Consider the following 41,894-nt stretch of genomic DNA (forward strand, 5'->3'; position numbering starts at 1 on the left):
GCTAAAGCCGGTCCCACAGTCCGAGTTTCAGCCGGTCCCATTGACGGCACGCGGTATTTAGTGGGACCGGCTTCAGCCGGGAAGGGGCCGGTGTGAGCGGCATCAATGTGTCAGAGGAACACTGAACATCGTGATCAACAGACAGACGCTCAAACGTGCCCAAACAACCCCTGAGCAAACTTGACCCGCTCTTCCGGGTTTTCGTGTACACCTTCCGCCGCCAGCTCTTCCAGCCGCTTCTCCACGGCAACCGTGCGGTGGGTAAGGCCGCAGTCATTGGCGATCTGGATGTTGAGCCCCGGCCGGGCATTCAGCTCCAGAATCAACGGCCCGCGATCCTGGTCCAGCACCATGTCGACGCCGATATAACCCAGCCCGCACAGCTCGTAGCACTCGGCTGCGAGCTTCATGAAACCGTCCCAGTTCGGCAGTTGCACGCCATCCACCGCATTGGTGGTGTCGGGGTGCTTGCTGATGATGTTGTTCAGCCAGGTGCCGCGCAGCGTCAGGCCGGTCGCCAGATCGACGCCGACACCGATGGCGCCCTGGTGCAGGTTGGCCTTGCCGCCGGACTGTCGGGTCGGCAGCCGCAGCATGGCCATCACCGGATAGCCCATCAGCACGATCACGCGGATGTCCGGAACGCCTTCGTAACTGATGCTCTTGAAAATCTGATCGGGCGTGACCCGGTATTCGATCAGCGCGCGGTCGCGGTGGCCGCCCAGGGAATACAGCCCGGTGAGGATGCTGGAAATCTGATGCTCGATTTCATCGTGGCTGATGATGCGCCCGGACACCGTACGGAAGCGTTCTTCGAAACGGTCGGCGATGACCAGAATGCCGTCGCCACCCGCGCCTTTGGCGGGCTTGATGACAAAGTCACTTCGCCCGCCGATGATCGTGTCGAGCTTGTCGATTTCCTTCTCGGTGGAAATGATCCCGTACAACTCAGGGACATGAATGCCCGCTGCGATGGCCCGCTCCTTGGTGATGATCTTGTCATCGACGATCGGGTAGAGGCTGCGCTTGTTGTACTTGAGCACGTAGTCGGCGTTACGCCGGTTGATGCCCATGATCCCCTTGGCTTCCAGTGCCTTCCAGGTTTTCCACCAGCCGATCATTGATGGTGTTCCCGCTCGGCATCTTCCTTGAGGAAGGCCTTGAAGCGAATCAGCTCGGTCAGCCGATAACCGCGATAACGCCCCATCGCCAGCATGAAACCCACCAGGATCAGCAGGATGGCCGGGAAGGTGAACACGAAGTAGATGAACTCCGGAATGCTCATGATGATGTGCGCCAGAGACGCCGCAAACAGCGTGCCGATGGCGACTTTCATCGCGTGCCCGCCGCCGCGCTCTTCCCAGGTGATCGACAGGCGTTCGATGGTCATGGTCAGAATCACCATCGGGAACAGCGCCACCGACAGCCCGCGCTCAAGCCCCAGCTTGTGGCTGAACAGGCTGATGGCGGCAATCAACACCACCACGAAGGTCAGCACCACTGACAGCCTCGGCAGCATTTGCAGCTTGAGGTGTTCCAGGTACGAGCGCAGGGACAGGCCCAGTGCCGTGATGATGGTGAACAACACGATGCCAAAGCCCAGTTGGGTCTCGCGGAACGCCAGCGCGATCAGCACCGGGGTGAAGGTGCCCAGGGTTTGCAGGCCTACGAGGTTGCGCAGGATCAGGATCACCAGCACGCCGATCGGGATCATCACCATGATCATGAAGGTCTGCTGGGTTTGCAGCGGCAAGCTGTAGAGCGAGTACTCGAGGAAGTCGGCGTCGGTGCTTTCGTCGGTCAGCTTGGCCAGACGAATCGCGTTCATCTCGCTGTTGTTCAGGCTGAAGTTGACCGTGGCCTTCTTGCCACCCTCGACGGAGATCAGGTTGTCATTGCCGATCCACCACAGCAGACGGTCCTGGGGCAGGCCCGCTTCACCGGTTTCCGGATTGAAATACAGCCAGTCCTTGCCATTGAAGCTGCGCAGCCACAGTTCCGGCGACTGCGGCTGATCGGCGACCAAACGGATGGTGTGGGCTTTCTCCACCGGCACGTGGGCGATGGACAAAAGGGTTTCGGTGATGCGCGCCTTGTTCGCCACCGACGTATCGCCGGCCAGCAGCAGCTTGACGTTGTCGTCGCTCAGATTGTTGACCCGCTTGATGGCTTCGCTGACGAAGGTTTCGACGTCGGCGGAATGCTGCCGGATCGGCGCAAGCAGGGCGTCGGCAGCGATTTTTTCCGGCCCTTCGACGACGATGCTGTCGCGGAAGATCGGGCCCTTGATCTTGGCTTTCTCGCCGCTGTAGCGCTTGGTCAATACCAGTCGGTAGTACAGCGTCTGATTGCCGGTGGCCCGGCGCGCGGACCAGGTGACCTTGCGGTTGCCGTCGGCGCGGTTGACGTTCACGCCATAGTTGTTGGAGATGAAGCTTTCATTGAGGCTGATGTAATCGCGGGCCAGCGGCGGCACGTACATCTGCACCTTGACCGTGTCCTTGGGGTTGGCGACGAACTCGACCTTGGCGTCGATGTTCCACAGGTCGTCGGTTTCATCTTCGGTCACCGGAATGCCGAGTACCAATATCTGATAAGCCGTGATCGCGATGCCCAGCGTGACGAGGGTCGCGATCAGGATCTTCAGATGGAGGGTAAGAGAGCGCATGTCGTTACTCTGCGGTTGGAGCATTGACGCAGGCAGGCTTGCCCGCTGCGTATTTCAGGCTTGGATCGACCAGCGCATCGAAGTGCTTGAGGGCTTCGGAGCCAATCAAAAGCGGGTATTGGAATGCGCTGCGGTCGGTCAAGTTCAATTCTATGGTGCGCAGCGCCTCGCCCATGCAGACATCCAGGCTGATGACCGGGCGTGCGGTGTATTTCTTGTCGTCATCAGCGTCGATGTCACCTGCGCGGCGCTTGATTTTGCTGACCCGGGCCAGGGGGCGTTCGATGGGGTGTTCGTGGGCGTCGTCGATGGCCAGGTAAAAACGCACCCAGGAATCGCCATTGCGCTTGAAGCGCTTGATGTCGCGGGCGCTCAGGGAGGCGGTTTTGGCGCCGGTGTCCAGTTTGGCCGCGACCTGCAGGTCGATGTCGGCCAGCTCGGCATATTCGTTCAGGCCATACACCGTCTTTTCAGCGGCCAGGGCCAGGCCGGGGAGAAAAAAACCGGGCAGAAGGACGCCTGGCAGGTACAGCGATAAGAGGAAGAGAAGAGGGTGGCGGCTCATAAGTCCAGGCGCGATGAAAAGTGAAGAAGCTGCTTTGACGTCGAAAAGTGGTTTTGGTTTGACCAAGGGTGCCGCTCCTGCGAAAGCCGCCTGCTGCCCGCGTGGGCGTTCTGAGGCGGCCGGCATTCTAGCATGAAGCTTTTATGGCACCAGCGAAGGGCGGCGCGGATACGGGCTGTCGGACTTTTCGTCAAAATGTGTCGCTATTAGATGATTGTCGACAATCGATCGTTTTGCTTTGACGAATCTGGCATCTTTCGCTAGATTTGCGGGCATTCAATCAGCAGGTGTCAACAATGTTGGATGCCGCAGAAATTCTGCCTGCCTCTCCGGTGGATGCCGAGACCCTGTCCGAGAACGTGTTCCGCCGTATTCAGGCGGCTATCGTCAAGGGCGATATCGCCCCCGGCAGCAAGATCTCCGAGCCCGAACTGGCGCGCACTTACGGCATCAGCCGAGGGCCGTTGCGCGAGGCCATTCACCGGCTCGAAGGCCAGCGCCTGTTGGTCCGCGTGCCTCACGTCGGCGCTCGCGTGGTCTCGCTGAGCCATGCCGAACTGGTCGAGCTGTACGAAATCCGCGAATCCCTCGAAGGCATGGCCTGTCGACTCGCCGCCGAGCGCATGACGGTTGAAGAAGTCGACGACCTGCGCCGCGTGCTGGAAACCCACGAATGCGACAGCGCTTTCCAGGCCGGCGTCGGCTATTACCAGCAGGAAGGCGATTTTGACTTTCATTACCGGATCATCCAGGGCGCGCGCAACAGCACGCTGACCCAGATGCTCTGCGATGACCTCTATCAACTGGTGCGCATGTACCGCATTCAGTTCTCGACAACGCCCAACCGCCCGCGCCAGGCGTTCGCCGAGCACCACCGTATTCTCGACGCCATCGCCGACCGTGACGGCGAGCTGGCCGAGCTGTTGATGCGCCGCCACATTGCCGCATCCAAACGCAATATTGAGCAGCACTTCCACGCTGCCCCTGCCCGAGGTGAACAATGACCACAAGAACCACTCCCGGCCAACGCTTCCGTGACGCCGTTGCCAGTGAGCATCCGCTGCAAGTGGTCGGCACGATCAACGCCAACCACGCGCTGCTGGCGCAACGGGCCGGCTTCAAGGCCATTTACCTGTCCGGCGGCGGTGTTGCGGCGGGTTCCCTGGGCGTGCCGGACCTCGGCATTACCGGTCTGGACGACGTGCTCACCGACGTACGCCGCATCACCGATGTCTGCGACCTGCCGCTGTTGGTGGACGTCGACACCGGCTTCGGTGCCTCGGCATTCAACGTGGCGCGCACGGTGAAGTCGATGATCAAGTTCGGCGCGGCGGCGATGCACATCGAGGACCAGGTTGGCGCCAAGCGCTGCGGTCACCGGCCCGGCAAGGAAATCGTCTCGCAGCAGGAGATGGTCGACCGCATCAAGGCGGCGGTTGATGCGCGAACCGACGACAGTTTCGTGATCATGGCGCGCACCGATGCGCTGGCGGTGGAAGGGCTGGAGTCTGCTCTGGACCGCGCCGCTGCGTGCATCGAAGCGGGCGCCGACATGGTCTTCCCGGAAGCGATCACCGAGCTTGAGATGTACAAGCTGTTTGCGTCACGGGTGAAGGCGCCGATCCTCGCCAATATCACCGAATTCGGCTCGACGCCGCTGTTCACCACCGACGAGCTGAAGTCCGCTGAAGTGGCGCTGGTGCTGTACCCGCTGTCGGCGTTCCGGGCGATGAACAAGGCGGCGGAAAACGTCTACACCGCGATTCGTCGCGACGGCACCCAGAAGAACGTCGTCGACACCATGCAGACGCGCATGGAGTTGTACGAGCGCATCGACTATCACGCATTCGAGCAGAAGCTCGATGCCCTGTTTGCGCAGAAGAAATCGTAGAAAAGCCGCAAATGAATTGCCGATTCCCACACAACTACAAGACTGGAGACAGCAATGGCTGAAGCAAAAGTATTGAGCGGCGCAGGCCTGCGAGGCCAGGTGGCCGGACAGACCGCGTTGTCCACCGTCGGCCAGGCCGGCGCCGGATTGACCTACCGCGGCTATGACGTGCGTGAACTCGCCGCCGACGCCCGATTCGAAGAAGTCGCGTACCTGCTGCTGTACGGCGAACTGCCAACCCAGGCGCAGCTCGACGGTTACCTGAAGAAACTTCAGGGCCTGCGTGACCTGCCCCAGGCGCTGAAAGAAGTGCTCGAGCGCATTCCCGCCGACACCCACCCCATGGACGTCATGCGCACCGGCTGCTCGATGCTCGGCAATCTCGAGCCCGAAGCCGGTTTCGCCCAACAGCTCGATTCCACCGACCGCCTGCTCGCCGCGTTCCCGGCGATCATGTGCTACTGGTACCGCTTCAGCCATGACGGCAAGCGCATCGATTGCGTCACTGACGAGGTGTCCATCGCCGGGCACTTCCTGAAGCTGTTGCGGGACAAGGCGCCGAGCGAACTGCACCGCAAGGTCATGGACGTGTCGCTGATTCTCTACGCCGAGCACGAATTCAACGCCTCGACCTTCACCGCCCGGGTCTGCGCGTCGACCCTGTCCGATCTGTTTTCCTGCATCACCGCAGCCATTGGCACGTTGCGCGGGCCTTTGCACGGCGGCGCCAATGAAGCGGCGATGGAGATGATCCAGAAGTTCTCGTCGGCCGAAGAAGCCACCCAGGGCACCTTGGCGATGCTCGAACGCAAGGACAAGATCATGGGCTTCGGTCACGCGATCTATAAGGACAACGACCCGCGTAACGAGGTGATCAAGGGCTGGTCGAAAAAGCTCGCGGAGGAGGTGGGCGACACGGTGTTGTTCCCGGTCTCCGAAGCCATCGACAAGACCATGTGGGAGCAGAAGAAGCTGTTCCCCAACGCCGACTTCTATCACGCCTCGGCGTACCACTTCATGGGCATCCCGACCAAGCTGTTCACCCCGATCTTCGTCTGCTCGCGCCTGACCGGCTGGGCCTCCCACGTGTTCGAACAGCGCGTCAACAACCGCATTATCCGACCGAGCGCCGAATACATCGGCGTCGAACAGCGCAAATTCGTGCCCATCGAACAGCGCTGATGGGGAAAGGAGAGTTCCACGGGGCTCTCCACCCGTAACTTTTCCGTGATCGAGTCCTGACGATGAACACTGAATACCGCAAAGCCCTGCCCGGCACTGCGCTGGATTACTTCGACGCCCGCGCGGCGGTCGATGCGATCAAGCCCGGCGCCTACGCCACGCTGCCGTACACCTCCCGCGTGCTCGCCGAAAACCTGGTGCGCCGTTGCCATCCGACGACATTGACGGCCTCGCTCTCGCAATTGATCGAACGCAAGCGCGACCTCGATTTCCCGTGGTTTCCGGCGCGCGTGGTCTGCCACGACATCCTCGGCCAGACCGCGCTGGTGGACCTCGCCGGCTTGCGCGATGCCATCGCCGACATGGGCGGCGACCCCGCGCAGGTTAATCCCGTGGTGCCCGTGCAGTTGATCGTCGACCACTCGCTGGCCGTCGAATGCGGTGGCTACGACCCGGACGCGTTCAGCAAGAACCGGGCGATTGAAGACCGTCGCAACGAAGACCGCTTCCACTTCATCAACTGGACCAAGCAGGCGTTCAAGAACGTCGAAGTGATCCCGCCGGGCAACGGCATCATGCATCAGATCAATCTGGAGCGGATGTCGCCGGTGATCCAGACGCTGAACGGGGTCGCCTTCCCGGACACGCTGGTCGGCACCGACAGCCACACGCCCCATGTCGACGCGCTGGGCGTCGTTGCCATCGGCGTCGGTGGCCTGGAAGCCGAGAACGTCATGCTCGGCCGTGCCTCGTGGATGCGCCTGCCGGACATCATTGGCGTCGAACTGTCGGGCCGTCCGCAGCCGGGCATTACCGCCACCGACGTGGTGCTGGCGCTCACCGAATACCTGCGTCAGCAAAAGGTCGTTGGCGCGTACCTTGAGTTCTACGGCGAAGGGGCCCGCGCGCTGACCCTCGGCGACCGTGCGACCATCTCGAACATGGCCCCCGAATACGGCGCGACCGCCGCCATGTTCAGCATCGATCAACAGACCATCGATTACCTCAGGCTGACCGGGCGCGAAGACCAGCAAGTGCAGTTGGTCGAGACCTTCGCCCGTCATACCGGGCTGTGGGCCGACAGCCTGGTCACGGCCGAATACGAGCGCGTGCTGCGTTTCGACTTGTCCAGCGTCGTGCGCAACATGGCCGGGCCGTCCAACCCACACGCACGTGTAGCCACTTCTGATCTCGCCGCCAAAGGCATTGCGGCGCCGTGGGAGGAAACCCCGGGCGAAATGCCGGACGGCGCGGTGATCATTGCCGCCATCACCAGTTGCACCAACACCAGCAACCCGCGCAACGTCATCGCTGCAGGCTTGCTGGCGCGCAACGCCAATCGCCTGGGACTGACACGCAAACCCTGGGTCAAGTCGTCCCTGGCGCCGGGCTCGAAGACCGTCGCGCTGTACCTCGACGAAGCGGGGCTGACCGGCGAGCTGGAGCAACTGGGTTTCGGCATCGTCGCGTTCGCGTGCACCACCTGCAACGGCATGTCTGGCGCGCTGGACCCCGTGATCCAGCAGGAAATCATCGACCGCGACCTGTACGCCACGGCAGTGCTTTCGGGCAACCGCAACTTCGACGGGCGCATTCACCCTTACGCCAAGCAGGCCTTTCTCGCCTCGCCGCCGCTGGTGGTGGCCTACGCCATCGCCGGAACGATCCGCTTCGATATCGAGAAAGATGTGCTGGGTCTTGGCCCGAACGGCGAAGAAATCCGCCTGAAAGACCTCTGGCCGAGTGACGCCGAGATCGATCAGGTGGTGAAGGCCTCGGTGAAGCCGGAGCAGTTCCGTCAGGTGTACATCCCGATGTTCGCCATCCACGAAGATACCGGGCCGAAAGTCGCGCCGCTTTACGACTGGCGGCCGATGAGCACGTACATTCGCCGCCCGCCGTACTGGGAAGGCGCCCTGGCCGGCGAGAGAACCCTCAAGGGCATGCGTCCGCTGGCGGTGTTGCCGGACAACATCACCACCGATCACCTGTCGCCGTCCAACGCGATCATGCTCGACAGCGCGGCCGGCGAATACCTGGATAAAATGGGCCTGCCGGAAGAGGACTTCAACTCCTACGCCACCCATCGCGGCGATCACCTGACGGCCCAGCGCGCCACCTTCGCCAACCCCAAGCTGTTCAATGAAATGGTGCTGGAGAACGGCAAGGTCAAGCAGGGTTCCTACGCGCGGATCGAGCCGGAAGGCCAGGTTACGCGGATGTGGGAGGCCATCGAAACCTATATGGCGCGCAAGCAGCCGCTGATCATCATCGCCGGCGCCGATTACGGCCAGGGTTCGTCCCGGGACTGGGCCGCCAAGGGCGTGCGCCTGGCGGGCGTCGAAGTCATCGTCGCCGAAGGCTTCGAGCGCATCCACCGCACCAATCTGGTGGGCATGGGCGTGCTGCCGCTGGAGTTCAAGTCAGGCACCAATCGCCTGACCCTGGGCATCGATGGCAGCGAAACCTACGACGTGATCGGCGCGCGTACGCCGGGTGCCACGCTGACGCTGATCATCCAGCGCAAGAATGGCGAGCGCGTTGAGGTGCCGGTGACCTGCCGCCTCGACACGGGGGAAGAGGTGTTGATCTACGAAGCCGGCGGCGTGCTGCAACGTTTCGCCCAGGACTTCCTCGAATCCTCGGCCGTCGCCTGAGCCGACGCGCGCTCTATATGACGCGCGCTCTATATAAAGAAGGAACCGTTCCATGGCTTCCACAGCACAGATCAAGATTCCCGCGACCTACATGCGCGGTGGCACCAGCAAGGGCGTGTTTTTCCTCCGGGACGATCTGCCCAAAGCCGCGCAAACCCCCGGCGCTGCCCGTGACACCTTGTTACTGCGGGTGATCGGCAGCCCCGACCCCTACGCCAAGCAGATCGATGGCATGGGCGGCGCGACGTCGAGCACCAGCAAAACGGTGATCCTGTCAAAGAGCGAGAAAGCCGATCACGACGTCGATTACCTGTTCGGCCAAGTTGCCATCGACAAGTCCTTCGTCGACTGGAGCGGCAATTGCGGCAACCTGTCGGCGGCGGTCGGCCCGTTCGCCATCAGCAACGGTCTGGTTGACCCGGCGCGGATCCCCCGCAACGGCGTCGCGGTAGTGCGCATCTGGCAGGCCAACATCGGCAAAACCATCATCGCCCACGTGCCGATGACCGACGGCGCGGTGCAGGAAACCGGCGATTTCGAGCTCGATGGCGTGACCTTCCCAGCGGCGGAAGTGCAGCTGGAGTTCATGGACCCGGCCGCCGACGAGGAGGGCGCTGGCGGCTCGATGTTCCCTACCGGCAATCTGGTGGATGAGCTTGAAGTGCCGGGCGTCGGGACGTTCAAGGCGACGATGATCAATGCCGGCATCCCGACGATCTTCGTCAACGCCGCTGACATCGGCTATACGGGCAGCGAGTTACAGAACGCGATCAACAGCGACCCGAAAGCCCTGAGCATGTTCGAAACAATCCGCGCCTATGGGGCAGTGCGCATGGGGCTGATCGGCACTGTCGAGGAGGCAGCGACGCGTCAGCACACACCCAAAGTGGCGTTCGTGGCCGCGCCCGCGGAATACCTGTCTTCCAGCGGCAAGCGCGTCACAACCGAAGACACAGATTTGCTGGTCCGCGCCATGTCCATGGGCAAACTGCACCACGCCATGATGGGCACCGCGGCAGTGGCTATTGGCACGGCGGCAGCGATTCCGGGGACGTTGGTCAATCTGGCAGCGGGCGGCGGCGAACGCAGTGCCGTGCGCTTCGGCCACCCCTCCGGGACCCTGCGCGTGGGAGCCGAAGCGGTGTTGGTCGACGGCGAATGGCAAGTCAAAAAAGCCATGATGAGCCGCAGCGCGCGGGTATTGATGGAAGGATGGGTGCGCGTGCCGGGTGACAGCTTCTGACCGAACGGCAAGGCCTGACTCCGTCAACTTGCAGCTTGTAGCTTCAAACTTGCCGCTGCTCAGCTACTTAAACCGCCGCTCGACGCCTTTCTCCACCAAAACCTTCGCCGAGATTTCCTCGACCGAAAAATGCGTGGAGTTGATGTGCGGGATGTTTTCGCGGCGGAACAGGCCCTCGACTTCGCGCACCTCGAACTCGCACTGGGCGTAGCTGGCGTAGCGGCTGTTGGGTTTGCGTTCGTGGCGGATGGCGGTGAGGCGGTCGGGGTCGATGGTCAGGCCAAATAGCTTGTCCCGGTGCAGCTTCAGCGCAGCAGGCAACTGCAGGCGTTCCATGTCGTCTTCGGTGAGCGGGTAATTGGCTGCACGGATACCGAATTGCATGGCCATGTACAGGCAGGTCGGGGTTTTGCCGCAGCGTGACACGCCCACCAGAATGATGTCGGCCTTGTCGTAATAATGGGTCCTGGCGCCGTCGTCGTTGTCCAGTGCGAAGTTCACCGCCTCGATCCGCTCCATGTAATTGGAGTTGTGCCCGATGGAGTGGGATTTCCCCACCGAATACGACGAGTGTGAACTAAGCTCCAGCTCCAGCGGGGCGAGGAAGGTCGAGAAGATGTCGATCATGAAGCCGTCGGAGGTCGCGAGAATCTCGCGGATGTCCTGATTGACGATGGTGTCGAAGATGATCGGACGGGCTTCGTCCTTCTCGGCGGCCTTGTTGATTTGCTGCACCATGGCCCGCGCCTTCTCGACGCTGTCGATATAGGGGCGCGTGAACTTGTTGAATGTAATGTTTTCAAATTGCGCTAGCAGGCTCTGGCCAAGGGTTTCGGCGGTGATGCCGGTGCCATCGGAGATGAAAAAAGCGGATCGTTTCATTTGCGCCCCGGGGCCTTAAGCTGAAGACAATTTGTGGATATGATAGGCCGGCTTGCGGGCCATGACTGGCCGCAGTCTACCCGTTTTCAATCGCCGCGATTCCCGCACCAAAGCATTTCCAACAATAACCGGTTAGTGGAGAGATCACCTTGGTAGAGTACGTAGTTTCCCTCGATAAGCTCGGCAAACATGATGTTGAGCACGTGGGGGGCAAGAACGCATCCCTCGGCGAGATGATCAGCAACCTGGCGGGCGCAGGCGTGTCCGTTCCCGGTGGCTTTGCCACTACCGCCCAGGCCTACCGTGATTTCCTTGAGCAGAGTGGCCTGAACGATCAGATCCATCGGGCCCTCGACGCGCTGGATGTCGACGACGTCAACGAGCTGGCGAGAACCGGCGCCAAGATCCGTCAGTGGATCATGGAGGCTGAATTCCCCGAGAAGCTCAACGCCGAAATCCGCACCGCCTTCGCCGAGCTCTCGGCGGGCAACCCGGACATCGCGGTGGCCGTGCGCTCTTCCGCTACCGCTGAAGATTTGCCGGACGCCTCCTTCGCCGGTCAGCAGGAAACCTTCCTGAACATCCGTGGCGTCGAAAACGTGATCCGCGCGGCGAAAGAAGTGTTCGCCTCGCTGTTCAACGACCGCGCCATTTCCTACCGCGTGCATCAGGGTTTCGACCACAAGCTGGTGGCGCTGTCCGCTGGCGTGCAGCGCATGGTGCGTTCTGAAACCGGCACCGCTGGCGTCATGTTCACCCTGGACACCGAATCCGGTTTCCGCGACGTGGTTTTCATCACCGGCGCCTACGGTCTGGGCGAGACGGTCGTCCAGGGCGCGGTCAACCCGGACGAATTCTACGTTCATAAAAACACCCTTGAAGCCGGTCGCCCGGCGATCCTGCGCCGCAACCTAGGCAGCAAGGCGATCAAGATGATCTACGGCGAAGAAGCCAAGGCCGGCAAATCGGTCAAGACCATTGACGTCGACCTGGCTGACCGCGCGCGTTTCTGCCTCAGCGACGAGGAAGTCAGCAACCTGGCACGCCAGGCCATGATCATCGAAAAGCACTACCAGTGCCCGATGGACATCGAGTGGGCCAAAGACGGCGACGACGGCCAGCTGTACATCGTGCAGGCGCGTCCGGAGACCGTGAAAAGCCGCAGTTCGTCCAATGTCATGGAGCGTTACCTGCTGAAGGAGAAGGGCACCGTTCTGGTGGAAGGCCGCGCCATCGGCCAGCGCATCGGCGCCGGCAAGGTGCGGATCATCAAGGACGTGTCCGAGATGGACAAAGTCCAGCCCGGCGATGTGCTGGTCTCAGACATGACCGACCCGGACTGGGAACCGGTCATGAAGCGCGCCAGCGCCATCGTCACCAACCGTGGCGGGCGCACCTGCCACGCGGCGATCATTGCCCGCGAGCTGGGCATTCCGGCAGTGGTCGGTTGCGGCAATGCCACCGAGCTGTTGCAGGAAGGTCAGGGCGTCACCGTGTCCTGCGCCGAGGGCGACACCGGTTACATCTTCGAGGGTGAGCTGGGCTTCGACATCAAGCAGAACTCCGTCGACGCCATGCCTGACCTGCCGTTCAAAATCATGATGAACGTCGGCAACCCCGATCGCGCGTTTGATTTCGCCCAGCTGCCCAACGCCGGTATCGGCCTGGCGCGTCTGGAATTCATCATCAACCGCATGATCGGCGTGCACCCCAAGGCGCTGCTGAACTACGCCAACCTGCCCCAGGACATCAAGGAAAGCGTCGACAAGCGCATCGCCGGTTACGACGACCCTGTCGGGTTCTACGTCGAGAAGCTGGTGGAAGGCATCAGCACCCTGGCAGCGGCCTTCTCGCCGAAAAAAGTCATCGTGCGCCTGTCGGACTTCAAGTCCAACGAATACGCCAACCTGATCGGCGGCAAGCTGTACGAGCCGGAAGAAGAGAACCCGATGCTGGGCTTCCGTGGTGCGTCGCGTTACATCAGCGAAAACTTCCGCGACTGCTTCGAGCTGGAATGCCGTGCCCTTAAGCGCGTACGCAACGAGATGGGCCTGACCAACGTCGAAATCATGGTGCCGTTCGTCCGCACCCTGGGCGAAGCGAGCCAGGTTATCGATTTGCTTGCTGAGAACGGTCTGGCCCGTGGCGAAAACGGTCTGCGCGTGATCATGATGTGCGAACTGCCGTCCAACGCCCTGATGGCCGATGAATTCCTCGAATTCTTCGACGGTTTCTCCATCGGTTCCAACGACCTGACCCAGCTGACCCTGGGCCTGGACCGTGACTCCGGGATCATCGCCCACTTATTTGACGAGCGTAATCCTGCGGTCAAGAAGCTGCTGTCCTACGCCATTCAGGCCTGCAACAAGGCCGGCAAATACATCGGCATCTGCGGCCAGGGCCCGTCCGATCACCCGGATCTGGCGCGATGGCTGATGGAGCAGGGCATCGAAAGCGTTTCTCTGAACCCCGATTCGGTACTGGAAACCTGGTTCTTCCTGTCCGAAGAGGACGCTCCAACCTGATGCAGATCGAGTAAGATGCCGGCCCGTTTCCATGGGCCGGTTTCCCGAGAGGGCGGTTTTTAACGAATCCGCCCTTTTTTGTGGGTGATTTTCAGTGCGCTGGCAGCGTCAACCTGCTGTTCCGCGCAACCGCCATTCACCCATCCACCAAGAGCGTCCAGCAGAAGCACCATGCAAAGCAGCAGTCATCTCTTTCCCGTGGCCCTGATCAGTGCCGAGCGTCGTGGCGACCTGACCGAGGACGTCTACCGTTTGAAGCCCGGCAACAGCCCGGATTTCACTGTCGAAATCGCCGTCACCCGGCTGGGTCTTGTGGCTGCACCGGATGCCCGAGGCGTGCCGGTGGTCCTGCTGCACGGCAGCTTTTCCAACCGGCGCTTCTGGTACTCGCCCAAGGGCATCGGCCTGGGCGCGTATCTGGCCCGTGCCGGGTTCGATGTGTGGATCCCGGAAATGCGCGGTCACGGCCTGTCGGCGCGCAACAGTGCGTACAAAACCAATTGCGTGGCCGATTACGCACGCTTTGATCTGCCGGCCATCGCGGCGTTCGTGCGCGAGCAGACCGGCGAGGCGCCCCACTGGATCGGCCACTCCCTGGGCGGCACGACCCTGGCTGCAGCATTCGGCGGGCAGTACCTGACGGCGGACGACGCGGCCTCGGTGGCTCTGTTCGGCAGTCAGGTCACCCGAAGCCATTGGCCGCTGAAAGTACCGCCGCTGCAATGGGCGGCACGGCTGCTGCTTAAACGCTTCGAGCACGTGTCAGGCCCGCGTTTCAAGCGCGGCCCGGAAGACGAGCCCATGGGCGTCCTGCTGGAAAGCATGCGCTGGCATAGCCTGTTCGGCGGCTTCGGGCACAAGAAGGAGGACTGGTGGGCCGGGCTGCAACAGGTGACGGTCCCGCTGCTGTGCGTGGCTGGCGCTGGCGATCATCAGGACCCGGAATGGGCGTGCCACGAGCTCTTCGAGCGGTTCGGCAGCGAAGACAAGACGTTTCTCGTCCTGGGCCGCGAACAGGGTTTCAGCGAAGACTTCGGCCACGTGCCGATGCTGGTCAGCAAAGCCGCGCAAACCCAGGTGTGGCCGCGCGTAGCGGACTGGCTGAACCGTCATGTGGCTGTAGAAGAGGCTGAATCAACGCTGAACATGATGGCAACTCTGTGATTGTGACGGGCGCAACCATTCCTTGGGCGCCGACTTGGCGATAAGCTGCACTCACTCAGCACCGGGGCTGAATGGCCGGGTGGAGAATCGCTGGTCAGATGTGTGTTCTGTGTGAGGTGCTATATAAGGATGCAGCCCGTTGAAGCGTCGGCCGTTGACGCAGGCCGTCTATCCTTGTAGTTGTTTTCCCCCATCACAGAGCTTTCCTGACAGGAGTTACCCATGCATTACATCACCCCGGACTTGTGCGACGCCTACCCTAAGCGGGTTCAGGTGGTGGAGCCGATGTTCAGCAACTTTGGTGGCCGTGATTCATTCGGCGGCGAGATCGTCACGCTCAAGTGCTTCGAAGACAATTCGCTGGTGCGCGAGCAGGCCGAACAGCCTGGCCACGGAAAAGTATTGGTCGTGGACGGCGGAGGCTCGCTGCGTTGCGCATTGCTCGGTGACATGATTGCCGAAAAAGCAGCGAAAAACGGTTGGGAGGGCATGGTGATCTTCGGCTGCGTGCGCGACGTCGATGTACTGGCACAGACCGACTTGGGTGTGCAGGCATTGGCCAGTCACCCGCTCAAGACCGAAAAGCGTGGCCTCGGTGACCTGAACAAGGTGGTGACCTTCGGCGGTGTGACGTTCAGGCCGGGCGAATTCATCTATGCCGACAACAACGGAATCATCGTTTCGCCCAGCGCACTGAAGATGCCGGACTGATCGGTTTTATCCCTCTTCACGCTGGTAGCCATTCACTCAGCAAGGACACGAATGTTCGACGAAACAAACGCGCAGTGGGGGCTGGTTCATGCCCTTGTGTTGGACGGGAAGGGCGGGGCGCGTTCAATCCCCCGAACTGCACTGGATGGCCTGCAGCTGGAGCCCCACGAAAGTGTGTGGCTCCACTGGGACCGCAGCCATCCGCAGACCCAGACCTGGCTGCGCAAGACCAGCGGTCTCAGCGAGTTCGTTTGTGACCTGATGCTGGAAGAAAACACCCGGCCACGGCTATTGGCCTTGCCCGAAAACGAGCTGTTGCTGTTCCTGCGCGGGATCAACCTGAACCCTGGCGCCGAACCGGAAGACATGGTCTCGGTACGCATCTTTGCCGCCACCCAGCGCGTTATCTCTTTGCGATTGCGCTCGCTAAGGGCAACCGATGAGCTGATCGCTTCACTGAATGAGGGCAAGGGCCCGAAAACCGCGTCCGAATTGCTGCTGTATCTGGCTCAGTTTCTGACCGACAAGGTTCAGGCTGTGGTCAGCGAGCTGACCGAACTGGTCGATGACATGGAAGAACGCATAGATGCCGACGAGCGGTATCTGCCCGAGCACGGCAACATGGTGCACATCCGCCGGCGAGCGGCGGGGCTGCGAAGGTTCCTGGCGCCGCAACGGGAGATCTACGCCCAGATGACGCGCAGCAAGATGCCGTGGTTTCTGGAGGATGACGCCGATTACTGGAACGAATTGAACAACAGCCTGACACGCTATCTCGAAGAGCTGGAACTGACCAAAGAGCGCGTGGGGCTTGTGCTTGAGGCCGAAGACAGACGCCGCAACGAGCGCATGAACAGGACCGTCTATCGGTTTGGAGTCATCACCGGCATCTTCCTGCCGATGAGCTTCCTGACCGGTTTGTTGGGGATCAACGTGGGGGGCATCCCGGGGTCGGAAAATCCCTACGGATTTGTGTATGCCTGCGGCCTGATGCTCATTGTGGCCGTCGGCCAGATGTGGCTGTTCAAGCGTTTGCGCTGGGTGTGAGGATGAAAAATCGGAAGGCGTTCATGTGTGTCGTGTGACTCAGGCAGAATTGGCTGCGTCTTTCAGTGATATTGCGTGAGGTGCCTATGCACGACCCGTTTGAAGAATCACTGCGCGACATGCTCAACGCTTCGTCCAGCAGCCGGGACGATGATGCCGTTCTGGGCCGAGTGTTGAAGACCGCCAACCGTCAGGTCGGCGCCGGTGATCTGTTCAGTCTTCTGGGTCGTTGCACGCAGGCTTTGATGATTGCCGTGAATAACGGCTCCGCCCACGTTTCACCCGTTTCCCGCCGCAAGGCGAAAGGTACCGGTACTGCGTTTGCCGGGACCGGTGTACAAGACAAGGCTGATTGAATATGGAATTGGATCTCTGGACGCAGAGCCTGGTTACCGCAATGACTGCGCTGTGGACTAAAGTCGCGAATTTCATCCCGAATCTGTTCGGCGCGCTGGTCGTAGTGCTTTTGGGTTTCGTGGTGGCAAAGCTGCTCGACACCCTGCTTTCGAAGTTGTTGGCCAAACTCGGTCTGGATCGCCTGATGGGCGGCACCGGTTTGACCAAGCTGATCAGCCGCGCGGGCATTCAGGTCCCGATTTCGACCCTGATCGGCAAGATCGTTTATTGGTTCGTGCTCTTGATTTTTCTGGTGTCGGCGGCAGAATCGCTGGGGCTGGAGCGGGTCTCGGCGACTCTGGACATGCTCGCGCTGTACCTGCCGAAGGTGTTCGGCGCCGCGCTAGTGTTGCTGGTGGGTGTCTTGCTGGCGCAGTTGGTCAACGGTATTGTGCGGGGCGCTGCCGAAGGGGTGGGCCTGGATTACTCGGCCGGCCTGGGGCGAATCGCTCAGTGGCTGGTGATCATCATCAGTATTTCGGTGGCGATCAGTCAGCTGGAGGTCAAAACCGACCTGCTGAACCACGTTATTGTTATCGGATTGATTACCGTTGGTCTGGCCGTTGCGCTGGCCATGGGCCTGGGAAGCCGCGAAATCGCGAGCCAGATCCTGGCAGGAATTTATGTACGTGAGCTGTACCAGGTAGGGCAACAAGTGCGTGTGGGTGAGGTCGAAGGGCAGATCGAAGAAATTGGCACGGTGAAGACCACCCTGCTGACCGAGGAAGGCGAGTTGGTGTCTTTGTCCAACCGGATCCTCCTCGAGCAGCGAGTGAGCAGCCGTTGAGCCGGCGAATCTGCTAATGTATGCCGCCGCAAAACCCGGGCGATTCCCGGACGCGGCGGACATCTACCCGACTGTCGGCACGACTTGTTTTGAATAACGTTCAAACGCCCTCTCTGCGCTACGACCCACGCGAGCTCTCCGATGAGGAGCTGGTTGCGCGTTCGCACGCCGAGCTGTTTCATGTGACGCGTGCCTACGAAGAGCTGATGCGTCGTTACCAGCGGACACTTTTTAACGTCTGCGCACGGTATCTGGGGAACGATCGCGATGCTGACGATGTCTGTCAGGAAGTGATGCTTAAGGTGTTGTATGGCTTGAAGAACTTCGAGGGTAAATCGAAGTTCAAAACCTGGCTCTACAGCATCACGTACAACGAATGCATCACGCAGTACAGGAAGGAGCGGCGAAAGCGTCGGTTGCTGGACGCTTTGAGTCTTGACCCCCTCGAGGAAGCGTCGGAAGAAAAGACGCCGAAACCAGAAGAAAAGGGCGGGCTTGATCGTTGGCTTGTGCATGTGAATCCGATCGACAGGGAAATTCTGGTGCTACGATTTGTCGCAGAGCTGGAATTTCAGGAGATCGCTGACATCATGCACATGGGCCTGAGTGCCACGAAAATGCGTTACAAACGGGCACTTGATAAATTACGTGAGAAATTTGCAGGCGTTACCGAAACTTAACTCGGTGCAAATATCTCTAACGAGCAGGCAAGTTCTGATAGACTTGCCGACGAGTTGTCTCTCGCTAAGGGGGACTGCTTTACAATCACCAGATGGGGATTTAACGGATGAAACTGAAAAACACCTTGGGCTTGGCCATTGGTACTATTGTTGCCGCAACTTCGTTCGGCGCTCTGGCTCAAGGCCAAGGCGCAGTCGAAATCGAAGGCTTCGCCAAGAAAGAACAGTTCGACAGCGCTCGTAATTTCAAAAACGACGGCAACCTGTTCGGCGGTTCTGTTGGCTACTTCCTGACCGACGACGTTGAATTGCGTCTGGGCTATGACGAAGTGCACAACGTCCGTAGCGACAATGGCCAGAACATCAAGGGCGCGAACACCGCTCTGGACGCTCTGTACCACTTCAACAACCCGGGCGACATGCTGCGTCCATACGTTTCGGCTGGTTTCTCCGATCAGAGCATCGATCAGAACGGCAGCAACGGTCGTAACCGCTCCACCTTCGCCAACATCGGCGGCGGTGCCAAGCTGTACTTCACTGACAACTTCTATGCCCGTGCTGGCGTTGAAGCTCAGTACAACATCGACCAAGGCGACACCGAGTGGGCGCCAAGCGTCGGTATCGGTGTGAACTTCGGCGGCGGTTCGAAGAAAGTTGAAGCAGCACCGGCTCCAGTAGCTGAAGTGTGCTCCGACAGCGACAACGACGGCGTTTGCGACAACGTTGACAAGTGCCCTGACACCCCAGCAAACGTGACTGTTGACGCTAACGGCTGCCCAGCTGTTGCTGAAGTCGTACGCGTTGAGCTGGACGTTAAATTCGACTTCAACAAGTCGGTTGTGAAGCCAAACAGCTACGGCGACATCAAGAACCTGGCTGACTTCATGAAGCAGTACCCACAAACCACCACCACTGTTGAAGGTCACACTGACTCCGTCGGTCCTGACGCTTACAACCAGAAGCTGTCCGAGCGTCGTGCAAACGCCGTTAAGCAAGTTCTGGTTAACCAGTACGGTGTTGGCGCTAACCGCGTAAACTCGGTTGGCTACGGTGAAACCCGCCCAGTTGCTGACAACGCAACTGACGCTGGCCGCGCTGTAAACCGTCGCGTAGAAGCACAAGTAGAAGCCCAAGCTAAGTAATTAGCCTCGCTTCACGGAAAACCCGGCTCCGGCCGGGTTTTTCTTTGCCTGCGATTTAACCTCCTCTCGTCCCCATTCATTCCCGGTCTGATCGTCTAAGCGAATAGACAGAGATGAACCTGGATCCATCTAAGCAGATGCCCTTGAACGACTAAGTCCAGACTAGCGTTTGAGCAGCAAACCCCACAAAACCAGATTGATCAGCAGCGACATCAGCGCAATTGCGCGCCAAACCTTGAGCGGCTCGCGCTCCAGCAGTGGGACAGTGCGTTTATCCAGCGGCGAAAGTTCGCCCTGTTGAAAATGCACGAGCCAGTGCTCCGCAGTCTCGAAGCGCTTTAGCGGATCAGCCAGCAGCGCGCGTTGCAGATGCTGCTCCAGCCACTCCGGGACATCCGGTCGGTAACGACTGACCGACAGCGGTTTGCCAAAGCGGCGGCGCTGGAAGGGCTCGATCTCGCCGTAGGGGTAATGACCGGTCAGCAGGAAATACAGCGTGACGCTGGCGGCATACAGGTCGAAACCCGGGCAGGGTTCTGCGCCTTCAAAGACTTCAGGCGCCATAAAGCTGGGCGTACCGGGCACGTCGCCGCCTTGATCCACTGACAGACCCGGGCTGTAGGCGAGCCCGAAATCCAGGACGCGCAAACCTCCCGCCTGCTCGAGCAGCAGATTTTCCGGCTTGATGTCGCGGTGAATGATGTTGCGCCGGTGCAGCAGACCAACGGCAGCGATCAACTCCTTGGCCAGACTCAGCCACGGCGACAGCGCCATCGGTCCTTCCTGAGCGAAGATCTCAGCCAGGGTCTGGCCGGCATACTCGCGCATCACGTAATACAAATGCTGGCGCTGGCCGAGCGGGTGCAGCTCGGGAAAGAAGCGACCCGCAACGCGACGCAGGAACCATTCTTCGAGCAACAAGGCCTCTGCCGCGCCGGCCTCGTCAACCCGTGAGGGCGGCAGCGTCTTCAGCAGCCACGGTTGCTGCTGGCTGTCGCGTACGCGGAAGAGCAGGGACTGTCGCGAGTCGCTCAAGCGCGTTTCGACCTGCCAGCCTTCGAACATCTGGCCTGCTTTGAGAAGGGGTGGGGCAGGCCATTGCTGCAGTTGCAGCAGCGTTTCACCCAAGCTGTCCGAGCCCAACTGATCCACCTGGATCAGCAAGGCGCTGGCATTATCGGCGCTGCCGGACAGATGTGCGGCATTGACCAGCGTTCGGACAGCCGTGTCCAGATCTGCCTGTTCGTTGAGGATCGAGCCGATTCGGTCATCGCCCAGCGTTGCCCAGACCCCGTCGCTGACCAGCAGCAAGCGCTCGCCGGGCCGCAGTTCGCCGTCCAGGTAATCCATGACCACGTATTGATCCAGGCCCAGCGCGCGTTTCAGCACGTGCTGCATGTCTGGCTGTTCCCATACGTGGTCCTGGCTGATTCGCTGCAGCAGCCCTGAGTGCCAGCGATACACGCGACAGTCGCCGACATGGGCGAGGGTGAATCGTCGCCCACGCAGGACCAGCGCACTGAGGGTGGTCAACAAGCCGTTGGCCAGCAGCCAGCGGTTCTGTGCCAGCAGCAGGCGGTCAAGGGCCTGGGCGACGCTCCAGGTTTCCGGCGTCGCGTAGTAGTCCATTGCCAGCGCTTGCAGCGTGGCCCGGGAGGCCAGACCGCCATCGGCGCATTGGCTGACGCCATCGGCAAGGGCGAACAGATAGCCCTTGCTGGCCGCGAGCGCTGCAGCGGGAGTGACCACGCGAAGGGCGTCCTGATTCTCCGCCCGCGGCCCGGTGGCGCTGAATTCGGCGACGCGCAGTTGCAAACCGGTCGCAGTGGGCGCGACCGGCGTCAGCCCCGGATTGACGCTCACGGCCTAGACACGGGCGGCGGTGACCGCGGCCGAGCCCCAGGTGGTTCTCCAGCGACGCTTGACGTTCATCAGGCCGAACCAGGCCAGCACGCCAAGGAACGCGAACAGCCACAGGCCCAGTTGGTACTCGCCAGTGTTCTGCTTGATCGCGCCGAGCCCGGCGGCGAGCAGGAAGCCACCGATGCCGCCGGCCATGCCGATCAGGCCGGTCATCACGCCGATCTCTTTGCGAAAGCGTTGCGGCACCAGCTGGAACACCGCGCCGTTACCGGCACCGAGGCCGAGCATGGCCGCGACGAACAGCGCCAGTGCGGCCCATGAGCTGGGCAGGTTAAACCCGACGGCGGCGATGCAGATGGCGGCGACGGCGTACATGCCCGACAGCGTACGAATCCCGCCGAAGCGATCGGCGAGGGCGCCGCCCAGTGGCCGCATCATGCTGCCGCCGAAGACGCAGGCGGCGGTGTAGTAACCCGCCGTCACCGGACTCAAGCCGTATTGATCGTTGAAGTAGCCGGGCAGGGCGCTGGCCAGGCCGATGAAGCCGCCGAAGGTCACGCTGTAAAAGAACATGAACCACCAGCTGTCGCGGTCGCCCAGGGCTTTGAAATAGTCAGCCATGGATTTGGCTTTGGGGCGTTCCGGGGCGTTTTTCGCCATGAGCGAGAACGCGATGAGGGTCAGCAGCAATGGCGCGACGGCAAAGCCGAACACATTGTTCCAGCCGAAGCTGGCGGCGAGGACGGGCGCGATCAGTGCGGCGAATACAGTGCCGGAGTTGCCGGCGCCGGCGATGCCCATGGCTTTGCCCTGATGCTGCGGCGGGTACCACTGGGAGGCGAGGGGCAGGGCCACAGCGAAAGACGCGCCGGCCATGCCAAGGAATACGCCGAGCAGCAGCGCCTGTTCATAGCTGTGAATGCCCAGTTGCCAGGCGCCCAGCAGCGCGGTGATGACGATGACCTGGCCGATGATCCCGGCAGTTTTCGGCGACAACTGATCGGCGAGCATGCCCATGATGAAGCGCAGCACCGCACCCGCGAGAATCGGCGTGGCGACCATCAGGCCCCGCTGCTGGGTGGTCAGATGCAGGTCGGCGGCAATCTGCACGGCCATCGGGCCGAGCAGGTACCAGACCATGAAGCTCAGGTCGAAATACAGGAACGCTGCGAACAGTGTCGGTTTATGGCCGGCTTTCCAGAAACTCGTGTTCATCTACCACCTCATCTGCAGGGATTCGTGTTCGGTGGAGATGTCGCTCGCACCGCTACGGGTCAGGTCACGCAGGCGAAGCACCAGACCGGCACTCCACCCGCCCCGATGTGTTCAGGGCAAAAACGAAAAACGCCGCAGCCCTGTGCGCTTTCGCGAAGGGGTGCGACGTCTTTGTCGTGAGTGGGCAACCGCCGTTGGCTACCTGTGATGTGTAGCTAGCAATACATGGGCCAAATGTGCGCCGCGAGCTGCGGGCTGGAGAGACGGGCTGGATGAAACCGTCTGGATGAAACCGTCTGGATGAAACAAGCACGCGCGGCTCGGAAAAGGAAAGGCTCAGCCCAGCAATTCACTCATGGCAATGATTTGTTCCGCCACCTGAATCAGTTTCTGCTGCCGGCTCATGGCCTGGCGTCGCATCAGGGTGTAGGCCTCTTCTTCGTTGCACTGCTTCATCTTCATCAGCAGGCCCTTGGCCGTTTCGATGCGCTTGCGTTCGGCCAGTTGCTGGTCGCGGGCATGCAGTTGCGCGCGCAGGTCCTGATCGCTTTCGAAGCGGGCCATGGCCACGTCCAGAATCGGCTGCAGGCGCTGTGCGTGAATGCCTTCGACGATGTAGGCGCTGACCCCGGACTTGATCGCCTGACGCATCACGACCGGGTCGTGCTCGTCGGTAAACATCACGATGGGGCGCGGCAGATCGCGGGTCACCAGCACCACTTGCTCCAGCACGTCACGGCCCGGCGATTCGGTGTCGATGAGGATCACGTCCGGGCGCACGGCCTGGACTCGGGCGGGCAGGTCGATGATCAGCCCGGATTCGTCTATGACCTCGAAGCCGGCCTCGGTCAGCGCCGCTTTCAGGCGCCCGACCTTTTTGGGGGTGTCGTTGATCAACAGGATTCGCAGCATCTTGGCGTCTCCTCAGCGATCAGCATGAACGAGGGCGGCATCGGCCAGCGCGTGCAGCTTGAAGCTGCGGGCGTAACGCGCCGGGTCGCTGCCGTCCCAGATTTTGCCGTCGATCAACTGGCTGCTGCGCATCGGCGACGGCGGGACGGCGATGCCCAGTGCGTCGGCGGCCTCGCGGTACAGGTCGAGCTGCTGGACGCTGCGGGCGACGTCGAGATAATCCGGGTCTTCGCGGAGCAAACCCCAGCGGCGGAACTGGGTCATGAACCACATGCCGTCGGACAGCCAGGGCATGTTCACCTGACCGTCGCCATGGAAGCGGATCGCGTGGTGGTCGTGCCATCGGTTGCCGAGCCCGTCGTCGTACTCGCCCAGTAGCCGGGATTCGATGGCGCCGACCGGTGCATTCACGTACTCGGCGGCGCTGAGCAGCTGCGCGGTGCTGCGCCGGTTGTCGGTGCTCTCTTCGATGAAACGGCTGGCTTCAAGCACCGCCATCACCAGCGCTCGCGCCGTGTTCGGGTACTGCTCGGCAAATTCCAGGCTGCACGCCAACACCTTTTCCGGGTGATCCGGCCAGATGGCCTGGGAGGTCGCCAGGGTGAAACCCAGGTTCTGCTGAACCGCGCTGGCACCCCACGGCTCACCGACGCAAAAGCCGTCGATGCGCCCGGCCTGCAAGTGCTCGACCATCTGCGGCGGTGGCACCACCACGCTGTCGACGTCGCGCAACGGATGAATGCCCTGGCTCGCGAGCCAGTAATACAGCCACAACGCATGATTGCCGGTGGGGAAGGTTTGAGCGAAGGTCAGTTTTGAGTCGCATTGGTGCGTGCGCCGATCGAGTGCCTCAGGAGTGGTCACGCCGGCATCCTGCAGCGCCCTCGACAGGTTGATGCTCTGGCCGTTCTGGTTCAGCCCCATCAGCACGGCCATGTTTTTTGCCGGCCCGGCCAGCCCCAGTTGCACGGCATAGACCAGACCGTAAAGGCTGTGGGCGGCGTGAAGTTCGCCGCTGACCAGTTTGTCGCGCAGGTTGGCCCACGATGTCTGCCGGTGCAGGTTGATGTGCAGGCCATAGGGCTGAGCGAAGCCCTGGGTCGCGGCGACGATCAGTGAGGCGCTGTCGGTCAGCGCCATGAAGCCGAGGTCGACACTGGTCAGTTCCGGTGCATCGCTGCCGTTGACCCAGGCCAGCGAGGGTGTAAGCGTGTCATTCATGAGTGCCATTCCGCGTGGAGGCCGACGCGCTGGTCAGCGCTGCCAATCGTCCAAAAAAAACGCCGCCTCGCCCCGATCGAACCGGGGCGCCAGCGACGTCGTTGTCCTGTGTCTCGCTCCGCCATTGGATCGAGTCGATATAGGCACTAAGCAAGCCATATGCCAGCGGGAGCCGAGGTTGTAAGCAAAGTTCTCGACATGCCTCGCGCTTCGCCCGCACCGGCGTTTATAATCCGCCGCTGATCCCAGCCGCAATCGAGCCGCCCCCGCCCATGTATAACCTGGCCCGCCAGTTACTGTTCAAACTCTCCCCGGAAACCTCCCACGATCTGTCCATTGACCTGATCGGAGCGGGCGGGCGTCTGGGGCTCAACGGCCTGTTCAACAAGGCGCCGATGCAGTTGCCGGTGACCGTAATGGGCCTGCGCTTCCCCAACCCGGTCGGGCTGGCGGCAGGGCTGGACAAGAACGGCGCGGCCATCGACGGCTTCGCCCAACTGGGCTTCGGTTTCGTCGAGATCGGCACGGTCACGCCGCGCCCGCAGCCGGGCAATCCAAAACCGCGCGTATTCCGTCTGCCCCACGCCCAGGCGATCATCAACCGCATGGGCTTCAACAACCTGGGCGTCGACCATCTGGTGAGCCGGGTGCAGGCCGCGCAGTACAACGGCGTGCTGGGCATCAACATCGGCAAGAACGTCGACACGCCGGTCGAGCGCGCCGTGGATGACTACCTCATTTGCCTGGACAAGGTGTACGCCCACGCCAGTTACATCACCGTCAACGTCAGCTCGCCCAACACGCCGGGACTGCGCAGCCTGCAATTCGGCGATTCGCTCAAGCAACTGCTCGAAGCCCTGCGGGTGCGTCAGGAAGCGCTGACGCTGATCCACGGCAAACGCGTGCCGCTGGCGATCAAGATTGCCCCGGACATGAGCGACGAAGAGACCGTGCTGGTCGCCAGCGCGTTACTGGAATCGGGGATGGACGCGGTGATCGCGACCAACACCACCCTCAGCCGCAAGGGCGTCGAGGGTTTGCCCCACGGTGACGAAGCGGGCGGGCTTTCGGGCGCGCCGGTGCGCGAGCAGAGCACGCACATCGTCAAGGTGCTGGCGGGTGAGTTGGGTGGGCGCTTGCCGATCATTGCCGCTGGCGGCATCACCGAAGGCAGGCACGCAGCCGAGAAGATCGCGGCGGGGGCGAGTCTGGTGCAGATTTATTCGGGCTTTATCTATAAAGGGCCGGCGCTGATTCGCGAGTCGGTGGACGCGATCGCAGCGATGACTCGCCAAGCGGTCTGATCGCTAGTGGCGTTAACGAAAAGAGGGGTTCCGACTGGAACCCCTCTTGGGCTTTAGCCCGCCGCCCGGGTGGGGCGTGCGTGGTCATGATGAAGCGATCAGGAATGTCGAAGAAGCTTTAGGTCAGGCTGTAACGTGAGGGTGGCGTCAGCCGACCGCGTGAAGTTCGTTGAGTCTGTGAATGCCCGCAGTGCCGGTCATACCGTCCCAGTTGTCGCCGCGTCCTTCTCGCCAGCCATTGATCCAGGCTTGACGCACTGACGGTAGAGTAAATGGGCAAAGCTCACGGGATTTACCGGATACGCCGTACTGGTATCCGCGCGAAAATGCTCTTTCCATCGGATCACGCTTAAGTCTTCTCATAGGGTGTTGCCCTCGTTTGTTGACTGTAATGTCCCTGGAGACCTCAGGTTGAGGTCCGGCAGAAAATCCTCTGCCGTTAGCAGCCCGCTGCCGGCGTCGCGGGCTTGCGGCCACCGCCGTTGCGGCGATGACCTTGGGTGATTTCTAACCAATGAGGCATACGCTGTGAATGATCGTTTTGTCATAAGAACGTAACCATTCAGGCATTACGACCATAAGCGCTGACGCGTTTCAGCGCAGTTTTGTAAGAGGGCCCCTTTGAACCGGGGCTTTCACGTGGCAGTGCAAGTGTTTCGCAATTGAGAGTGCTGGCCGTTTGCGGTCAGTGGAAAAACGACGAAGGGTCGGCGATGTGACTTTTTATTGCAGCCACCGTCGTGCTGAATAGTGGTTTTTTAACATCAAAACGTCGGCGTTGATGCGCTGGCGGACCGTCGCACTCGAAATGTATCGGTGCGAGGGACAGGCACAAACTGTGTGCCGCGCAGGCGTCCTCCTTGAAAGGCGTCTGTTGGAATCGGGCCGGACAATGCGTTGTCCGGCCGCTATGGCCTTAGGCTCTGGAATACTCATGTCGGACCGTTACGAACTTTTCCTCACCTGCCCAAAAGGCCTCGAAGGCTTGCTGGCGGAGGAAGCCACCGCCCTCGGTCTCGAGGAAACCCGCGAACATACTTCCGCCATCCGCGGCACCGCCGACATGGAAACCGCCTACCGGCTGTGCCTGTGGTCACGTCTGGCCAACCGGGTGCTGCTGGTGCTCAAGCGTTTCCCGATGAAAGATGCCGAGGACCTCTACCACGGCGTGCATGACATCGAGTGGGCTGACCATCTGGAAGCGGAAGGCACGCTGGCCGTGGAGTTCAGCGGCCACGGTTCGGGCATCGACAACACCCATTTCGGCGCATTGAAGGTCAAGGACGGCATCGTTGACCGCCTGCGCACGGCAGACGGCGTACGCCCGTCGGTGGACAAGCTCAACCCGGACCTGCGCGTGCACCTGCGTCTGGACCGCGGCGAAGCGATTCTGTCCCTGGACCTCTCCGGCCATAGCCTGCACCAGCGCGGCTACCGTCTGCAGCAAGGCGCCGCGCCGCTCAAGGAAAACCTGGCCGCCGCGATCCTGATCCGTTCCGGCTGGCCGCGCATTGCCGCTGAAGGCGGCGCGCTGGCTGACCCGATGTGCGGCGTGGGTACTTTCCTGGTCGAAGCGGCGATGATTGCCGCCGACATCGCGCCCAACCTCAAGCGCGAGCGCTGGGGTTTCTCCGCCTGGCTGGGCCACGTGCCGGCGATCTGGCGCAAGCTGCATGACGAAGCGCTGGAGCGTGCGCAAGCGGGTCTGGCGAAGCCGCCGCTGTGGATTCGGGGTTACGAAGCCGATCCGCGTCTGATCCAGCCGGGCCGCAACAACGTCGAGCGCGCCGGCCTGAGCGAGTGGATCAAGATCTACCAGGGCGAAGTGGCGACCTTCGAGCCGCGTCCCGATCAGAACCAGACCGGTCTGGTCATCTGCAACCCGCCGTACGGCGAGCGTCTCGGTGACGAAGCCAGCCTGTTGTATCTCTACCAGAACCTCGGCGAGCGCCTGCGTCAGGCCTGCCTGAACTGGGAAGCGGCGGTGTTCACCGGTGCGCCTGACCTGGGCAAGCGCATGGGCATTCGCAGCCACAAGCAGTACGCGTTCTGGAACGGCGCACTGCCGTGCAAGCTGTTGTTGATCAAAGTGCTGCCGGATCAGTTCGTCACCGGCGAGCGTCGCACCCCGGAGCAGCGTCAGGCCGAGCGTGAGCAAGCCGCCTACGATCAGGCGCCGGACGAGCCGCAGGAGCGCCAGTACAACAAGAATGGCAACCCGATCAAGCCGACGCCGGCCCCCGCGCCGGTCATCGAGCAACCGCGCCTGAGCGAAGGCGGGCAGATGTTCGCCAATCGCCTGCAGAAGAACGTCAAGGCGTTGAGCAAGTGGGTCAAGCGCGAAGGCATCGATTGCTACCGCGTCTACGATGCGGACATGCCCGAATACGCCATGGCCATCGACCTGTACCACGACTGGGTCCATGTTCAGGAGTATGTGGCGCCGAAGTCCATTGATCCGGAAAAGGCTTCGATCCGCATGTTCGATGCGCTGGCGGCCATTCCTCAGGCACTGGGCATCGATAAGAGCCGCGTGGTGGTCAAGCGGCGCGAACGCCAGAGCGGCACCAAGCAGTACGAGCGCCAGAGCGCCCAGGGCAAATTCAACGAGGTCAACGAAGGCGGGGTGAAGCTGCTGGTCAACCTCACGGATTACCTGGACACCGGCCTGTTCCTCGATCACCGGCCGATGCGCATGCGGATCCAGCGCGAAGCGGCGGGCAAGCGGTTCCTCAACCTCTACTGCTACACCGCGACCGCCAGCGTGCACGCAGCCAAGGGCGGCGCGCGCAGCACCACCAGTGTCGATCTGTCGAAAACCTACCTGGACTGGGCGCGTCGCAACCTGTCGCTGAACGGCTTCTCGGACAAGAATCGTCTGGAGCAGGGCGACGTGATGGTGTGGCTGGAGGCCAGTCGCGAAGAGTACGACCTGATCTTCATCGACCCGCCGACCTTCTCCAACTCCAAGCGCATGGAAGGCGTGTTCGACGTCCAGCGCGATCAGGTTCAACTGATCGACCTGGCTATGGCGCGTCTGGCGCCGGGCGGCGTGCTGTATTTCTCCAATAACTTCCGCAAATTCCAGCTCGAAGAGACGCTGGTGGAGCGTTATGCGGTGGAGGAGATCACCCAGCACACCGTCGACCCGGACTTTGCACGCAACGGCAAAATCCACCGCGCGTGGAAGATCACCGCGCGCTGAGGGTGAATGGCAGGCTGAAGCGTCGGGATAACTGACGCATCAGCCTGGGTTTCCCGAAGCCGATGCGCCTGCGCGTCGCTCACACTGGCCACGCCGCTGATGATCAGCGCTGCACCGCCACGCACTTGATTTCCACCAGCAGTCCCGGCCTGGCCAGTTCGCTGACGCCGAGGCAGGTCCACGCGCAGGTGCCCCGGGGGAAGACCTTGTCCTTCACCTCCCTGAACACGGGCATGTGACGGTGCAGATCGACGTGGTAGGTCGTCAGGTCGACGACGTCTTCGAAGGTGCATCCTCCAGCGGCCAGCACGAGCCGCAGGTTTTCCCACGCGGCCAGGAATTGCTGCTCCGGGTCTTCGATGACTGTCAGCTCAGGGGTGCGACCGACCTGACCGGCGCAGTAAAGCGTTTTGCCGACCTTGACGGCAGGGGCATAGCCCGCGCGCTCGGCGAGTAGACGCATTTCGTCCGGGACGATGAGTTGACGGTCGGTCATGGGGTGGGCACTTTGAGTTTCGTTGGAGGCGCACGCTATCCCAGGTGGTTGATGTCCGTCCAGAGCGTGGGTGGCGTCTCGGTTTTCGAGAGGTGATGTGTGGCGGGCCCGAACGTCAGCGTTTTTCCGTTTTGCATTGAGAGCGCAGAAAGAACGTCGGCGCGAAGTGTTCGGGTGGCAAAACCTTCCGCGCCTCCTTGCCCGGTAGTCCAGGATAAATCACACTCCGAACGCCAGGTCATGATCATCGGGAAAGGATGAGTCCATTTTTTGAGGCAAGGGAATGCGTAAATCAAGAGTCATCATAATAGCCACCCTGTCAGGGCTGATAGGGGCTGTTTTGCCCATGATAACGATGGCTTACATTTCCTGGGAAAGGGCCCTGGCCAAAGAACGAACGCATTTGGAGACCTACTCCGAGCGAGCACTCAAAAACATTAGTTTGTCATTGCAGCAAGGACTTGGCGTTATATCGGACATGGAGAACTGGTCCGGAACTCCGTGCTCTCCCGAGCATATTTCGTTGATGCGAAAAGCGACCGTGAACACCCGTGCGGTGGAAGAAATTGATTATCTTGAGCAAGGGTCGCTTGCTTGTACCTCATGGGGAGTCACGTCGATACTGTCTGGATCGACGACGTCGACCTATACCGATGCGGGCGGCTATAAAATCAATGTTCGCCTCATCCCGCGTGACCATGGGATCCAGCCGATTACGATCATCCATCGTGGTGCCTACAACGTACTTATAAATGCAGAAAGGCTGAGCGACATCATTCTGGATGATCGAATGCAGCTCGGGGTTTTTTACCAAGGCCAGTTAGTGAATGTCTCTCAGGGCGCGGATGAGAAGACGATCTCCCGACTTGCATCAAGTCACGATCGAAATAATAAAGACTATCTCCATGCGGCTTCCACTCAGGACGACTGGTCCGCGCTTGTGATGGAGCCCATTACCAGCGTCGACACAAGCTTTTACAGCGAGCTGGCCTGGATGCTGCCGATTGGCATAGGTATCGGTTTCGTCGTCGTGCTATCCGTCATCCGAATCATGCGCATCAGACTCTCGCCGATGGCGGAGATGCAAATCGCAATCGCCCAGCGGGAGTTCACTGTTCACTATCAACCGATCATTGATCTTGAAACAGAACAATGTACAGGGGCCGAGGCGTTGGTCCGATGGCTGAGGCCGGACGGAACGGTTGTGGCCCCTGATCAGTTCATTCCGCTGGCTGAAGAAACAGGGCTGATTTTGCCCATCACTGACCAAGTCATCCAGGGCGTCGTCAGAGACATGGCGCAACTTCTACGAGATAACCGTCATCTTCATGTCGCCATCAACATATGTGCAGATGATCTTAAATCCGGGCGTTTTCTTGACACGCTTGATCATGCATTGAAAGGCTCCATGATTGACAACAATCAAATATGGATAGAGGCAACTGAGCGAGGCTTCATTGATGTTGAATCGGCCGTCGCGACACTTGAAAGAGCTCGGGCGCTGGGGTTCAAGATAGCAATCGATGACTTTGGTACGGGGTACTCCAGTTTGCAATATCTGGAGCGCCTTCCTGTCAATGTGCTCAAGATAGATAAATCTTTCGTGGACGCCATCGATAAGTCTTCAGCGTCCAGCTCGGTGGTGACGCATATTATTGCAATGGCTAAAACACTGGGTCTGGACATTGTTGCCGAGGGGGTCGAGAGCCCCCATCAAGCAGATTACCTGCGAACGCATAAGGTGGACTACGCTCAAGGTTGGCTGTACTCGAAAGCATTGCCCTCCCAGGATTTTCTGAACTTCATCAATACCCAAAAAAACCGCTAGGCAATCCCCGCGATGTCACACAGGTCGAGGAGCTGGACATTGCGAGAAGCGGGGCACCTTGGCGGTGCCCGCTGCGCTGAGTTTCTGCTCAACAGGGATCAATGCACCGCCCACGAACGGGGTGCCGGAGTGTGGCTGAATTTGGAAATGCCTTTGACCCAGAATCGTCGATGAGGATTCTGGTCCGGCGGCAGCAAGGGCTGACTCGACCACTGGTGATGACGCTTGGCTTCATCGCGATACGCTTTCCACTCCATGGCCTCGGCGGTGTCCTGCGCGGCGCGTTCGTCATCAAACCAGCCCAAAACAGAAACTTCACCTTGATCGCGGCCATGCTCTACCAGCAGAAAAATGTTTGTGTACATACCTGTGCCTTTCACTGATCCGGTCCGACCCGACATTTCGGGCTCTACGAATAGCGTATCGACAGCGGCGGCGGAAAATTTAGCCTCGGGTTTCTCTGCCGGCTTTTGCGGTGTGACGCCCGGCGCCTTCCCGGATAAAGCCGGTCCCACTGATTGCGTGCGATCTCATCGTAGGACCGGCTTCAGCCGGGAAGAGGCCGGTTTGAACGCCATCAAATCCAGCGGTGTGACGGCCGGCGCCTTCCCGGCTAAAGCCGGTCCCACGGGACAGCGGCATCACTTCGGCAGGGGTGTGAGGATGTCGGCCTTGTCGTCCAGCAGAATGAACACCAGCAACTTCGCAGGCTGGGTGGCGCTGGCATTTCGCGATTCGTAGTGTTTGGAGCCAGCCGGCTCGTACCACGTCTGGCCCGCCTTAAAGGTGTTCGCCTTGCCGTCGTTGACTCTCGAGATCACTTCGCCTTCCAGCACGTAAGCGATCGCGCTGCCGCTGTGGCTGTGGCTGTGGGCGATAGAGGCCTGGCCCGGCGTGTAATCGACGGTCAGGACCATAGCTTTTTTGCCCGGTGCATTGAGCATCGGGTGCTCTTCCAGCACGGTGACCTTTTCCTGCTCGGCATCGTGGGCCTGGATGCTCCCCACGGACAGCAAGCCGGCAAAGGCCAGCCAGCAGAGCGGGGCGGTGAGTGGATTGAGGGGGTTCATGAGCAGATCGTCCGGCAGCAATTGATGACCACTACGCTAAGCCCGCCGATGCAACGCGGCTACGTCCAATTGCCCAGAAGATCACGGGACCAATGGCTGATCCCCGGAAACAAAAAAAGGGCCGAATCACATTCGGCCCTTCATCGTATTCAGCGTCGCCCCGGCGCAATCGCGCTCAAGGGCACACGGTCAGCACAACAGCGATTACTTGCTGCCGCTGGACCCGCTTGCGCCACCGCCAGTACCGCCGCCGCTGCCGCCCATGCCGTTGCCGTTGGTCATGCCACCGCCATCAGCGTCGGTGCGGTTGGTGCCGTTGGTGCTGCCCATACCTTTGGTGCCTGGGGTCGACGTGCCTGGCGAGCTGCCGTCGCTGCTCTGACCGCTGGTGGAGGTGCTTGGCTTAGGACCGTTTTTGTCGATCGGATCGGTCGGGCCTGTGGAACCTGCAAATGCGGAGCCAGTAGCAACAGCCATCAGGCCAGCGAGTGTCAGGGCAGTCAATTTTGTCTTGATCATGATGTGAATCCCTTTGTTGTCATGGATACCTATTGGTCAGTCGGGGAATGCAAGAGGTGCATTCGTCCCGACGAACGGTCATCCACGATCACTCAGGTTTGGCTATTTCGCGCGCAGCTCGTATCCCACCGCCAACGTCTGCAGATCAAAGCGATCGGAAATGCTCGAGCAGTAGCTGGTCCGCGCCAGGAACGCCCCGGGGCCGTTCAGATACGACTCGATGTCCTGTGCGCCTTCACACAGCGCTATCGCTCGCCCCTTGAGCAACCCGCTGGCCTGCGCCGAGCGCAGCGCACCGTTGGGCGTCCAGTCGGCGACGATCAGCGCGCCTTCCGGAGCCGATTGTTCGTAACTGTGCACGAAGGCTTCCGCCGAGCGATCCCGCAGGTACGGCGCCATGAAGTAATGGATATCGTCACGGAACGGCAGCGCTTCCTTGTGGGTCGGCAGCGCAACGGCGCCGCCGGCGTAAATCGCGTACACCGCCAGAATGGTCACCGGGCCGCTGAAGGGCAGCGCGTAAGCGACCACGGCGGCCTTGCGACGCGCCAGCCACGCCTGCACATGGATCACGCCGATGATGCTCAACAGCACCGCACCCGGCAGGAAAAACGTGAAGCGATCGGTGACGTTGTACGACACCGCAAAGATGAAGTTCAGCACCGCCGCGCACCACAACAGTCGCAGGCGCCGGCTTCTGGGGAACAGCACCAGCGCCACCAGTTGCGGGCCAAGCAACGATAGCATCAGCAGCGCCACCGAGTTCTTTTCGTGCCACATGTCGTCGAAGCGAAACAGCGAGCCCTGCCAGCTTTGCTCGGTGGGGTTGTCGGGGATGCCGATCAGGTAACGATGGCCGATATCAATCAGGCTCAGGCCGTTCTGCATCTCCTGCAGAACACCGGGAATCGCCACCGCAAAGCCCAGCACAAACCCCGGAATCGTCACCAGAACCCGCGTCCTGTGCTGCCACACCAGTTGCACATACAGCGGGAACAGCACGATGAACGTCAGTTGATGAATGGCCGCAGCCAGCCCGGTGAGGATGCCGATGACGAACAACGCGGTGAGCAGGCCCAGACGCGATTTATCGCGAAAATGCACCATGTACGCCAGGGTCACCAGCAGCGTGTGCAGCAGGTAAACCTCGGCCTTGGTCGAGACCCAGAACACGCAATGGCATAACACCGCAGCGGCAATCGCCAGCAAGGCCTGCTGCGACGTGGCGCCGACGCCCTTGGCTAGACGGAAGATCGCCCAGCCCAGCGGGATCAGCAGCATCGAGTTCATGAAGCTCAGCACCAACGGGCCGAAATTCGCGAACAGCGCCGTGGTGACGAACAGGTACAACGGGTGATCCAGCGGCCCGAGGGTTTCGCTGAAGTAGCGGCCCTGCGAGGCGTCGGCGATGAAGATGCCATTGTCCATCCACTGAATCGGCCCGCTGGAGGCCAGAAAACTCCAGAGGACGGCGGCCACCGCCAGCAACAGGGGAATGCCAAACAACGCTCGATAACGTACTGCTGCCACCATGACTTGCACTCCTGTCCCTTAATCCCGTCGAAAAGCGTTATTGAATCGGTTGAACCCGAGGCGCCGATGCCTCGCCTTTGAGCCTGACCAGCATCACCGCGCCGATGGCCACGGCGAACCACAGCGTCGCCAGCCGAATCAGTACGGTGGCGGCCACGGCGTCGGCGCTGTTCATGCCTTTCCAGACCAGCAGCCCGACCATTACCGCCTCCGCGCCGCCGAGGCCGCCGGGCATGAAGCTCACTGCGCCGGCCAGCATTGCCAGGGCGTAGACGAACACCGCGAAGGTCAGCGGGATGTCGGCGCCCATCCATTTCAGAATCCAGTCGAACGCCAGCGCCTCGGCGTTCCAGGCGACGACGCTGAGGGCGGTCAGGCCGAGCATCAGGCGCAGGCGATGGCATTGCTGCGCATGCACCAGCACCTGCAGCAGATGGCGCAGCAGCCCGAGCACCTTGCCGCCACCGGCTGGCACGTTTTTGGTGATCCGCTCAAGCAGGCGACGTTGCGACAGCACCACCAGCCCGACCGCCACCAGCGTCACGCCGACCACGATCATCGGCCACGCCTGGGGGTACAGCGACAGGCCGAACAGGGTCAGCAACACCACCGCAAACAGGTCCGAAAGCCGTTCGCTGAAAAACGCCGCGAAGCTCTGCGGGTACGGCACGCCCCAGCGTTTGAGCAGGACGCCGCGCAACGCCTCACCGGCCTTACCCGGCGTGGTGGTCAGGGCAAAGCCGGCCAGGTAAATGTTCAGGCTCGGCCGCCACGGCATCGGATGGCCGAGCACCTTCAGGTAGGTCTGCCAGCGGACAAAGCGCAGCCCGTAATTCACAGACGACATGAGCAGCGCGATGGCGATGCCGACCAATCCGACCTCACTCACCGCGGCGCCCACCGCCTGCCAGCCGCCCCACAGCGAAAAGCCCAGATACCCCAGCGCCGAACCGACCACCGACAGCACCACCGCGCGGTAGCGCCAGCCAGACAGGTGCGAAGGCTCTGTCACAGCTTCGCTCATAGATTCAGCCTCTTGAACACCGGCTGCGGAATTGACCGAATGACCAGCATGATCAGCGCCCAGAAACCCGGTGCGTAGAGCGTCGGCACTTTGTTGGCGATGCCCTTGACGATGCGCTGGGCAACCTGCGTCGGTTGCGCCAGCAAGGCTGCCGGCAACGACAGCCCCTGGGTCATCGGCGTGTCGACAAATCCCGGCTTGATGGTGGTGACGTGCACGCCGACCTTGAACAGCCGCGCCTGCAAGCCTTCGCAGTAGGTCGACACCGCCGCCTTGGCGCTGCCGTAGAGGTAGTTGGAAGGGCGGCCTCGGTCAGCCGCCACCGAAGAAATGATCGCCAGGCTGCCGCAGCGCTGGGTTTCGAAGTGCATCGCCAGCACGGTGAGCAGGGCGATCACCGAGGTGCAGTTATTGGCGAATTCCTTGAGGGCCATGTGCACGTCGCGCTCGCAGGCCTTTTGGTCCGGCAGCGTGCCGTGGGCGATCAGGGCGATGTCGATCTGACCCAGGGCGGTCAGGCAGCGCCCCATCATCAGCGGGTGCGCCTCGATGTCGTTGGCGTCCATCTCGTGCAGCGTGACGTTGGTGGCGCCGCGCGCCTTGAGGTCAGCGGCGGTCTGCTGCAGCTTCTCGACGTTGCGCGCCACGAGGAAAAAATCGCTGCCTTCCGTGGCCCACAAACGCGCGCAGGCACTGGCGATGGCGGAGGTGGCGCCGATGATCAGGACTTTCTTCACGGCAGTTTTCAAAGGATCACACGGCTCCAGAAACGGGACATCAAAGAGGGATCGCGCAGCGCTTCCAGCTGCTCCCAGGCGGGGTAGGCACGACGGAAATCGGCGCCACTCATGTGGGCGTCCTTGGCCGGGTACAACCGCCCGCCGGCAGCGCGAACAATGTCGTCCAGACGTGGGAACAGAACGTTTTCCAGCGCCTCGCTCTGGGCAAAATCCAGCGCCAGCGAAGTGCCCTCCAGCGGGAATGACAGCAGACCCGGCGAAGCAATGTCGCCACAGCGCTTGAGCACGGCGAGGAACGAGCCCTGGCCGGCGTCGGCGATGGTGCGCAGCAGTTCGCCCATGGCCGCTTCGGCGTTCGCCGCAGGCACCACACACTGGTATTGCTGAAAACCCCGGCGGCCATAAATACGGTTCCAGTGCAGGATCCGGTCGAGGGGGTAGAAGAAGGGTTCGTAAGCACTGCGGCCCTGCTTGCGCTGGCTGGGGTGCAGGCGCCAGTACAGGCTGTTGAAGGCGCTGAGGGAGATTTTGTTGATCAGCGACACCGGCGGCGTCAGCGGCACGCTGAGCTTCTTGCGCTGACCGACGTCGAGGGAGCCGTACTGCGCGTGATCACCAACGATGAACACCCCGCGTCCGGTCTCGGCGCCCTTGGCCAGGCAGTCGACCCAGGCAACGCTGTACTCATGACGCGCGTCGAGCTCGGTCGACAGCGCAAAAAACTCGGCCAGATTGGCGAAGCGCACGGTGGTGGTGTCGATCTGGCTGGCGCGGATCGGCATCAGCTGAATCTGCGCCCAGTGAATGACCCCGGTCAGGCCGAGGCCGCCGATGCTGGCGGCGAACAGGTCGGGGTGGGCATCAGGCGAGCACGTCACTTCCGGCTCGCCATGGCGCAACAGGCCGAAGCCCAGCACATGACGGCCGAAGGTGCCGCGCACGTGATGGTTTTTGCCGTGGACGTCGTTGGCGATGGCGCCGCCCAGGGTCGCGAACTGAGTCCCGGGCGTCACCGGCAAAAACCAGCCTTGGGGGATGGCCACGGCCAGCACTTCCGCCAGGGTAATGCCGGCTTCGGCCTTGATCACGCCGGTGGTCCAGTCGGCGTCGATCAGCCGGTCCAGCGAGCGCATGTGCAGCACTTCGTCGCTGGCGGCCAGGCAACTGTCGCCGTAGCTGCGGCCGTTGCCGTAGGGCAGGCTGCTGCGGTGGGCGCCGATCACGCGGTCCATCTGCGCCGGCAGTTCGTCCAGCCACACGCAGCCGTGACCGCGTTGCGGTCGACGGGGGAAACGTCCCCAGGAATACAACGGTGCGCTCATGCGGCGATCCAGAACATCATCAGAAATGCGGCGCCGATCAGTTGGCTGGTGCGGTCACGGATGGCGAACACCACCGGGTCTTCGTTCATCTGCCCGCGATGGGTCAGCATCCACACCCGCGTCACCCAAAACAGCAGCAGCGGGCAGGCCAGCCAGATGATGTGCGGCGTGACGTACAGCTCGGTGGTTTTCGCGTCCTGGATGTACAGCGCCAGCACCATCACCGCGAGGTAACCCGACGACGCCCCCAGGGAGGCGATCATGTCCAGGTCGCCGGGGTGGTAACCGCGGCCGCGGGCCAGGGTGTTCACCTCCCGGGCGCGGGCATCGCGCAGCTCGGCGTAGCGCTTGACCATCGCCAGGCTGAGGAAGATGAACATCGAGAACGCGAGGATCCAGAACGTCAGGGTCAGGCTGAACGCCGCGACGCCGGCAATGATCCGCGCGGTGTAGAGCATCGCCAGGGCAATCACGTCCCAGGCCATCAAGCGTTTGAGTCTCAGCGAATACGTCAGCGTCAGGCCGTAGTAGGCAGCCATCACTGCCGAGAACTGCCAGGGCAGGAGCAACAGCGCGGCGCCAAAGGCCATCGCCAACAGCGTCGGCACCATCACCAGCCCGGTCTTGATCGACAGACGCCCACTGGCGAACGGCCGGTTGCATTTGCTCTTGTGGTGGCGGTCGTCGCACAGGTCCAGCAGGTCGTTCAGGATGTAGACGCTGGAGGCGCACAGGCCGAAGCAGAGGAAGGCGATGACCCCGTCGCGCATCAGCTCGAACTGCGCCAGGCGATGGGACGCCAGCAGCGGCACGAAGATCAGCGCGTTCTTCAGCCACTGGTGAAGGCGCAGGGCCCTGCGCCAGTCGCGCAGGCTTGGCGTGTTGCTATGAATGGTCGGTTCGACGCGGACTTGCGCGTTTACTTTTGCTTCCACACCGCGATCGGGGTTGACCACATAGGCGTGGCGGGACACATCCCATATGGGCAAATCATCTTTCGAGTTGCCGACGTAATCGAATCCACCCTCGCCGAAGTGCGCAACTAACAGGTCGCGTTTGTTGTTGCCGGACAAGTTGCGGTTGGCATTGGACGCCAGCACCAGATCAAATAGCTGCAGATGTTCGGCGATGCGCTCGGCCAGGCTTACATGACTCGCCGTCGCCAGTACCACCATCCGGCCGGTGTCGCGTTCGCGCTGGATCATCTCGAGGATCTGCGGATCGTACGGGAGCACTGATACGTCTATTTCGGAGTTGAGGGCCAGGCCTTCCTTGAGGGCGGCCTTGCCGTTGAACAGCCACCCCAGCATTTTCAGGGCTTTCAGCGGCTGGCCTCGAACAAACGCCATGGCCGTTTCCATGAGCAGATCCGAGCGCAATAACGTGCCGTCTAGATCAACTACCAACGGTGGGGAAGTTTCGAGAACTCGTCCCTGAATTCTGGCCATAGTGAGTGCTCCTGTAGGGTCACAGGACTATAAACAAAATAGGATTTTCACAACTTCATTTAAATTAAAGGGGCTCGCCCGGCACGTCGGCGAAGTGGCGTCAGAATAAAATGGCGTGTTTTTGAGGGAAGTCTGCGGGATTGTTTCTTATTAATAAGTCGAGCGCTGCCGGGGAATTGGCGACCAACTAATGACTTCTCGAGAGTGACGGTTTAGTGCCGTATTCAATTCGTCGATTCTCGTCTGTCTGGGTTCAGCGTGCTCCCAGTGGCAGCGCCAGAGCCTGACCTGGGAACGGCGCTGTCGTTTCGACTCACATCGCAGTCATAATGACTCGGCCCTTGCACCCCTTTCCCATGCCATGACCGGGAGCTTCCATGACCCATCCTTTGCTGCTGGCGCTGATTCCGCTGGTTGCCGACCTGTCCCGGGACCTGCCGGACGATGAGCGCTATCGCCGGTTGCTGCGCTCGCTGCGCCAGCTATTTCCGTGTGACGCCGTGGCGTTGCTCAAGCGGGAGGATGAGGTGCTGGTGCCCTTGTCCGTCGAGGGCTTGAGCCCGGACACACTGGGGCGACGATTCCGGCTGGGGGAGCACCCGCGGCTGGACATCATTCTGCAAAACCGCGAACCCACGCGTTTTTCCACCGACTGCGACCTGCCGGACCCTTACGACGGGCTGGTCGAAGGGGTGCATGGCGATCTGGAGGTGCACGATTGCCTCGGCTGCCCGCTTTACGTGCAGAACACGCTGTGGGGGGTGATCACGCTGGATTCTGTTGATCCGGCGCGCTTTGGCCGGGTTGATCTGGGCGATCTCCAGGCGTTCGCCAGCCTGGCGGCGGCCACCGTGATGGCCAGCGAGCGGATCAGCCAACTGGCGCGCGGCTTTGAGGATCAACGCCACTTGGCCGAGGTGTACAAACGTGCCGCAGGCGGACGCGGGCCCCGGGAGCTGATCGGCCAAAGCCCGGTGCACAAACGTTTGCAGCAGGAAATCCAGTTGGTGGGCAACAGCCCGCTGACGGTCTTGATTACCGGCGAAACCGGTGTGGGCAAAGAGCTGGTTGCCGAGGCCATTCACCTGCAGTCACCCCGGGCACGAAAGCCGCTGATCAGCCTCAATTGCGCCGCGCTGCCGGAACAGCTGGTGGAAAGCGAGTTGTTCGGTCACGTCAAAGGTGCGTTTTCCGGCGCGGTCAGTGGGCGCAGCGGCAAATTCGAGCTGGCCCACGGCGGTTCGTTGTTCCTCGACGAGGTGGGCGAGCTGCCGCTGCCGGTGCAGTCGAAGCTGCTGCGGGTTTTGCAGAGCGGTCAGTTGCAGCGGGTAGGGTCCGATCAGGAGCATCGCGTGGACGTGCGCATCATCGCCGCGACCAACCGTGATCTGGCGGAAGAGGTACGCGCCGGTCGCTTCCGCGCGGATCTCTATCACCGCCTGAGCGTTTACCCGCTGGTGGTGCCGCCGTTGCGCGAACGGGGTCGCGATGTGTTGCTGCTGGCGGGGTATTTTCTGGAGGAGAACCGGGCGCGGATGGGGCTGCGCAGTTTGCGCATGAGCCCGGCGGCGCAGGCGGTGCTGTTGGCGTATCCGTGGCCGGGGAACGTGCGGGAGCTGGAGCATCTGATCAGCCGCGCGGTGCTCAAGGCGCTGTCGGTGCACGGCGAGCGGCCGCGGGTTCTGACGATCGAGGCGGAGGTGTTGGGGCTTGATGAGTTGCGGGTGGCGGCACCCGCTTTGGCGCAGGTGCACGGCGCCATGCCGGTGATTCAGCCGGGGGAGGGGTTGAAGGAGGCAGTGGACGGGTTTCAGAAGCGGTTGATTGGTGAGGCGCTGGAGCGGCATCAGGGGAAATGGGCGGACGTGGCGCGGGAGTTGGGTGTTGATCGGGCTAACCTCAGTCGCCTGGCCCGGCGACTGGGGATTCGGTAGGTTTTTTCGGATCAAGATCCTTAGGATCAAGAGCGTCTGCCTGGGGGCAGACTGTTTCGCCTTCGGCGAGTTACTTGGAAAAGCACCCCAAGTAACCAAGGGTGCTTGCTCCCGGTTTGGCCCTTCCTTCGTCAGGGTTCCTTCACTCCGGTCTCGCTCCGTGGGCCCCCCGCCATCCGCCATCCATGGCGGGGGGCGGCTCTCGCGGCATCCATGCCGCTCGGCCCACTGCGCGAAACCTGCGTTCAGCCTGCACCCAAGTCGCGTTTTGTGTCGTTTGAGCCTTTTGCGTATGAAGATCAAGATCAAAAGCAGATCAAAGGCTTCCCGGCTAAAGCCAGTCCTACAGGAAACCGCGTGCATTCAGTGGGACCGGCTTTAGCCGGGAAGAGGCCAGCCCAGCCGCCAACAATCTTGCTGACTGTACCGCCTACCTGTGGGAGCGAGCTTGCTCGCGAATGCTTTATCTCAAACACCAGATATCCGATGGATGTACCGGACCCTTCGTGAGCAAGCTCACTCCCACAAGTCCTTAGCCCTTGATCTGCTTTTGATCTTCAAACACAAAACTCCCAGACGACGCCAATCGCGACTTGGGTGCAGGCTGAACGCAGGTCTCGTGGAGTGGGCCGAGCCGCATGGATGCGGCGAGAGCTGCCCCCCGCCATGGATGGCGGATGGCAGCGGGCCCACGGAGCGAGACCGGAGTGAAGGAACCCT

At 61.4% G+C, this 41,894-nt stretch carries 35 protein-coding genes; 17 read left to right on the forward strand and 18 right to left on the reverse strand.

What is annotated here, in order from left to right:
• Positions 1-149 precede the first annotated feature (149 nt).
• From QMX88_RS18895 to rloA, 3 genes are read right to left on the reverse strand one after another with little or no spacing between them, the layout of a single operon-like run.
• The gene (locus QMX88_RS18895; protein ID WP_282371847.1) at positions 150-1,118 is read right to left on the reverse strand and encodes an alpha-L-glutamate ligase-like protein; all 969 of its coding nucleotides are present in this window, start codon (positions 1,116-1,118) and stop codon (positions 150-152) included.
• The gene (gene rloB / locus QMX88_RS18900) at positions 1,118-2,668 is read right to left on the reverse strand and encodes an osmotic stress tolerance membrane protein RloB (RefSeq protein WP_282371828.1); all 1,551 of its coding nucleotides are present in this window, start codon (positions 2,666-2,668) and stop codon (positions 1,118-1,120) included. Before rloB ends, QMX88_RS18895 begins: the two co-directional genes overlap by 1 nt.
• 4 nt (positions 2,669-2,672) lie before the next feature.
• Positions 2,673-3,233 carry a retropepsin-like aspartic peptidase RloA gene (gene rloA, locus QMX88_RS18905; protein WP_282371829.1) on the reverse strand — a complete coding sequence of 187 codons (561 nt, stop codon included), beginning with the start codon at positions 3,231-3,233 and terminating at the stop codon, positions 2,673-2,675.
• Between the two features lie 296 nt (positions 3,234-3,529).
• Between rloA and QMX88_RS18910 the strand changes: the two genes are divergently transcribed.
• The 5 genes from QMX88_RS18910 to prpF all read left to right on the forward strand — a co-directional run bounded on the left by QMX88_RS18910 (position 3,530) and on the right by prpF (position 10,206).
• On the forward strand, positions 3,530-4,237 hold the full coding sequence (locus QMX88_RS18910) for a GntR family transcriptional regulator (RefSeq protein ID WP_282371830.1): 708 nt from the start codon (positions 3,530-3,532) through the stop codon (positions 4,235-4,237).
• Positions 4,234-5,124 (forward strand): methylisocitrate lyase, encoded by an 891-nt coding sequence (gene prpB / locus QMX88_RS18915; RefSeq protein WP_282371831.1) that lies wholly within the window; start codon positions 4,234-4,236, stop codon positions 5,122-5,124. The genes QMX88_RS18910 and prpB overlap by 4 nt, the downstream gene beginning before the upstream one ends.
• 54 nt (positions 5,125-5,178) lie before the next feature.
• Positions 5,179-6,306, forward strand: coding sequence for a bifunctional 2-methylcitrate synthase/citrate synthase (prpC, locus tag QMX88_RS18920; protein WP_282371832.1), 1,128 nt, complete (start codon positions 5,179-5,181; stop codon positions 6,304-6,306).
• 62 nt (positions 6,307-6,368) lie between these two features.
• Positions 6,369-8,963, forward strand: a complete 2,595-nt coding sequence (gene acnD, locus QMX88_RS18925; protein WP_282371833.1) for a Fe/S-dependent 2-methylisocitrate dehydratase AcnD — start codon at positions 6,369-6,371, stop codon at positions 8,961-8,963.
• A gap of 52 nt (positions 8,964-9,015) precedes the next feature.
• Positions 9,016-10,206 (forward strand): 2-methylaconitate cis-trans isomerase PrpF, encoded by a 1,191-nt coding sequence (prpF, locus tag QMX88_RS18930; RefSeq protein ID WP_282371834.1) that lies wholly within the window; start codon positions 9,016-9,018, stop codon positions 10,204-10,206.
• Positions 10,207-10,269: 63 nt separating this feature from the next.
• Here prpF and ppsR read toward each other — a convergent pair whose 3' ends face one another.
• Complete coding sequence (gene ppsR, locus QMX88_RS18935) at positions 10,270-11,088, reverse strand: posphoenolpyruvate synthetase regulatory kinase/phosphorylase PpsR (RefSeq protein WP_074887131.1); 819 nt, start codon at positions 11,086-11,088, stop codon at positions 10,270-10,272.
• 149 nt (positions 11,089-11,237) lie between these two features.
• Here ppsR and ppsA point away from each other — a divergent pair, with 149 nt between their 5' ends.
• The 8 genes from ppsA to QMX88_RS18975 all read left to right on the forward strand — a co-directional run bounded on the left by ppsA (position 11,238) and on the right by QMX88_RS18975 (position 19,540).
• On the forward strand, positions 11,238-13,613 hold the full coding sequence (ppsA, locus tag QMX88_RS18940; protein ID WP_282371835.1) for a phosphoenolpyruvate synthase: 2,376 nt from the start codon (positions 11,238-11,240) through the stop codon (positions 13,611-13,613).
• Between the two features lie 171 nt (positions 13,614-13,784).
• Positions 13,785-14,777 carry an alpha/beta fold hydrolase gene (locus QMX88_RS18945; protein WP_282371836.1) on the forward strand — a complete coding sequence of 331 codons (993 nt, stop codon included), beginning with the start codon at positions 13,785-13,787 and terminating at the stop codon, positions 14,775-14,777.
• 222 nt (positions 14,778-14,999) lie between these two features.
• The gene (gene rraA, locus QMX88_RS18950; protein WP_282371837.1) at positions 15,000-15,488 is read left to right on the forward strand and encodes a ribonuclease E activity regulator RraA; all 489 of its coding nucleotides are present in this window, start codon (positions 15,000-15,002) and stop codon (positions 15,486-15,488) included.
• Positions 15,489-15,539: 51 nt separating this feature from the next.
• Positions 15,540-16,535, forward strand: a complete 996-nt coding sequence (locus QMX88_RS18955) for a zinc transporter ZntB (protein WP_282371838.1) — start codon at positions 15,540-15,542, stop codon at positions 16,533-16,535.
• Between the two features lie 86 nt (positions 16,536-16,621).
• The gene (locus tag QMX88_RS18960; RefSeq protein WP_065988499.1) at positions 16,622-16,891 is read left to right on the forward strand and encodes a CrfX protein; all 270 of its coding nucleotides are present in this window, start codon (positions 16,622-16,624) and stop codon (positions 16,889-16,891) included.
• Positions 16,892-16,893: 2 nt separating this feature from the next.
• A complete protein-coding gene (locus tag QMX88_RS18965) occupies positions 16,894-17,718 on the forward strand; it encodes a mechanosensitive ion channel family protein (protein ID WP_037011040.1) in 825 nt (274 codons plus the stop codon).
• Positions 17,719-17,807: 89 nt separating this feature from the next.
• Positions 17,808-18,398 carry an RNA polymerase sigma factor SigX gene (gene sigX, locus QMX88_RS18970; RefSeq protein WP_065988497.1) on the forward strand — a complete coding sequence of 197 codons (591 nt, stop codon included), beginning with the start codon at positions 17,808-17,810 and terminating at the stop codon, positions 18,396-18,398.
• 107 nt (positions 18,399-18,505) lie between these two features.
• Positions 18,506-19,540: an OmpA family protein gene (locus QMX88_RS18975; protein ID WP_037011036.1), complete on the forward strand. Its 1,035-nt coding sequence runs from the start codon at positions 18,506-18,508 to the stop codon at positions 19,538-19,540.
• A gap of 162 nt (positions 19,541-19,702) precedes the next feature.
• Here the strand turns inward: QMX88_RS18975 and QMX88_RS18980 are convergent, their stop codons facing one another.
• From QMX88_RS18980 to QMX88_RS18995, 4 genes are all read right to left on the reverse strand, one after another.
• Positions 19,703-21,355, reverse strand: coding sequence for a bifunctional protein-serine/threonine kinase/phosphatase (locus QMX88_RS18980; protein WP_282371848.1), 1,653 nt, complete (start codon positions 21,353-21,355; stop codon positions 19,703-19,705).
• Between the two features lie 51 nt (positions 21,356-21,406).
• Complete coding sequence (locus tag QMX88_RS18985; protein WP_172612634.1) at positions 21,407-22,618, reverse strand: nitrate/nitrite transporter; 1,212 nt, start codon at positions 22,616-22,618, stop codon at positions 21,407-21,409.
• Between the two features lie 336 nt (positions 22,619-22,954).
• Complete coding sequence (locus tag QMX88_RS18990) at positions 22,955-23,530, reverse strand: ANTAR domain-containing response regulator (protein WP_172612633.1); 576 nt, start codon at positions 23,528-23,530, stop codon at positions 22,955-22,957.
• A 12-nt stretch (positions 23,531-23,542) separates the two neighbouring features.
• The gene (locus QMX88_RS18995) at positions 23,543-24,751 is read right to left on the reverse strand and encodes a CmpA/NrtA family ABC transporter substrate-binding protein (RefSeq protein ID WP_282371839.1); all 1,209 of its coding nucleotides are present in this window, start codon (positions 24,749-24,751) and stop codon (positions 23,543-23,545) included.
• 272 nt (positions 24,752-25,023) lie between these two features.
• On the opposite strand from QMX88_RS18995, the gene QMX88_RS19000 reads away from it, so the two are divergent.
• Positions 25,024-26,055: a quinone-dependent dihydroorotate dehydrogenase gene (locus QMX88_RS19000; RefSeq protein ID WP_192172446.1), complete on the forward strand. Its 1,032-nt coding sequence runs from the start codon at positions 25,024-25,026 to the stop codon at positions 26,053-26,055.
• Between the two features lie 147 nt (positions 26,056-26,202).
• On the opposite strand, the gene rmf is transcribed toward QMX88_RS19000, so the two are convergent.
• A complete protein-coding gene (rmf, locus tag QMX88_RS19005; protein ID WP_074887169.1) occupies positions 26,203-26,418 on the reverse strand; it encodes a ribosome modulation factor in 216 nt (71 codons plus the stop codon).
• 571 nt (positions 26,419-26,989) lie between these two features.
• Here rmf and rlmKL point away from each other — a divergent pair.
• Positions 26,990-29,260: a bifunctional 23S rRNA (guanine(2069)-N(7))-methyltransferase RlmK/23S rRNA (guanine(2445)-N(2))-methyltransferase RlmL gene (gene rlmKL, locus QMX88_RS19010; protein ID WP_192172447.1), complete on the forward strand. Its 2,271-nt coding sequence runs from the start codon at positions 26,990-26,992 to the stop codon at positions 29,258-29,260.
• A gap of 103 nt (positions 29,261-29,363) precedes the next feature.
• Here rlmKL and QMX88_RS19015 read toward each other — a convergent pair whose 3' ends face one another.
• Positions 29,364-29,756 carry a RidA family protein gene (locus QMX88_RS19015; RefSeq protein ID WP_192172448.1) on the reverse strand — a complete coding sequence of 131 codons (393 nt, stop codon included), beginning with the start codon at positions 29,754-29,756 and terminating at the stop codon, positions 29,364-29,366.
• Positions 29,757-30,111: 355 nt separating this feature from the next.
• Here QMX88_RS19015 and QMX88_RS19020 point away from each other — a divergent pair, with 355 nt between their 5' ends.
• Positions 30,112-31,584, forward strand: coding sequence for an EAL domain-containing protein (locus tag QMX88_RS19020; protein ID WP_282371840.1), 1,473 nt, complete (start codon positions 30,112-30,114; stop codon positions 31,582-31,584).
• 98 nt (positions 31,585-31,682) lie between these two features.
• On the opposite strand, the gene QMX88_RS19025 is transcribed toward QMX88_RS19020, so the two are convergent.
• The 8 genes from QMX88_RS19025 to QMX88_RS19060 form a co-directional block, all read right to left on the reverse strand.
• The gene (locus tag QMX88_RS19025) at positions 31,683-31,949 is read right to left on the reverse strand and encodes a hypothetical protein (RefSeq protein ID WP_192172450.1); all 267 of its coding nucleotides are present in this window, start codon (positions 31,947-31,949) and stop codon (positions 31,683-31,685) included.
• A gap of 276 nt (positions 31,950-32,225) precedes the next feature.
• On the reverse strand, positions 32,226-32,654 hold the full coding sequence (locus tag QMX88_RS19030; protein WP_282371841.1) for a cupin domain-containing protein: 429 nt from the start codon (positions 32,652-32,654) through the stop codon (positions 32,226-32,228).
• Between the two features lie 204 nt (positions 32,655-32,858).
• Positions 32,859-33,173 carry a hypothetical protein gene (locus QMX88_RS19035; RefSeq protein WP_192172452.1) on the reverse strand — a complete coding sequence of 105 codons (315 nt, stop codon included), beginning with the start codon at positions 33,171-33,173 and terminating at the stop codon, positions 32,859-32,861.
• A 102-nt stretch (positions 33,174-33,275) separates the two neighbouring features.
• On the reverse strand, positions 33,276-34,706 hold the full coding sequence (locus QMX88_RS19040) for a DUF2723 domain-containing protein (RefSeq protein WP_282371842.1): 1,431 nt from the start codon (positions 34,704-34,706) through the stop codon (positions 33,276-33,278).
• Between the two features lie 37 nt (positions 34,707-34,743).
• The gene (locus tag QMX88_RS19045; RefSeq protein ID WP_442969475.1) at positions 34,744-35,718 is read right to left on the reverse strand and encodes a lysylphosphatidylglycerol synthase transmembrane domain-containing protein; all 975 of its coding nucleotides are present in this window, start codon (positions 35,716-35,718) and stop codon (positions 34,744-34,746) included.
• Positions 35,719-35,726: 8 nt separating this feature from the next.
• The gene (locus QMX88_RS19050) at positions 35,727-36,467 is read right to left on the reverse strand and encodes an SDR family oxidoreductase (RefSeq protein ID WP_282371849.1); all 741 of its coding nucleotides are present in this window, start codon (positions 36,465-36,467) and stop codon (positions 35,727-35,729) included.
• An 8-nt stretch (positions 36,468-36,475) separates the two neighbouring features.
• A complete protein-coding gene (locus QMX88_RS19055) occupies positions 36,476-37,792 on the reverse strand; it encodes an FAD-binding oxidoreductase (protein WP_282371844.1) in 1,317 nt (438 codons plus the stop codon).
• A complete protein-coding gene (locus tag QMX88_RS19060; protein WP_282371845.1) occupies positions 37,789-39,240 on the reverse strand; it encodes a UbiA family prenyltransferase in 1,452 nt (483 codons plus the stop codon). Before QMX88_RS19060 ends, QMX88_RS19055 begins: the two co-directional genes overlap by 4 nt.
• 377 nt (positions 39,241-39,617) lie before the next feature.
• Between QMX88_RS19060 and norR the strand changes: the two genes are divergently transcribed.
• Complete coding sequence (gene norR / locus QMX88_RS19065) at positions 39,618-41,174, forward strand: nitric oxide reductase transcriptional regulator NorR (RefSeq protein ID WP_282371846.1); 1,557 nt, start codon at positions 39,618-39,620, stop codon at positions 41,172-41,174.
• The last annotated feature ends 720 nt before the right edge of the window (positions 41,175-41,894 follow it).

Source organism: Pseudomonas sp. PS02290 (assembly GCF_029960075.1).
In the GTDB taxonomy this organism is placed as follows: domain Bacteria; phylum Pseudomonadota; class Gammaproteobacteria; order Pseudomonadales; family Pseudomonadaceae; genus Aquipseudomonas.

Excerpts from the sequence above, each read along its gene's own strand:
- rloB (WP_282371828.1), bottom strand. The coding sequence starts at position 2,668 with ATGCGCTCTCTTACCCTCCATCTGAAGATCCTGATCGCGACCCTCGTC.
- rloA (WP_282371829.1), bottom strand. The coding sequence starts at position 3,233 with ATGAGCCGCCACCCTCTTCTCTTCCTCTTATCGCTGTACCTGCCAGGC.
- QMX88_RS18910 (WP_282371830.1), top strand. The coding sequence starts at position 3,530 with ATGTTGGATGCCGCAGAAATTCTGCCTGCCTCTCCGGTGGATGCCGAG.
- prpB (WP_282371831.1), top strand. The coding sequence starts at position 4,234 with ATGACCACAAGAACCACTCCCGGCCAACGCTTCCGTGACGCCGTTGCC.
- prpC (WP_282371832.1), top strand. The coding sequence starts at position 5,179 with ATGGCTGAAGCAAAAGTATTGAGCGGCGCAGGCCTGCGAGGCCAGGTG.
- acnD (WP_282371833.1), top strand. The coding sequence starts at position 6,369 with ATGAACACTGAATACCGCAAAGCCCTGCCCGGCACTGCGCTGGATTAC.
- prpF (WP_282371834.1), top strand. The coding sequence starts at position 9,016 with ATGGCTTCCACAGCACAGATCAAGATTCCCGCGACCTACATGCGCGGT.
- ppsR (WP_074887131.1), bottom strand. The coding sequence starts at position 11,088 with ATGAAACGATCCGCTTTTTTCATCTCCGATGGCACCGGCATCACCGCC.
- QMX88_RS18945 (WP_282371836.1), top strand. The coding sequence starts at position 13,785 with ATGCAAAGCAGCAGTCATCTCTTTCCCGTGGCCCTGATCAGTGCCGAG.
- rraA (WP_282371837.1), top strand. The coding sequence starts at position 15,000 with ATGCATTACATCACCCCGGACTTGTGCGACGCCTACCCTAAGCGGGTT.
- QMX88_RS18955 (WP_282371838.1), top strand. The coding sequence starts at position 15,540 with ATGTTCGACGAAACAAACGCGCAGTGGGGGCTGGTTCATGCCCTTGTG.
- QMX88_RS18960 (WP_065988499.1), top strand. The coding sequence starts at position 16,622 with ATGCACGACCCGTTTGAAGAATCACTGCGCGACATGCTCAACGCTTCG.
- QMX88_RS18965 (WP_037011040.1), top strand. The coding sequence starts at position 16,894 with ATGGAATTGGATCTCTGGACGCAGAGCCTGGTTACCGCAATGACTGCG.
- QMX88_RS18975 (WP_037011036.1), top strand. The coding sequence starts at position 18,506 with ATGAAACTGAAAAACACCTTGGGCTTGGCCATTGGTACTATTGTTGCC.
- QMX88_RS18985 (WP_172612634.1), bottom strand. The coding sequence starts at position 22,618 with ATGAACACGAGTTTCTGGAAAGCCGGCCATAAACCGACACTGTTCGCA.
- QMX88_RS18990 (WP_172612633.1), bottom strand. The coding sequence starts at position 23,530 with ATGCTGCGAATCCTGTTGATCAACGACACCCCCAAAAAGGTCGGGCGC.
- QMX88_RS18995 (WP_282371839.1), bottom strand. The coding sequence starts at position 24,751 with ATGAATGACACGCTTACACCCTCGCTGGCCTGGGTCAACGGCAGCGAT.
- QMX88_RS19000 (WP_192172446.1), top strand. The coding sequence starts at position 25,024 with ATGTATAACCTGGCCCGCCAGTTACTGTTCAAACTCTCCCCGGAAACC.
- rmf (WP_074887169.1), bottom strand. The coding sequence starts at position 26,418 with ATGAGAAGACTTAAGCGTGATCCGATGGAAAGAGCATTTTCGCGCGGA.
- rlmKL (WP_192172447.1), top strand. The coding sequence starts at position 26,990 with ATGTCGGACCGTTACGAACTTTTCCTCACCTGCCCAAAAGGCCTCGAA.
- QMX88_RS19015 (WP_192172448.1), bottom strand. The coding sequence starts at position 29,756 with ATGACCGACCGTCAACTCATCGTCCCGGACGAAATGCGTCTACTCGCC.
- QMX88_RS19020 (WP_282371840.1), top strand. The coding sequence starts at position 30,112 with ATGGCTTACATTTCCTGGGAAAGGGCCCTGGCCAAAGAACGAACGCAT.
- QMX88_RS19025 (WP_192172450.1), bottom strand. The coding sequence starts at position 31,949 with ATGTACACAAACATTTTTCTGCTGGTAGAGCATGGCCGCGATCAAGGT.
- QMX88_RS19030 (WP_282371841.1), bottom strand. The coding sequence starts at position 32,654 with ATGAACCCCCTCAATCCACTCACCGCCCCGCTCTGCTGGCTGGCCTTT.
- QMX88_RS19035 (WP_192172452.1), bottom strand. The coding sequence starts at position 33,173 with ATGATCAAGACAAAATTGACTGCCCTGACACTCGCTGGCCTGATGGCT.
- QMX88_RS19040 (WP_282371842.1), bottom strand. The coding sequence starts at position 34,706 with ATGGTGGCAGCAGTACGTTATCGAGCGTTGTTTGGCATTCCCCTGTTG.
- QMX88_RS19055 (WP_282371844.1), bottom strand. The coding sequence starts at position 37,792 with ATGAGCGCACCGTTGTATTCCTGGGGACGTTTCCCCCGTCGACCGCAA.
- QMX88_RS19060 (WP_282371845.1), bottom strand. The coding sequence starts at position 39,240 with ATGGCCAGAATTCAGGGACGAGTTCTCGAAACTTCCCCACCGTTGGTA.
- norR (WP_282371846.1), top strand. The coding sequence starts at position 39,618 with ATGACCCATCCTTTGCTGCTGGCGCTGATTCCGCTGGTTGCCGACCTG.